Genomic DNA, 43,879 nt, shown 5'->3' with positions numbered 1-43,879 from the left:
TGCGCTTGTTTGAAGCTTTTTAAAGGCTTTAACTTTGGCAAAACGCAATTATAGGGTAGAAAAGCTTAAGGGGGGCTGAAAGTATCCATGAGGCGTTAGACAAAGCTAAGCCCTCCCAAAAATTTACCATTTCTACCCACAAATGGGTTAAACTTCAGCAAAAAGGCACAACATGCTGATAATGATTGGGGCGACCCTTTTGGCAGTAGGGGTAACTTTTTACTATATCCTCAAAAAACAGCATCCGATCTTTGTGTTTCTATGTGCCGGTTTGGTATTGTTGCTCGTGGGGCATTACCTCACGGGCACAGCTATTCCAAACACCCCACCGGCGCATAGCTTCGGGCAGCTTCTCTTAAACGCTTTCGCCTTCATCGCCTTCACCTTTAAAAAGCAGTTGGGCGGTGTGGGGCTCATCATCATGAGCGTGGCAGGTTTTGCTGCCTACATGAAGCATATACACGCCTCTGCCAAACTCGCCTACCTAAGCAACCGCCCCCTTGGCAAAATCCGCAATAAATATTTAGTCTTAAGCGGGACTTTTGTCGTGGGTATGGGTTTAAAAATTGTGATCTCTAGTTATACCGGGCTTTTGCTCTTGCTCTTAGCGTGCATTTATCCCGTACTACTTGCGTTAAAGATCCGCCCCGTTACCGCCGTGTGCGTGTTGTCTTTGATTGCCCTGGATTATGGTCCCAAAGATGGTAATACTATCAACATGGCAGACATGGTGGGGCAAAAGGACAACATCGTGGGGCTTTTCTTGCACCATCAAGTGTGGGTGGTGCTTTCTTACACGATCGTGATCGCCCTTTTGATCCCCTTTTACTTTGCATGGATAGACAAAAACGACTTGGCTAAAAACCGCCTATGCGCCCCCATAGAAAACTTAGAGATCACAAACCCCCCATGCCCAAGTTTTTATATTTTGTTCCCATGGTTTCCCGTGTTCTTGCTTTTTGGGGGGTATTTTATAGGGATCAAATTGGATGTGGTGAGCGCAAATTTCATCAGCATTGCGGTGGTCTTCCTTGTGGAGTTTATCCGCTATAGAGACGCTAAAAGGTTGGGGGCTGGGATGGCGGTGATTTTGCAAGCAATGGGGGAAATTTTCGTGAGCGTGGTGAGCATAATCATCGCTGCAAGCGTCTTTGCCACAGGGCTTAAGAGTTTGGGCGGGATTGCTCTTTTAACCCAAAGTTTGGGGGGCTTGCAAGGGCATGGGGACTTATGGGTTGTGGGGCTTGTGATGACTCTTTTAGCGTTCATGGTCTATGGCTTTGCGGTGGTAATGGGCAGTGGGATTGCCGCCTTTAACGCCTTTGGGCGTTTAGCCCCCGACATCGCCCTGAAAATGGGAGTAGAACCCATTAACTTAGTTTTACCCCTAGAGATCGCCTCTTGTTTGGGGCGAGCTAGCTCGCCCATTGCCGGAGGGATTTTGGCTTTAGCCGGCTTTGCCAAACTCGCCCCCCTAGAGATCATCAAGCGCACTTACCCTTTATTGCTTGTAGGTATGGGGGTGAATTTAGCCGTAAGTATGATGCTGGTGGCTTAAGATTGTGTAAGGAGTATTTGAGGAGGCACTAAATGTGTTTCATGCTAGTTTAAACCCATTTCAAGTAGGGTTAGCCTCGCTGATAACCCCCACTTGGAGTTCGGTCCAAGCCCGCATCCCAATGTGAGGAAGGCGTAAGGGGGGTCGCGCACTGCGCTCCACTTGGTATTCCTATGTCTCGCGCTCGGTCGTTCAAAGAGTGGATAATAGCGACATTGTGTGATTTGTGTTTTCTTTCAGTGCTTAGATAAATTCTTTGAGTTTGTAAAGTCTTGCACTTTTGCTTCTAAGCACCACCAAAATAGCCGTTAAAGCAAAGACTCGGCTCTTTAACATGTTGCAAGGAACCCCCGTCATGAGTATTAAATCTTAATTTTATATTAAACGCTCTGGTAAAATGATTTCAAATACATTTTCACAATGAAACCAAGGACATGTCATCTATGCGTTGCTCACCCGTGCGCCACTAATCCGCCTAGCAAGCTAGGCTTCATCGTTCAACTTGCATGCATCAAGCACTCCACCAGCGTTACTCTGAGTCAGGATCAAACGCTTCACCAAGTTTAAATCCTAAGGCGGTTATGGGGTAGGAAAGCTTAAGGGGGCTTAATCCTCTAGGGTTTTGGAGACATACAGCGGAGAAAAGGTCTGGGCTACGGGCATCACTTCGATGCGGTTGACATTGACATGCGCGGGTTGCTCAAAGATCCACAACACCACATTAGCAATATCTTCAGGACTCACATAGGGCACATGGGCGTATAGCTCCTCTGCTCTTTGTGTATCGCCTTTAAAGCGCACATGGCTAAACTCCGTCCCTCCGCACAATCCGGGCTCCACATTGCTCACACGGATTTTTGTATCGGCTAAATCCGCGCGCAAATTCAGGCTAAACTGCTTGACAAACGCTTTAGTTGCGCCATAGATATTCCCACCCGGATAGGGATAAGTCCCCGCAATCGAGCCAATATTGATAATGTGCCCCTCATTGCGCTCCACCATGGAGGGCAAAACTAGGCGCGTGATACGCACTAAGCCCTTAATATTGGTCTCTATCATGGTCTCCCAATCATCTAAATGCGCACAAAATGCCTTGTCCAGCCCTAAAGCCAAGCCCGCGTTATTCACTAATAAATGAATGGGCTTTTCTTGCAAGATATTTTGAATCCCTGCTTCGAGTGCTTTTTTATCTTGCAGGTCTAAGCATAGAGGTTTAAACTGCGCCGGATACGCCTTTTCTAGCTCTGCTAAACGCTCTTTGCGTCTGCCCAAGCCCACCACAAAATAATTTGCCTTGATAAATGCCAGCACGATCGCTCTGCCAAATCCGGATGTCGCCCCGGTTACTAAGATATTTTTCATACGCACCTCTGTTAGATAATCATAACATAGCGCAAAAAGACCTCGTTTAGACAAATAGGCGCACCGCCCTCAACACCCCCCCTTGACTCTCTCTCTCTCTCGCTAAAATGCACCCCGTATTTTAATTTTTAGGCAAGGAGCAAACATGTTTATCCAAGATTTAAGCGTTGAGCAACAACAAGTGTTCTTGTATTTGGCTAGGAAGGTCATTGAAGCCGATGGGGTGTTGCACGAATTGCAACTAGGCGCGTTGGATACGATTAAAAAACAATGCGAGCATGGCATTAGTGAAAAAGAAGTGCCTTTAAATACCTTAGGTCAACTTTTTACTACCAATTACGCTAAACACGCCGCACTGCTAGAGCTAACCTCTGTGGCTTTGGCGGATAGCCGCTGGCATGACAATGAAAGGGATGTCATCTACTCTTATGCTAAAGAGATGGGGGTATCACCCCAAAAGGTGGATCAGCTCAAGGACTGGGTAGTTAAGAACTTTGCGCTTTACCAAGAAGCGGTTAAGATGTTGGATTAGGGGGGCGAAGTGTTTGGAGTTTTAAAAGCCATGGTGGGAATAGCTGGGTCTAAAGTGTCTAAAGATATGGCTGAAGCTCTTGTTAAACAAATCAGAGATGGCAAGAGTGCCAAAGAAAGTTAGGATGACACATGGCAATACTTAAAGTTTTAACAGGTACAGTTGTTGGAGCCGCAGCTTTAGCGGCAATGGCACCCCTTACAGGAATAGGTATTGGCGCAATTCTTGCAGGCGAAGCATTGGGAGCAACGGCAGCTGCTAGTGCCGTTGGTGGAGCTGTGGTGGGGGCTACGAGCGGAGATAAAATGTAGGGAGGAGAAATAGCATGAGTTTTTTAAAATCAATGCATAAGTTGGTTGGAGTGGCACTAGCACCAGCGAAATATGCGGGCGATGTGGCCTCAAGTGTTGTTGCACACATGAAGGATAAAGTGGAGCCTGAAATAGGTAGTGTGGTGAGGGGTTATCTTTATGGTGCTGAACACACAGGGATTTATGTGGGTGGTGGTGACATTATCCACTGGACGCGTCATAGTAAGGTGGAAAGATGTCCCAAAGAGGATTTTAAATCTTGGTCTTCAAGAAGTATTTATGTTTCTTGCAAAGGCACAGAACCCGTAGGTTCTCCCAAAGTTGCTGATTACGCGATTAGCAAAGAGGGACAAGGCGAAAAAGAGAGGGGTGCATACGATCCAACCTCTAATAACTGCCACATGTTTGTGATTGAGTGTTTAACTGGCAAGAAGTGCGAATCTCGCTGGGAAGAACCCAACGAACATTGCAAGCAATACCTAGGTGCGGATGAGTGGCGGGTGTGGAAAGGCACTTGAGCACTTATTAAACACCCACGCCTTAATTTGTGCGTGTGTGATGTAATCAGTGGTAAATTTCACAAAGGGGTAAAAATGGGTATCTTTGACTTAGTAAAGGGGTTCATGGGGGGCGCACAAGCAAACCAAGACACCCCACAGACTATTGAAATTGACGAGGAGATTGCTAGACATGTCAGAGGTAGCGGTGATTCTAAGGCGAGTGATTTTGGCTATTCCTCTTGGATCGCCTATTACAAGAAAATACGCTACCCTAAAAAAGATGAAGACGAACGCAAAAATATAACCCTCCCATGCTGTCAATTTTGGTGTTCCAAAGATGCCGACCGCGGGGCACATGTGAAAATAGAAGAATTGCATGGAGGTAAGTGGTGGATTGTGCCCGTATGCCCTAGCCACAACCCTCGAACTAACGAAGAATTCAATGTCAAAGCGCACACCATAGCCGTGCGGCATCCTAAAAAATAGAGACACATAAGAAACATTGGGATTTTGTAGATGGGCGCGCATGGCTTGCCCCCTTGCCCCCAAATTTTGCTAAAATACCCTTTTTGGAGTGTCCCATGTTTTACTTCCATAACAACCTTTTCACCCCCTACACTTTAGAGCAAGAATTCCCCAAACTCTATAACTTCAAAGACACTAAAGAGCAGGCTAAAGCCGTTCTGGAAAAAATTACAGCCCTCAAACTGCAAAACTTTAAAACCAGCAACGAACACCAGTTTGAAGATGGCTTCATTGCTAAAGTTTTAGAGATTTTGGGCTGGGAATACCTGCGCCAAGAAGAAAAGAGCATTCAGGGCAAATTAGAAAAGCCCGATTTTTTACTCTTTGCTAGCCCAGGGTTAAAACAAGAATACCAAGCCCTAGACAAAGCAGAAAGATACGCCAGTAACGCCTTTTTCAGCGTGATCTGTGAGAGCAAGGCTTACAGCGTCGCCATAGATAATAAGAAAATTACCCACAATCCCCATTACCAACTTTTAGGCTATCTCAATGCACTGCGGCACAATTACGGCTTTTTAACCAATGGGCGAGTGTGGCGTTTCTATGACGCGCGCAAGCCCACTTATAACAAAGTCTTTTTTGAGATCAATTTAGAACGCATCTTGCAGACCCAAAACCTCGATCACTTCCTCTACTTTTACCACCTCTTTAACGCACACAACTTTTTGCCCCAAGAAAATCAAGACCCCCAAATCAGTGCCACACTCCAAGCCAACAATCAAAACAAAGAAGCCATTGAGAAAGATTTACAAGACCTCATCTATGGCACAGAGGGGTATGACTTCTCTTTATTTGAAGACATCGGCAAAGCCCTATACGCACGCAATCCACAAGCCACACTCAAAGAGATTTATCAAAACACCCTCTATTTTCTCTTTAGATTACTTTTTATCGCCTACTTTGAAGACAAGTTTGAGGACACGCTCAAAGAGCACATTTGTTTTAAAGACTATTTGAGCGTCCGCAAATTGCTAAAAATGTTAGGCGATAGAGATAATAGCTATGTGGGTATGGGGCAACTCGAACAACTCTTTACCATCTACAATGAGGGCAATGAGAATTACGCCATGCCCTTGTTTGATGGCGGACTCTTTGAGCCTGAAAAAACCGCCCTTTTTAAAAAGGGCAAGATCATCAGCGACAAACTCTTAAAACAGATTTTAACCCATCTCCTCTACTATGGAGAATCCCAACGCGGTTACGCCACTCTAAGCGTGGTGCATTTGGGGAGCATTTACGAGGGGTTGATGTCCTACTTCTTTGCTTTGGCTGATGAAGAATTGCACTACTGCACCACACCCAAAGGGGAGGGCTATTATGACAATTACGACTACCAAAAAATCCAAAAGCAAGCCAAAAAAACCCAACACTACGCTAAGGGGCAAATTTATCTCAAAAACACCTCCAACTCTAGGAAGTCTAGCGGAAGTTTTTACACCCATGAGGACATCACCAAAAGCTTAGTAGAGCACGCCCTAGCAGGCTTGAATGATGACAATGTCCTAAATTTTAAGATTTTAGATAATGCCTGTGGGAGTGGCGCATTCTTAATAGAAGCCCTCAATCAGGCTAGTCAAAAGGCTTTAGGCTTTGAAACCTTGCGCCCCCTCTTACAAGAGGAGATCAACACCCTAAGCGCGCAAGTGCAAGCCTATAACCCCGCCTATGAAGTCGATGAAGCGGCAATCTTAAAACGCCTGCTTTTAAAGAAAATGATCTATGGGGTAGATGTCAATCCCTTTAGCATCGAGTTAGCCAAACTCTCTTTGTGGATTGATAGCTTTATCTTTGGCACACCTTTAAGCTTTTTAGAACACCATATCAAGTGCGGGAACGCGCTCATAGGTTGCTCTTTAAAAGAATTTGAAGTCTTTTTGGGTGAAAGCGGGAAACTCTTTAATGACAACTTCTTTAAGGAATTTGAAACCCTGAAAACCCTCTTTAGCGATTTGGCTAATATCCCCGATAGCACAAAAGAGGAGATTGGACGCTCTAAAAAACTCTATGGCGAGTTAAAGCCCCATCTAGACCAACTCAATCTCTATTTAAATTTTTACAACACCCATAGAATCATCGCCCACAAAGCAGACCCCACCCTCAAAGAGTTTTGGAGAGAGAAAGCGCAAGGTTTAGAGGGTGTGGGGCTAGAACAATTACACACCCCAGAGTATATAGAAGTCAAAGAGTGCATACAAACCCACGCCAAAGAGTTTAAATTTTTCAACTACGAAATAGAATTCCCTGAAATCGCACAAGGAGCAGGGGGGTTATTTGCCCTGCAACACAACGGCTTTAATGCCATTGTTACTAACCCCCCTTGGGAGAAAACAATCTTTGATGAAAGCGAGTTTTTTAGTGCTTTTAGGAGCAATTACCGCACCTTTAGCCTTGCTGAAAAAACCAAGTTTAAAGAGGAAGCCCTAGCCAAAGACTACATTAAAGAAGAGTTTGACAAACAGCAAGCCCATATCCAAACCACCAACGCCTATTACAAAGCCCATTACCCCAACAGCAGAGGGGCAGGCGATGGCAATCTCTTTAGATTTTTTATCGAGCGCAATTTGAGCCTGCTAGCTCCTAAAGCCAAGCTAGCCTTAGTGATTCCCAGCGCGCTGATGTTAGAGGAGGGGAGTTTACACTTAAGGGCACAGATTTTAAAAGAGCATGCCCTAGAGTTTTTTTACAGCTTTGAAAACCGCCAAGGCATTTTTCCTAGCGTGCATCGTTGTTACAAATTCGCTCTGCTGGGCTTGAGCCAAGAAAAGAGCCAACAACCCATTAAAGCCCTCTTTTACTTAGAAAATGTGAGCGACATTGCCAAGCAAAAACCCCTTTTGATCTCTGCTAAAACTTTGCTAAGCACCCCCAAATGCGCGCTTAAGGAAGTGCGAAACGCCCTAGATTTAGAGATTTTAGATCATTGTGCCGCTCAGTTTTCTAGGCTAAGTGAGGGGTGGTTGGATTTTAGGCAAGAACTCAACATGACAACCGATAAAGACTTGTTTATCCCCCCTAACAAAGTGCAGGGCAAAACCCAAGCAGCTATGCTTTTGCCCCTGCTAGAGGGTAAACATATCCACCAATTCAATGCAGAGTTTGCCCCCCCACGCTATGGCGTGGAAGCAGAGGCACTCCAAGAGAGACTTAAAAGCAGAGAGCGTCATCGCGCCAAAAAGGGAGGCTACAGCGGGGCGATTGCCTATGAGTATCAATATTGGAGGCTGGGGTATCGTGGGATTGCCAGAGATACCGATGAGCGAAGCCTCATTGTGAGTTTGATTCCTAGAAATTATAGCGTGGGTAATAGTATTTATGTAAGTGTGCCTAAATTTTACACCCCAAAAGGTATATTAGAAGTGCCTCCCTTACAAACTCTCTTTGCTTTAGGGCTATTAAATTCTTTGGTGGTGGATTTTTACTTACGCCTGCATACCCAAATGAATATCAATAAAATTTACCTCTATCAACTCCCCCTCCCCCAGCCCAGCACTCAAGAGATCGCTAGCAACCCCCTTTACTTGGCTATCGCTAAATCTGCCCTAGAATGCCAGCTTTATTACGATTCAGCTAACCACTTCAGTGAGCTAAAAACTCTCTTTACAACCCCTTTAGACATCCCCAAAACCCAAAAGCTTTTAAACACCAAACGCGCGCAGTTAGACATTCTCATCGCCCGTGATATTTACGCCCTAAGCCGTGAGCAATTCTTGCACCTACTAGACTCCTTTATAGTCTTAGCCAAAAAACAACCCGACTTTGTGGTGTTGCTAAAAGACTTGTGGGAAGAATAAAGCCCATGAACTTAAACGCTCTCATAGGGCCAAGGCATCGCTAAAATGTGCGCTAGTTACGCATTTTGCGTAAAATAAAGTTGAGGAGATCGTAGCTGTCTAGGGATACCGTAAAATAGACCTGATAGGAATTTTGAACCGTGGCATAGTCGCTCATGGTGTTATAAACAAATTGGGTTTTGATACTCGCAAAAGCACTTCTGAATTCGTAATAGATGTCCAGACGATTGTAAAGCGGAGCTTGGAAGAAAGGCACCCCTCTGTAAATGGGGGTGGGGCAGTAGTCTTTAGAGCAAATGAGATCCACATTGGCGTATTTGCTATAGTAGAAATCCTCCCCATGTTTGCTTACAAAGAACAGATTACTCACTCCAAAGCCTTTGAATTGCACATGACTTTCTACAAATAACCCCGTGCTGACTTTAAAAGGCTCTTGCATCCCAATACGGCGCAAACGCTCCAAATTACCCAATACACCCGTTGAGAAATTAAGGCGTTCCATGAAGGGGGCTGCATTGAGCAGATCAGTTTTGACATAAGCTTGGTAGTAGAGTCGATCTAAGAGATAGTTTAGACCCGTCCTAATCCCACTGATAGGGTGAGGCCAGTTGAGAAGATACTGATCTTCAACATGGAAATACTCGGCATTCCCCCCCAATTTGAAAAACCCCTTGAGGGTGGAGAGTTCACTAGCCCCCATGAAACTAAAACGATCCATACCATTGCCCAGTGTATTCCTGCCATACTTACAGGTGTAGCAATTTCCTCCAAACCAATCTAGCAAAAACTCCGCCTCTATATGGGTGTTTTTGTAGGGGTCGCTTGGGGGTTTGTATTGCACTAAAAAGCCTCGTGCATTGGGGTCTGAGAACCAATAATAAGGGGCAAAGACATTCAAGGGGTAATGCCCGATCAAATATTTTCTAGGGAAAATACCCCCATAGAAGTTGAACGACCTAGCGCGGGCTTGGTAGTAAATGGTGGGGCCCCACTTACTGGGGAAATTCATCTGATAAGTATGGATATTTTGAAACAAAAATGCCCCGACCATCACTTTCTGCTCTACAGAACCTAGATCAAAGGCAAAACCAATTTCAGGGGTTAAACGGGTGCTTAAGGTGGTGTTGGTATTGGGCCAGTAGCTTGTAGAACCCTCATGATCCATAATGAAAAGATGAAGACCCAAGTCATAGCGCATATAGTCTTTAAAACTTTTGGCATGAGAGAGGGTCACCATACACAATAGCCATAACAGGGTTCTTGCAGACCTACAAAGCTCCATCAAACCCCGCCACAGAGATTAGAAAATCAAAGCTCTTCATACTTTAGGCTTGTGGGCCTGCAGGAGACATGACAAGATTAAACGAGACCATGCCCCATTATCTACCATCACGCACAAACACCTGTTACAAGCTCTTAGGTACTTGCACATCATCGTAGTCGAGTGCTTCTTCAAAGACTTTCTTGACTCCATGCATGATCTTTTGAATCGTCTTGTCATCCAAGACCTCAATATCATTCAGCAATCGTTGCAGGCGCGCAGAGTCGTAATCATTGACTCGCACAAGCATGAATACTTCATGGTTGTTGGGATTAATGTATTCGCCCAGTTGTACTTCTTTCCCCAAACTTGCTGCAATGGCTTGGGTAATCATCTTAAAAATCTCGCTGTCAAAGGGCTTTTGTTCTGCGTTTTGGGCTGCAGTATAGACCTTCTTAATTTTATCAGCAATGTGGATTGCCACACGAAACCTAGCCCGCTCCCTAGCGATTCGCTCCGAGCGTTCGACCTGCCCATTGATCACATGCGAGCTGTCAATTCCCTGAGTCACATACATGCTCCGATCTTGGACCATCCACATGGGCATGTTTTGTAAAAAAACTTGTTTTTTGTGCTTAGGCGCACATGCTCCTAGTGCAAATGCAAACACCAGCACCAATGTAGTGGCTTTCAAAGTCATGACACGCCCGCTTATTTCTCTTAAACCAAAGAACCCTTAACTTCATTGACCCACGCGTCAATGCGCCCATCGGTTAAATCATCTTGATTATCTTCATCTAACACCAAACCGACAAACTTACCCCCCTCTACAGACTTAGAGCTCTCAAAATTATAGCCATCTGTTGAGGTGAAGCCCACGACCTTACCCGCTTTAGCTTTTTCATAGAGGTGGAAAATTCCCTCTGCAAAAGTTTCGGAATAGGTGTCTTGATCGCCTAGACCTACGAGTGCAACCGTCTTGCTAGCAAAATCTGCTTCGCTCAGAGTGCCTAAAAAATCTTCCCAATCGCTCTGTAAATCCCCTGCACCTGCTGTAGGAGCCACCAAAACTACAGAGCTAAAGCTATCAAAATCCGCCTTAGAGGCTTTGGCTACATCAAAGACTTTAGCCCCGCCCAATTTTTCAGAAAGCTTATTGCTAATCGTTTCAGAATTCCCGCTATCTGTGCCGTAAAAAATTCCAACTGCCATTACATATCCTTTAGCAAAATTTTAGCATCGAGTGCTACTTCCATTGTAGCCAAGTTTAAAGAAAATAGCAAGTTAACCTAGTGCCCACCGCCCTCCTTAGAAAAATCGTTATGGGTTTGGGCATCACTTTCCAGAGCCACTTCATCAAAGATTTTTTTAACTCCCAACTTAATCTGCTTAATCGTTTCCATATCAAGCGCACTAATCTCAAGTAGGCCCTTTTCCAGACGCTCGGCACTATAGCTTTTAACACCTACAAGCATAAACACCTCATGGTTGTTGGGGTTAATATATTCGCCCAATTGCACTTCCTTATCTAGGCTAGTGGCAATGGCCTGAGTAATTTCTTTGAAAATCTCATCGTCATAGGGTTTTTGTTTGGCATTCTGCGTAGCGATGTAAATATCCCTAATTTTGTTGGCAATGTGGATTGCCACACGAAACCTAGCCCGCTCTCTGGCGATTCCCTCAGAGCGTTCGACCTGCCCATTGATCACATGCGAGCTGTCAATTCCCTGAGTCACATACATGCTCCGATCTTGGACCATCCACATGGGCATGTTTTGTAAAAAAACTTGCTTGTTGGGTGTAGAGGTGCACGCCCCCAAAATGAGCGCGCCCACCAGTACCAAAGTAGTACGCCTAGGCATAAGTTTCCTTCGAGTTTATTTAGATTGTAGCGTATTTTGGTGGGGATATTAATAACAATTGGCTGAAAGCTTGAAAGGATTCTTGCGATAGGGGTAATTATCAATGCTCCAGTTGAATGTGTATTCTTGTTGGCGCACCAGAGGGGTGTGAAAGACCTTAATATAGCTCTTTGCAAAGAGCAAGTGAGAGAGTATTTCTTGAACCTTATTGTGAAAAGGATTGAGCACATCTAGGCGCAACACGCATCGTTTCATATCCAGCCTTCCTTCATTTTTAATCTTGACCTGTGCGACAAAGGCATCGGTATAGACCAATGCAGCCGCGTGCTCAATAGTCGTTTGAATTTTATAAAACTGCTCCTCTGTGGCATAGTGCACCCCAAAGGGGGCACCAAAGAGGGCAATGAAAGAGAGAACATGGCAGAGAGCAGAGAGTACTCCCTTGAAGACAATTCCCATAGAAAATAAAATGATAAAGAGTGCGTAATGTCCCCCAAAAATCCAAAGTGCCAGGGGGCTGGTTTGATCCCAAAAGTAATGGAGAATTTCAAATAGATGCTCTAAAATGGGCTGCAGTGCGCTCATTATTTATGCGGGCTCTGTGTGGCTAAGGCTTTGGGTTTGCTCTTGGTGTCTAGCCAAATATTGGGCACAGCACCCCCGGGAGTGAGTAAGATTTGGGCATTTTGGTTAGCCTTCAGAGCTTCGTTAAACTGCCCCTGCACCTCAATTTGGCGTAGATTCAAGAGTTTATCCGTCAGGCTTTGGGCAATGCTCAAATTAGCCGCAGACTTGGCTTTAGCTTCGATCACAATTGCATCAGCCACCCCTTGGGCTTTAATGCGGTTGGCATCCGCCTCCCCCTTGGCTAAAGCCGCGAGTTTTTGGGCTTCTTGCTTGGCCTTTTCCACTTCATACTTCACCCGTTCGGATTCTTGACGGGCGATCTGTACTTTTTCGATCTGCTCTTTGATCTTGACGGGCAAGACGATTTCTCTTAATTGAATTGAGCTAAGTTCCACAGGCGCATTGGGCAGTTTAGACACTTCCTTATTGATGTCTGTATTGATAAGCGCAGCGATCTCATTGCGCTTGATGGGCAGATCTTCAGCTGGATAACGCCCCACTACTGAGCGCACCACATCACGCACCACCGGGTTAATGATTTTTTGCTCCCAACTCAAGCCATAGGTAGCAATGGTTTGGGGAGTTGTTTGGGCGTTCAGGCGATACTGCACGGTGAGCTCAATAGAAACCGTCAAACCCCTAGAATCCATCACATTGATTGCATCGTTTCTAAAAATCCCCTGATTCTTGCCCACAATACCCATGTCTTCGGTGCGGGAGAAATTGATTGTGCGCACGCGTGTGTCAATCACCAGAATATCCTGCACAATGGGCACAAAAAAATGGATACCCGGTTGCAGAGGCAGAGGGTCGTATTTTCCAGCTGTCACTTTAATCCCAATCTCGCCCGATTGGATCACCATAAAAGGTTTAGCCAAAATAAACAACACCAACACAATCAAGAGAATCACAAAACTAGTAAACCTCTTGGACTGAAAGAAGTTAGGAGGAATGGTCGGTTTAAAGGGCGGAGGATTCCTGCTAGGCTGATCGGAATTCTTGGGAGTTTCTGGTCGTGGATTAGATTGCTTGTTCTTGAGATGCTCGTTGAGATCAATGGGCATGGCTATCCTTGCATATTTAGAGGACTTAAAGAGTGGTTCATCTGTTACCTTTGTCTATACCCTTGTCGTGGGGGTCTATGGGATCGCGAAGTGGAACGGGTATGTTTGTAAGGTTTTTTAGAAGGAGTAGAGGGACGCTCTAAAGCCTCCTGATCTAAAGAGATTTTTTGACTTTTGAATTGTAAGCTCAAGAGCTTTAAGGTCAGTTGGGCGGGCTCAAACTGCTCCATGAGTCGCTCATATAAACTCACCACTTCTTCATCAACTTCTACTTTAGAGAGGGAGCGCACTAAACGATCCTCATCCATATTAGGAATTTCATATAGCTGTATACTAGAGCCAATCTCCTTTTGCATGCGCAAAAGCTCTTTATATTCTAGGGGGGTTACTAAAGTGATCGCAATCCCCTTCTTGCCCGCGCGCCCTGTGCGTCCAATGCGATGGATATAGCTCTCTGTGTTCAGGGGTAAATGGTAGTTAAACACATGGCTGACATCGCTAATATCCAGCCCCCGACTGGCCACATCGGTAGCCACCAGCACATCGGCGCGCTTAGACTTAAAAGCCTTGATAGATTCTTGACGCGCGCGCTGCTCCATATCCCCATGTAGAGGCGTGGTTTTATACCCCCTCTCCACTAAAAACTGATGCAATTCGTCCACCTCGCGTTTCATGCGCATAAAAATAATGCTCTTGCTGTGGTTTTCCTTATCAAGCAAGCGCATGATTGCCTCGTTGCGCTCGTGTTCGTTGATCACATAAAAGCGTTGTGAAATGTCGGCATTAGTTACATGGCTGGGCGCGATGTGAATAAAGGCGGGGTCTTGTAAAATCTTGGTGGCCAATTCTTTAATGGGAGGAGGCATGGTGGCTGAAAAGAGTAGAATCTGCGCCTCTTGGGGCAGGTAGTCAAAAATCTCCTCAATGTCATCTAAGAAGCCCATGTCCAACATTTCATCGCTCTCATCGAGCACGACCACTTTAGGCGCGAAGTTTTTCAATCGCTTGTGTTTGAGATGATCTAAAAGGCGCCCGGGGGTGGCGATCATCACTTGGGGTTTTCTCTCTAAAAGCTCACATTGTTTGCGGATACTTTGCCCACCATAGACGCAAATGGTGCGGGTACGCGAACTTTTTCCCAAGCGGAAAATCTCATCGCTAATTTGCATCGCTAACTCGCGCGTGGGCGTGATGATGAGAGCTTCGACACTTTGGTCATTTTTGAGATTATGAATAATTGGCAAAGCAAAGGCGGCGGTTTTACCCGTACCCGTCTGGGCTTGGGCGATCACATCCTTACCCTGCAAAATGATGGGGATGGCCTTTTCTTGGATTGGGCTGGGTTGCACGAAACCCGCCTCAGCAACGGATTTTAAAACCCTGGGGTGCAAGCCCAAATCTTTAAAACTTGCAACAAAATTCTCGGGTGTGTTAGCATTTTCTACACTTTGTGTTGGCATGAATATCAGACAACCTTTTTGGTGGGGTTTAGTTTCGGAGGATAATCCTAAAGCAATTCACGCTATTATATCAGAAAAATCTTAGGATCGCCCATGCTAGAGGATGCCCTGTTATCTGTTTTCGATCAAACCCCCTTGATTGCGTCTTTTCTAGCCGGGCTCTTAGCTTTCTTAAGTCCTTGTGTCCTTCCCTTGATTCCAGCCTATCTTTCCTACATTAGCCAAACCTCCCTAGAAGAGATCAAGAGTGGGCGCGCAGATCGCTTGGGGGTCTTGCTTAAGGCAGGGCTGTTTGTGCTGGGCTTTGGCATTGTCTTTTGGATCTTGGGTGCGTCTATGGCGCGCATTTTACATAATTTCTTTGGGAATATGTGGGTGCGTGTAATTGCTGGGGGGGTAGTGGTGCTCTTTGGCTTGCACTTTTTAGGGGTGTTGCGTTGGAATTTTCTCTACCGCACTAAGGCACTTAATCTCAACATGACAGCCCAAAAAGGTATCTTGCGCCACTTTCTACCAGTCGTGTTGGGTATGGGCTTTGCGCTGGGCTGGACTCCTTGCATTGGACCCATCTTTACGAGCATTGTGTTGTTGAGTGGGAGCGAACAAGCTTACGGCTTAACGCTTTTAGGGGTCTTCATTGCTGGGTTTGCTATTCCCTGGCTCATCGTGGCTTTGGCACTCAATAAAGCATTGAACTTGCTTAAAAGTGTTAAACGCCACATGCGCGCCATTGAAATAGGTTCTGGGACAATTCTATTACTCATGGGCATTTTGATCATGAGTGGTCAAATGGAATCTTTGGGGGCATGGTTAAGCTAAGGAGATGGCTGTGTTATTGAAAAATGCTAGATTGATGGGGGAGTCTTGTATGTGTGTGCGCGTTGTGGAGGGAATCATCACAGAAATTAGCGCACATTTAGAACCACGTGCTCATGAGGAAGTGTTGGATTGCGAGTCTAAAGCCCTATTGCCTAGTGCGATTGATTTGGGGGTATTTTTACACAATCTCAACAGGCATACCTACATACACTTGAAAGCGCAGGCACGCATGGGGGGGGTGGGCTCTTTAATGGGTGTGCCCCTGGCTCCGCTTTATTCTCTCAAAGAAGCGGATATGGAACCCTTAGAATTCGTGCAAGAATACAGCGACACCGCCTTTAGCCCCCTAGATTATGGTGCAGCACAAGAAGCGATCGCCTGTGGTGATATTATCTGTTTACACCCCCTAGATAGTCATCAACGCTTACAAGACCTCGCTCTCTTGCGCGCCTCCCTGCCCACCTCTATTAAAACGTGTTTGTATCTCTACAACTTAGAGGGGCAAAAGCTCCTCCCGGTGCTGGATTATGCGCGCATGCTTGATTTCAAGCTGGTATGTGGTGTGCGGGGCTATGAGGGGCGTTTTAGCATAGGCATCATGGATGAAACTCCTCTTGCCTATACTCTGGGTTTGCCTAGCGTGAGTCCGCTCATCCAAATTAAAGAAGTGGGTAAGGTCGCCGCGTTGGCCTTACACACCCACTTAGATGTGCTCTTGGATAGTGTGGTAGAGCCAGATGCCTTTAAGATCATCGCTGCTACGCGCACTCTAGGCGCGCCCTTATGGGTGCAAACCCCCCTACATCACCTCATCTTAGATCAAGATATCTACCAGCACTACGACTCGCGCACCAAAATTTTACCTCCCCTCAAAGACAGAGCCAAACAGGCGTATCTGCGTACCCTACTAGCTCAAGAGATCGACATACTCACCAGCCTACACTACACCCACCCACTGAGTTTGCATATTTTTGAAGATGCGCCCTTTGGCATGCATAGTATCGATGCCTTCTTTTCCTTAGCATACACACATTTAGTCAAAGGCAGATGTATTAGTTTGAAAAGATTAGTAGAGCTCATCGCCACCAATCCCGCGCGCTTTTTGGGGCTCAATTGCGGGGTGGTGGAGGTGGGCAAAGAGGCGCGCCTCATGCTGGTAGACTTAGAGGGCAAAAGCCAAGTGGATAACCCAGCAAGCATTTATCACCAACAGGTTTTAGACGCACGCATAGAGTGGATCATGCAAAGTGGTAAGGTAATGCGCTTATGAAAGATGCGCTCAAAATCATCGGCGCGAGCACGCTTATTCCCTGCGATGCCTCTTGTGGAGTGCTAGAAGAAGGAGGGGTAGCGATCTCTAAGGGGCAGATCGTAGAAGTGGGCAAGCTCGCAGACTTGAAGCACCATTACCCTAGCGCTTCCTTAGATTTTTATAAACATGGGTTGCTCATGCCCGCGCTCATCAACCCCCATATTCATTTTGAATTTTCTGCCCACAGAGATACCTTTGTCTATGGTAAGGGGTTTGAGGGGTGGCTGGCTAGTGTTATGCAAAAGCGCGAGTCTATCTTTGCAAACGCCCAAAGACATATCCAGCGTGCTATCCACACGCAATTACAGAACGGGGTGGGCAGTGTGGGAGCAATTAGCAGTTATGGACTGGAGCGCGAGATTTTAGCGCACTCAGATTTGAGGGTAGTTTTCTTCGATGAGCTCATCGGGAGCGCGCCCCACGCTTTAGAGCAAAATTTTAAAGATTTCCAACACCGCCACACTTTGAGTTTGCAATATAAAAGCCCTACATTCACTCCTGCTATTGCCATTCACTCCCCCTATTCGGTGCATAAAGAACTCGCAAGACGCGTTTTAGAGATGGCCGATACCCATACCCCTATTTCAACGCATTTTCTGGAATCTCTAGCCGAATTAGAGTGGTTGGAGCACAAACAGGGCTGGTTTGGGCATTTTTTTCAAGAGTTTTTAGGGGTGACTAACCCTGTGCCTGGTTTTGAAGGAGTAGAAGATTTTTTAAATCTCTTTGCCAAAAAACATCTCTTGCTGGTGCACGCCCTCTTTGCCCAACCAAAGCACCTTGAGTATGCCAAAACCATCAGCGCGCAAACCCATATCATCACCTGCCCTAGATCGAATCGCCTCCTGAGTGGGCAATTATTAGACCCCGCACGCGTGCAGGAATGCAATTTACCCTATGCCTTAGCCACCGATGGAAATAGCTCTAACCTAGATGTCAACCTTTTAGAGGAATTGCGCCATGCTCTCTTTGCTCTACCTGGTGATTTGGAACGCAACGCCCAAGATTTATTGCTGGGTTGCACCGCGCGCGCCAGTGAGGCTCTAGGCTTGAATAGTGGATGCTTGCAAGTGGGCAAAGACGCAGATCTAGCCATCTTTAGTTGCAAAAGAGCACACACACCCCTGGATATTCTCTTAAAGCTCACCCAAGCCAAAAAAGTGCGCGCACTCTACATTCAAGGCAAGCGTGTCCTGCCACCAGCCCCATAAAGCTGGTAGGGGCTAGTATTCTGCTGTATCTAGCGCATTTGATAACTAAAAGCTTGGACTAAGGCCTGACTGGTGGACTTGAGGACACGATCGACCAGCACTTCCCATTTGTCTTTTTGAAGCCAAATAGGTTCTTTCACGCCGCTTAAGCTTTGCAATTCTGCAACTGCTTGGTCATAGGTACCGATCTCATCAATGAGCTTGAGCTCTAAGGCTTGCCGCGCGCTAAAAATCTTGCCCTCCGCAAAAGTGGAGGCATCTTTAAGATCGAGTTTGCGTGCTTTTGCCACATCGTTGACAAACATTTGGTACTGTGCCTCTAGCAGATTGTTTAGATACTGTTTCTCTTTGTCTGTCCACGCGCGCGTAAAGGTGCCTACCTCTTTGTATTGCCCCTTTGCAATTCCCTGGGTTTTGATGCCTAGCTTATCCATCAGGACCGACACATCCATGCCCTCAAAGATCACCCCAATAGACCCCACAAGCGCGCCTCGATTAGCATACACTCTATGCGCCATCATGCCTGCGTAGTAGCTTCCACTAGCCATGACACCGCGCACATACGCTACAACAGGGATTTCTTTATTCAGTTCGGCGATGAGGTCACTGAGCTCCACACTTGCGCTAATGCTCCCTCCAGGGGAATCGATCACCAACAAGACCCCTTTGATACTGGGCATTTTTAAAATATCCTGAATCCGCTCTTGAAAACTTTCACTTTCAAAAATAGGCCCATAAATATGGAGAGTGGCTAGATTAGGGGGGAATTGCGTTTCATGCTTGCTTCCAAAAAACAGAAAGGCAAGAAGACAAAGGAACACTAGACTTTTAAAATACCTCGTGATGAAATCTAGGGGGACGGTGATAATTTTGAAAATCTTGCTCAAGAGCACTCCTTAGTTTGTTTTGAAAACATGCTATAGTAGCAAAAAAGAAGCTATATGGCGTGCAAATTTTGTCCTAAGTTCAAGCTTTCGGATTTGCTGTTTGTATTCGTCGCGGGTGTAGCGTTTTATGGGGTTTATAGTTACCAAATGCGCCAGGTGGAAAAAGAAACAGATGCCAAGCGCACGAGAGCTTTTGAACAACTCCAACGCGCCTGCGTGTTTGATCACGATAAGAATGCCTGCCAACAGGTTTTTGCTAAACCACCTTCTTGATTTTCTGCTAAGGTTAGCATGATGCTCCCACAAATTTCGCCTTTAGTCTTTGTGTCTTCTTTACGCTTCTTAGGGCTTTTCATTGTTCTACCTGTCATTTCCCTTTATGCGGCAAGTTTCCAAGCCAGCGGGTTGGTGATGGGGCTTGCGGTGGGGGGTGCGTATTTAACCCAAATTCTTTTCCAAACCCCCATTGGTGCTCTGAGCGACAAATATAGCCGTAAAAGTGTGGTTTTATGGTGTCTAGGTATTTTTACATTGGGGTCTGTCATTTGTTTTTTTGCCCACACTATTATGTGGCTAGTAGTGGGGCGTTTGGTGCAAGGAGTGGGGGCAATGGGCGGGGTGTTGAGTGCGATGGTGGCAGATGCTGTGCCCGAGGAAAAACGCACCCATGCCATGGCTTTGATGGGCGGTGGAATTTTTTTGAGCTTCACAGCAGCAATGGTCATCGGACCAAGTATGGGGATGGCCTTTGGAGTGCGTTGGCTTTTCATGCTAACGGCTTTGTTAAGTCTGATCTCTATGGCACTCATGCTCAAAGTTCCAGAAACCCCCAAGATTCTCTACGCCTTGAAAGAAAAACCCACAATCCGCGCTGCATTGGAAAACAAAGATATTCTGATCATCAACAGCTGTTCTTTCTTTGAAAAATGTTTAATGACCTTAATCTTTGTACTAATTCCCCTAGCCATTGTGCACGAGTTCAAGATGGACAAGGGTGTACTCTGGAAAATTTACACAGCAGGGGCGCTGCTGGGTATGGTGAGCATGGCACCTGCAGCCATTATTGCCGAGAAATTTGGCAAAGCCAAAGCCGTGCTTTTAGTCGGCGTGTGCATGTTTTTAATCGCCTATGCCTGTCTAGCTTATGCCGATCATAATATACAATCCCCCACTGCCTGGCTCTTTATCACTGGAATCATGGTTTTCTTTGCGGGTTTTGGCACGCTAGAACCCATCATGCAATCCCTGGCGAGTAAATTTGCCAAAGCCCACCAGCGTGGACTGGTGCTGGGTATGTTTGTTACCTATGGCTACACGGGTTCTTTTGTAGGCGGCCTCCTAGGGGGAATAGGCTACACGCACTTGGGAGTCAAAACATCGGCGTGCATTGTAGTGGGGGTTTGTGCGGTGTGGATTGTCTTGGTACTCTGCATGAACAATCCTAACAAACAGAAAAATGTCTACTTCCCCTTAGATGCTTTTGAGCGTGCCCGCTTTAGCAATTTAGAAGAAATTCCCGGGATCATTGAATGGTATGTCAACGAAAGTCAAAACACCATTATTGTCAAATACGATGCTTCTTCACTCAGTGAAGAACAGATTATTCAATACTCTAAAGCGTTTAGAAAACCTTACTCCACTTAAAAAGGATATGCATGTCTTACACGATCAGTAAAAAGATTCTCAATGTTGTCGGGCGCACTAACGCGACTTATGAGCTCATCAGTCAGGGTGATCGAGTATTGGTAGGTTTGAGCGGAGGCAAGGATTCGATCCTACTCTCCTGCTTGCTTGCGCGCATGCGAGCGCATGCTCCCTTTCAATTCGAATTTAAGGCTGTTACCGTGCATTATGGTCTGAATGAAGATTTAGCATGGCTCTCCAAGCTCTGTGTTGAGCAAAACATCCCCTATGAGATTGTGCACACCAATATTGCCCAAACCATCCGCGAAAAGCGACGCGAACAGAGTTCTTATTGCAGTTTTTGTTCGCGCATGCGTCGGGGAGTGCTCTACAATTATGCCCTTGAAAATGGCTACAACAAGCTTGCCCTAGCCCATCACCTGGATGACGCTGTGGAGAGTTTCTTTATGAATTTCACCTACAATGGGAGTTTACGGAGCATGCCTCCCATTTACAAGGCCGAAAATGGGCTCTTTGTGATCCGCCCGTTGATTCACATCCGTGAGCGCCAAAGTATTGACTTTGTCAAATCCCAAAACATCCCCACCGCCCCTGATTGCAATTGTCCGGCTAAACAACCCGATTCAGACAAACCCCCCATTGCCCGCTCCGCTACCAAGTATTTTTTACAAGAAATGGAGCGCAATAATCCTACTCTTTTTACTTCACTTAAAAACGCTTTTTGCAATGTGCACGCCAATAGCTTTAGTGATGGTGCATTCTTAGACGCCCAGGGGGCATGAGATGGGCTTGGATGTACTTGTATTCATTGTGTTCATGGTGGTTGCGCTTGTTATTGACTTCAAGGCGCACCAACAAGACCAAGTGGTTACTCTCAAGAGTGCAGGACTTTGGTCTATTTTTTGGGTCGCCACAGCTTTGATCTTTGCACTCTACTTGCTCTGGCATGATGGCAAGGAGAGTATGTCGCTCTTTTTAACGGGTTATGTGCTAGAAAAGGCCCTTTCTGTAGACAATCTCTTTGTGATTATGGCCATTTTTGCATGGTTTAAAATCCCAGATATTTACCGCCACCGTGTGCTCTATTACGGCATTTTGGGGGCGATTATTTTTAGATTGATCTTTGTCTTGATTGGCAGCGGTCTCTTGCACCTCTCAGGTTATATAGAAATTCTCTTTGGCGTTCTTGTCGGCTATAGTTGTGTGGTCATGCTCAAGAATCAAAATCAGGAAGAGACAGAGCACAAGGAAGAAGACTATTCCCAGCACATGGCCTACAAACTAGTGTATAAGTTTTTCCCTGTTTACCCTAAATTGGTTGGGCATGATTTTTTCCTCAAAAAGTCAGAATTACAGAATTTAGAAAAGGATTTAGAGGGCCAAGAGGTGGACGCTTTCCACCGCCAAAGCGCCTTTGCAAAGGCCAAACTCATCGCTACACCCCTATTTCTCTGTCTTGCCGTAATCGAATTGAGTGATGTGATGTTTGCCTTTGATAGCGTGCCTGCCGTGATTGCCGTGAGTAAAGAACCCTTGATTATTTACAGCGCGATGATGTTTGCGATTTTGGGGCTTCGCAGCTTGTATTTTGTCCTAGAAGTGCTTAAAGGCTATTTAGTCTATTTAGAAAAAAGCGTGGTGATCGTGCTAGGTTTTATCAGCCTCAAGCTCATTTTAGGCGCGACCAAGCATCTTTTTGGATTTGGCTTGGAAATCAGTCCCACGGCCAGTCTTTACATCGTTTTAGGGGTGCTGGGCGGGGGTGTGCTGCTCAGTTTGTTCAAAAAGCAAACAGTTCAGGAAGAATCTCCGCACGCAGATACAAGACTAGAACACTTAGAGCAACGCATAAGTGTGCTGGAGCAAAAATTACAAGACTTAGAGAGTAAGCAGAAAGATTAGAGGAGGAGTTATATGCAGAGTTTTAAGAAATGGGCTTTGATCCCACTATTTGGGGCACTATTGAGTTGCGCCTACGCCACAGAGGTCTACAATGCACAAAAGATCGCCGACATTTTTTACCGCCTCAATGGCGAGTCTGCACAGCCACATAAAAAAATCAACCATGCCAAGGGTTTCTGCGCCACAGGACGCTTTGTGTCCTATGCTAAAAATGCGGCAAAATTTCAAATCCCTCTTTTACAAGATAGCTCTCTTAAAGCGCAGGTACGCTATTCGCTAGGCGGGGGTAATTTACATGCGAGCGACGCCTCTAAAGTGCGGGGCATCGCTGTAACTCTGGAAGGCTCCAAGGAAACTTGGACCATGGTCATGCTTAATACCCCAATTAATTTTGCGCGCACTCCAGAAGAATTTGGGCGTTTCTTTGAGATGCGTATTCCCAAAGAGGGCAAGGTCGATCACGCCTACATTAAGGAGATGACTCAAAAAGTGCCCTCTTATCGCAATTTTGCCCACTATATGCAGGGCGTGGGAGTAACTTCCAGTGTGGCACACACCCCCTATTACAGCATCCATACCTTCTTTTTTAAAGACTCCAAGGGCGAGCTGATACCAGCCCGCTTTACTCTACAGCCCTTGGAGGGTGTGCGCACCTTAAGCCCAGAAGCTTTAAAAAAAGCCAAGGGCAACTTTTTAGAACAGGATTTTAAAGATCAAATAGCCAAACGTCCCGTGGACTATAAATTGACTCTCATTTTGGCCAATCCTAAAGACCCCATTGATGACACCACTAAGCTATGGCATGGCAAGCATAAAGAAGTGGAATTAGGGCATTTAGAAGTGAGTGCTTATAGCGGACATGGATGCAATCCAGAAGTTTTTATGCCGAGCACTCTGCCTAATGGAATTGAACCACCCAAAGACCCCCTCTTTGAAGTCCGCAACGAAGTTTATGGAATCACTTTCTCAAGACGGCAATAGGTGTTAGAACTTGCTCTAAGCAAACAGTTAATGGGCGCGCAGGGCTCCTTTTGTTTGGAGGCATATTTTTCCCTTCCTTCAGAACAAATTAGTGTGTTATTTGGGCCCTCAGGTGTTGGCAAAAGCACGCTATTGCGCCTTGTTGCAGGACTTGAGCAACCCGATCAAGGCACTTTGCGTTTCCAAAACACCTTGTGGCTGGACACACGAAGACGATTTTGCATGCCTCCCCAGCAACGCGCGCTAGGTTTTGTTTTTCAAGATGGGGCTCTCTTCCCTCATTTAAATGTGCATGATAATTTGCGTTTTGGCAACAAGGATTCGCATATGTTGCAGGAAGTAGTGAATTTCATGGAACTTGCAGGACTCTTAGGGCGATCCATCCACACCCTTTCAGGTGGGCAAAAACAGCGTGTGGCTCTTGCGCGCGCTCTTTTGAGTGCGCTTAAAACCCCTCACGCGCTCTTATTATTGGACGAACCCTTGAGCGCGCTAGACATGCCTACACGCACTAAATTTCAAGCTGAACTTAAGCGTTTGAGCACGCATTTTAAACTCACAATTCTTTTGGTTACCCATGATTTGCACGAAGCCTATGCGCTTGCTGACTATGTGGTGCACATCGATGCTAAGCAAGGCATACACCGCTGTAACATAAGTACATGGGAGCGCTTTTTAGAACAATCAAGCGCGTTAGGCTTGCTGGCTAAGGTGCTCTGCCAAGACTCTCATACTCTTACCCTTGCGTTCAAATCTCCACCGACCCTAAACTCGGGTGATTTAGCATGGGTTTCTTTTAGGAGATCGCCATGAATGTTTATGTGCGCGAAGTGGAGATTGCTTTATTGAAGCAACTCCAAAAAGTCTCTCTCTCCATGTTTAGGAATGGCTTTTTTAGCACTTTCAAGGGCTCAATTTCAGCACGGATCAGCACGCGCCGTTTCGTGATCAATAAGCACGATGCCATCTTGGATAATTTGGATACAGACTCTTTCATTGTTTCACAAGACACACCAGATTATCGTTGGCAAGAGGCTAGCAGTGATACATCCATCCATGCTAGCATTTATCAATCTTTTAGCGAAGCCCGTTTTATCGCCTATGCACGCCCTCCCTATGCCATTGCCTACTCTCTCACGCATACACACCTGATTCCTTTAGACTACCTGGGCTGCGCTCTATTGGGGCAGAAAATAGAAATTTATGATCCCAAGAGCTACAAAGATTGGCAAGAGCGCGCTCCAGTGGATATCCTGCGTTATTTACAAGAAAATGCGCAGCCCTATATCTTTATCAAAGGCTGCGGAGTCGTGGCATATCAACGCGAACTGCAGGGTTTACTCAAAATTTTTGATCTCCTGGAAGGCGCTTGTCGAATCCTGCAGCTAGCACATCTAATGGATCATGGCTATGAAAACAACAAACGTTTTGAAGTTTGAAACACTTTCCACAGCTAACGCAAAAAACCTTCTTGTAGTGCTAGTTAATCAGAATTGCATACAACATTCTTGATAATAGCCTTTTCTACCGCTCCACTTTTTAAAAACTCGAGGCATTAAAACCCGTCTGGCGAGCAAATCTTGATAATCTAGCAATCTCCCGCGTAACTCAAGCTATGGGAAGTGCGTCAAGTCTCAATATAGAGTTTGGCTTGAAGTTTAACCTACTGGTTGCTTTGCTTCACCATATATTTCTCTACAAGGGTCTATTCTGTTCTAGGTATGTCAGTAAAAATTCAGCTTTATGTACTATAATCCGCGACTGATTTTAAGAATTAAAATTAGATTTTGGAGTTGAGCGATGGAAGAAATCGTCGTGGCGTTAGTGGGACAACCCAATGTAGGCAAGAGTTCCCTCATCAATGCAATCAGCGGAGCGCACTTAAAGGTAGGGAATTTTGCTGGAGTTACTGTAGAAAAAATGCAGGTAAGCACCACCTACAAGGACACTAAAATCACGATCGTGGATCTTCCAGGCATTTATGCCCTGAATGATTTTACCATTGAAGAGAAAGTGAGTAAGCAATTCTTAGAAAATGAACGCTTCGATCTCATTTTAAATGTGCTCGACTGCACCAATTTAGAACGCAATTTGAGTCTGAGCACCCAGCTACTCAACACCCCTCACAAGGTGCTCATGGCGCTCAATATGTGGGATGAGGCTGAAAAAGAGGGGTTGAAGATTGACATAGACCTACTCTCTAAAGACCTAGGCGTGCCATGTGTTCCCACCTCTGCCAGTACACATTTTAACATGGATCCTCTCTTAGATCAGCTCATTACTCTGCACCGCAACGGAAAAGAGATGAGAAATCTCCCCGCTGCTTCCAAAGAAGAGGCGTTTCAATTCTGTCGCGCTTTGGCCAACAAGGTCTGTCGCCGCACACAGGGTATGTCCACTTACACACAACGCATTGATAAATACCTCATGCATCCCATCTATGGTGTTCCCATTTTCTTGGCATTTATGTTTGTGGTCTTTTATATGAGTTTTTTAGTGGGTGGAGGGCTACAAACTTACGTGGACGATGGTTTTGCTTGGCTCGCAGACACTATCAAGGCACATGCAGGCAATGAGCAAATTGGTTCGCTCTTGGGTGATGGTATCGTTGGAGGCGTGGGGGCAGTGCTCTCGTTTTTGCCACTGATTGTGGTGCTCTATTTGGGTATTTCGCTCTTAGAGGCCACGGGTTATATGAGTCGTGTAGCATTCTTATTGGATGGAATTTTTCACAAGTTTGGTCTGCATGGCAAGAGTTTTATTCCTCTTGTCACGGGTTTTGGGTGTTCTGTGCCCGCTTACATGGCCACCCGTACCTTGCAAAACCAGCATGAACGCCTGGTAACTCTCTTTGTAATCGGTTTTATGAGCTGTAGCGCGCGTTTGCCTATTTATGTGCTGTTTGTGGGTTCGTTTTTTCCGGAGAAATATGGCAGTTTAGTTCTCTTTTTGATCTATGTACTGGGTGCTGTTGTGGCACTTTTAATGGCCAAATTTTTAAAACTAAGTGTCTTTAGAGGTCAGGAAGAATCCTTTGTGATGGAAATGCCTAAGTACCGCATGCCCAGTCCCAAAGTCGTTTGGTATAGCATTTACACAAAAAGTATCTCCTACCTTAAAAAAGCGGGCACTTATATCCTAGGGGGGGCAATCTTCATCTGGTTTGCTTCTAACTACCCTCAGGACGCTAAGGTGCTAGAGAATTACCAGGCACAGATAGATCGCATTGAAGCGGGTAATTTAGAGGCTAGTGCCAAAGAGGAGGCTATCAAAGCTCTTGAAGAAAAAAAACAGCAGGACATTACAGAAAATAGTCTGATAGGACGCGTGGGTCGCGGTATTGATATTCTCTTCAAGCCGATGGATTTTGATTGGCAACTTTCCGTTTCGTTAGTGGCAGGGTTTATGGCCAAAGAGGTAGTGGTTTCCACCTTGGGTGTTCTCTACTCGCTCGGGGATACTGATGAGAATTCTAAGTCCCTCCGTGGAGCGCTCAAAAAACATGTCAATGCCCCCTCTGCCATTGCCTTTATCGTCTTTGTGATGTTTTACATTCCCTGTTTTGCTGCCACAATTACCTTTGGCAAGGAGGCTGGAGGAACGAAATTCGTGTTCTACCTATTCGCTTTCACCACAATAGTGGCCTATATCTTCTCTTGTATCGCCTACTATGTGACCAAATTTTTAGTAGGAGCGTTCTTATGAAGTAAACTTTTTGAGAAAAGGGTTCCAAAACCCTTGACTTTGTTTCTCATTTATACTATAATAATGATACAAACTAATACAAAGGAGTTTTCATGTTGCCTTCAGACACAGTTAAGTTGCTTAATGCGCAGGTGATGGACGAGTTCTTCTCAGCTAATCTGTACATGAGCATGAGTTCTTGGTGCTACACCCATAGTTTTGATGGTGCTGGCTTGTTTTTGTTTGAACATGCAAGTGATGAGTATGCGCATGCCACCAAAATCATCACTTACTTGAATGAGAACGAAGTGGGTGTACAGCTCAAAGAGGTCAAGGCCCCCGAACACGAATTTAAAAGTTTAGTTGAAGTCTTTGAAAAGGCTTACAAGCACGAACAGCACATCACACATTCGATCAACACTCTTGTGGACAAAATGCTTGTTGCCAAAGACTATGCTACTTTCAATTTTCTGCAGTGGTATGTGGCTGAACAGCACGAAGAAGAAGTGCTCTTCAAGAATATTTTGGACAAAATTAAGTTGATGGGTGAAAGCGGGCATGGCTTGTACTTGGCCGACCAATACATCCACTCTTTGGCTAAGGACAAAAAGTAAGGTTCTGCCTCTCTGCCCCCTCTCTATGGGGGTTGGAGACAGTTGAGTGAACCGCCCCTCCCTAAAGGGAGGAGCTTCCTAACTAACAGAAACCAGCGTTTCTGAGCTGACAAAGGCTTTGCTGTTTATAGTCCGCAAGGCTAGTCCCTAACCCAAAAGACTTACAGACCCACTGATATGGGCGGAGATTAGTTGCCAACCTGTCATCGTGCTAGTTTTTAGTGGCCAGAATGAGCGCATCCAACTCTGCCACATCAGGTTTTCACTAACCTCACTTACCTATTGCAAGGTTAGCCTTTCTTTTCTTAGAGTGCGCTTACATCTTAAGCCCTAAAGGGCGGAGTTTTACGCGCGTTCAGATAAAATTCTATAAAATCGTGTGGAATTTCGTTATAGCTTTGTTTTTCCACAAAAATCCCAATTTTTGCTAAAATAAACATTGTCTTTGGTAGGCAGAGTCCGCTACATCGGCGCTTGTAGACATGCGGAACGCTTGACACCTTCAAAACCAAAGGGCAAGATCTTGTGTTTTGGTGAGAGCAGGTGTGGATGGAACGAGAATGACAGCAGAAATCCTAGCTTTGTAGGTTTTTGCAAAGTTTTGTGGGATTTTATAGGTCTGTAAGAATAGTTGCGCTTGAATAGGAAGCCTCAAAGGGATCCTGATGGGATGGTTAGATGTTCTGATGCTCATCTTTTTAGGAGGAGTGTTGGTAGGAGGGGTGGGTTATTACATTTACATGGTGCTAAAAAAATGACTTGTCCTAAAATGTTGGTACACATCTGTTGTGCAGTGGATAGCCACTTCTTTTTACAAGAACTGCGGCAACTCTACCCTCAAACGCAGTTTACCGGATTTTTTTATAATCCTAATATCCATCCCCATGAGGAATACCAGTTGCGTCTGCAAGATGCCAAGCGTTCGTGCAAAATGCTAGATATGGCTCTTATAGAAGGGGATTATGCGCTGGATGCCTGGCTACAGGCTATTCAAGGATTGGAGGAGGAGCGTGAAAAGGGAGCTCGTTGCAATGTCTGTTTTGATGTGCGTCTGGAGGCCAGTGCCAAAATGGCTCTAATGCTCGGAATTGAGCACTTTAGCACGACTCTACTCTCCAGCCCCATGAAAGAACAGATTATTCTTAAATCTCAGGGTGAAGCAATTGGAGCGCGTTACGGCTTAGAATTTATTTACCATAACACGCGCGCTAAGGGAGGGGTGGAGAGACAGAATGCCATGGCTAAGCGGGATAAACTCTACCGACAAAATTACTGTGGATGTCGCTTTGCTTTAAACGCGCAAAGAGAGGCACAAGATAAGCCTTGTATTGAATTAATGAGCCCACTCAATGGTCAAATCCATCCTGCTGGCATTCCCCGCCGCCTAGAACTTTTTAAACGACGCGATGTCTTGGAAGCACACGCACAGGGTTATGAGCTTCTGCAGCAAAGTGCCCTAAGCTATCTTCTCTTACGCGCCCATGTGCACTTGGATCAAGAGCTCCTCCCCAGTGTGATTCTCAACCGCTCTACAAGCAAAAAGGTCCTTATTAAAGATTTGCGCGTCCAAGTTATCACGCTTGAACCTACTTTAGCCCAGAAATTACTCGCTAAAGAGCATAACTTAGAGGTTAAACCCCTCACGCTGGAGGTGGGGCTTTCTCCTAAAGATGACACGCTATTTTTAGATATGCGCGGAGTTAGCGCACTGCTCCAAATACCGCCCACATCCTTATCAGATTTGAAGTTGTGTTACGATCAAGAGCTCTATGTGCGCGAGCGACTCGTGGGTGGGGAGAGTATTCAACCCCTGATCATTGTCCAAGATTTAGGGATTTTTAGAAGCGCTCATCCCCCTGTCCGCGTGCAGATTGTTGCACAATTTTTTGAGCACAAAAACTTTTACCTACTAGAGCACCCTACTCCTCTTTTGCCACCAGAGTATCCCAAAGAGCAAAGCAAAGCTCACGCTAGAGAGTACTAAGGCGTATTGATTAGCCAGCGCGTCTTCATTAGCTTCTGAAGCAATGAAGATTGCCACGCTGGCCACGCGCGTTTTTCCCTCAATATCCCCCCCTAACATCATCACCACTCCAAATTCTCCAATAGTATGGGTAAAAGTAGTGGTAATCGCCAACCACAAACTGGGTTTAATATTGGGCAAGAGCACTCTAAAAAAGGTAAAAATTTTGCCCTTACCTAAAGTGTAGCTGGCTTCTTTGATTGAGGGGGGTAAATTAGCTAGAGCGTGTTGGATGGGGTTGACCATAAAGGGCAGAGAAAAAATCACACTGCCCAAGACGAGCCCCTCAAAGTTAAAGACTAAGCGTAAGTGTAGGTTTTTTGCTAAAAACGCCCCGAGGGGACTTGTGGGGGATAGGAGCAATAAAAGATAGAATCCTAGCACTGTGGGGGGGAGCACTAGGGGCATCCAAGTGAGGGTTTCTAAAAGAGTTTTGAGCAAGCCCTGTCTGTGAGCCAAATAAGCCCCCAAAGTTAGTCCAATGGGGAGCAAGATGAGGGTTGTGCAAGTGGCTAGGGCAAAGGTGAGTTTGAGAGTGGTGAAAAAGGCGTGATCCACTAATCCACAATGTAGCCGTAATTTTTTAGAATATCACGCCCTATCTGCCCAAGAATGAATTGCTCAAACTCTCTGGCAAGAGGGTTTTTTCCTCCCGCATTGGTAAGTACTAGAGCTTGCTCAATGGGTTGGTAATACTCTTTGGGCACGATGTAATAGCGCCTAGAATCGTGGCGACTCATTAAGGATAACGCACTAAAGCCTAGCTCAGCTCCTCCACTAGCAACATATTGATTGGCTTGGGCGATGGAATTGCCTAGTAAAATTTTGGGCTTGAGAATTTGGGCAAGCTGGAGTTTTTCAAGCACTTCCATACTAGCCTTGCCATAGGGAGCTAGGGTTGGATTAGCCATAGCAAGGTGCTCAAAAGAGCTTTTCAAAACCTCTAAGGAGGGTATCACACGCGTTTTGCTCCAAAGTACGAGCACACCCTTTGCGTAAACCTTGGGCGTGTAGGGGGTAATTTTGTCCTCACTCAAGCGCAGGGGGCGTTTTTTATCTGCACTCACAAAGAGATCGAAGGGCGCACCTTGGTGGATTTGATTATATAACTTGCCCGAAGACCCAAAACTCAAATACACCTTGACACTCGGATGTTCTTTCAAAAAAGCCTGCTTGATAGCCTCCAAAGCCTTCGTGAGATTAGCCGCTCCAGCGACATGAACCTCTTTAATTTCTTTGGCTATGCCCACAGAGAGAACCAACAACGCCACCCCTAAAAACCGCGATATAAACCCCAACATATCCATTTCCCATTTGCGTTAAGCCCGCAGGCTTAAACTACGGGAATAACTAGCGTTAATTTACTGGCCTGCACACCCGCATAGGCTTGAAGTATCGACCTTTATCGAGAATGCACAACTCACATTAAGCATTGTAGCACAAGATACACATGAAATGCCCTTCTAAATCCCATGAAGCTCTCAAAATGCTAAAGATATTTGGACTCGCCCATTGTTGTCCTTGCAAGTTCAGCTCAAAAAGACTACCATGGGGACATGATTTTAATTCCTGCCAGATTACAATCCAGTCGCTTTCCCCAAAAGCTCCTCGCAGACATCAAGGGCTTGCCCATGGTGGTGCGCACGGCTCGTAATGCCCAGAAAGTAGATGAGGTGGTAGTGGCGTGCGATGATGTGAAAATTTTGCGGGTGTGTGAAGATTTTAACTTACGTGCTATTTTAACCAGCCCTGAGCACCCAAGTGGCACGGATCGCTGTGCGCAGGCCTGCCAAATCCTCCAACTTGCGCCTGAGAGCGTGGTGTTGAATGTGCAGGCTGACGAACCCTTTTTAGAACCTGAGGTGATCGCCACTCTCTTAGAGCACGCCCAAAAAACCCCTTTTATGCACACCTGCGCTAAGATCATTGCCTCAGAAGAAGCCCGCGATCCCCATGTGGTCAAAGTGGTCTTGGGCGCACAGCACGCGCTTTACTTCTCACGCGCACCCATTCCCTTCAGCCGTGATGGGCGGGAATGCCCTTTCTACGGGCATATTGGTGTTTATGGTTTTCGTGCGCGCACCCTCTTGGAATTCTGCGCGCTGGAAAAAAGCCCCTTAGAAGAAATTGAAAAACTCGAGCAACTCCGCGCGCTCTACCACCATAAACCCATTGGGGTCAGCGTTGTCAAAAGCCAAAGTATAGGCATTGATACCCCCCAAGACCTCCAGCTTGCTCTAAGACGATGTTGACCACCCATCGGGTGTTGCAGGCGCATATTGAGGCGCTAAACCCCTATTTGCAGAGTGACATTAGCGAACTTGTGAGCAATAGAGAGAGGGAGATTTGGCTTTATAAGCTAGATGGATCGTGTCAAAAAGTGCAAGAGCCCGCATTGAGTAGGGGTTTCTTACTGCGTTTTTGCGAACAATTAGCCAGTTATTATGGCATGCGTTTTGATCGAGAGTATCCCATGCTCAATGCCTCTCTACCCTTTAGTCGTTACCGCGTGAGCGCTAATCACTTCAGCATCACAACCACCCAAGAAATTAGCTTGAATATCCGTGTGCCCAGTGCGCGAACTTTCAGTCTACAAGCCTTTAGACTCGGGGCGCAATGTGCATATAATTATGCGGACTTACAAGACATGGTGTGCAAGGGGTATAATATTCTCATTAGCGGGGGCACGGCGAGTGGAAAAACAAGCCTACTCAACGCCCTTCTAGCCTATGTCCCTAAGCAAACGCGCGTTGTGAGTGTGGAAGATAGCCAGGAATTGGATTTGAGTGGCTTTGAAAACGCTGTGGGACTCTTGGTGAACAAGGGCGAGCAAAACCTGCGCTATGAAGACGCGCTCAATATGGCGGTGCGCATGCGTCCCGATCGCTTGATGGTGGGGGAAATTGATACTCGTAACACCCTGCTTTTCTTGCGTTTTGGGAATACGGGGCATAAGGGAATGCTGGCTACTTTACATGCTAATGGGGTCGATCAGGTATTGGAGGCTATCGCGCTCAATTTGGAAATGGGTAACCACCAACGCCTCCCCCTAAACATTGTTGAGCGTTATGTGAAAAGCGCGATCGATGTGGTGATTCAGGTGTGCAAACAAGACCAAGCCCATGTCATCCAAGAAGTGTTATTAGCCCAACAACTCTAAGCGTGCATAAACTTTTGCAATCTCTCTAGCCCACTTTCGATTTGCTTTATGGAACAGGCATAGGACATGCGCACAAAACCTTCCATCTCAAAGGCTACTCCGGGCACGAGCGCGACCCCTTGGTCTTTTAAAAGGTTTTGGCAAAATTCCAAACTAGCTCCTGGGATTTTAATCCACAAATAGAAGGCTCCCTGGGGTTTGAGGCAACTTAGACCAGGAATGGCGTTGATCCTCGCACAAGCCAAATCACGCCGTTCCTTAAAGGCTAGGCGCATGCGTTCCACATCGGCGTTAGCCACTCCACTTAAAGCCTTAAGCGCGGCGTATTGGGCAATAGAATTGATATTAGAAGTGCTATGGCTTTGCAGGGCAACCATGTGCTTGAGTAAAGTTTTATCTTTGGTGCCCAAATAGCCCACGCGCCAGCCGGTCATGCTAAAGGCTTTGGAAAGTCCATTAATGGTAATGGTGCGTTCCAACATGCCCGGCAACGCCCCAAAGGCGTAAAACGCGCCATCATAAACCAGTTTTTCATAAATTTCATCGCTCACTACGAAGGCGTTAGAGGGGGCGATCACTTGGGCTAGAGCTTCAAGCTCCTCTTTAGAGTAAACCATGCCAGTTGGGTTAGAAGGGCTAGCCAGCACGATAAATTTAGTTTGGGGTGCGAGTGCGCTTTTTAGCTGAGCGGGAGTGATTTTAAAACCGCTCTTTTCAGTAGTGGGTAGAAACACTGCTTTAGCTCCACTATAGCGCACTAACTCGGGGTAGGTAACCCAGCAGGGTGTAGAGATAATCACCTCATCACCCGGATTAAGCAGAGCTTGGAATACATTAAAGAGGCATTGCTTAGCCCCATTGCAAAGCATCACTTCATCGGGGCGGTAATCGAGTTGGTTTTCTTGTTGAAATTTCGTACTCACACTTTTAAGCAGTTCTGGAATTCCTTTGACAGGAGTGTATTTACTATGTCCTTCTTGAATAGCTTGAACAGCGGCTTGTTTAATACTTTCTGGGGTATCAAAATCGGGTTCGCCAGCACTAAAACTCAAAATATCCTTGCCCTGCGCTTTCAATTCTTGGGCTAAAGTAGTGATAGCAATGGTGCTGGACTCTTGAATCTGGGTGATTTGCTTGGAATACATAGGAATCCTTATGTTGGTATAAACAAGCATGCATGCTAGCAGTCAAAACATGAAAATTTGCTATAATAAAACCCATGCGTTGCCTGCCCCCCTTGCTCTTTTTGTTGTCCAGCTTAAGTGCGGCCTCTCCAAGTGCCTATAAAAAGCAGTACATCGATTTGCTCACTGAGAATGATGGGTATATCAACCCCTACATCGATCGTTATTATACGGCGGGCACGCGCATCGGCTGGGCGAGCAAGGAATACGATTTCAAGCAGTCCAAAATGTCTTGGATGGATTATTTGAGTTTGCAGATCAAAAAGCCCAAGGTAACGCGCTTCACCCTCTATCTAACCCAAACCATGTTCACCCCCACTCTAGCCCACCGCACACTCACCACCCCAGTAAGAGGTGATCATCTCTATGGGGGTTGGTTGCGCGCCCAACTAGGAATCTTGCAAAGAAGTGAGCACACCCTAGAAACTTTGGCTATCTCTATGGGCACTGTGGGGCCGGGCTCTCTAGCAGGCAGAACCCAGGATTTGATCCACACTTGGGCGCATGACCCAAAATTCTTAGGTTGGGGTTCTCAGATTGCCAACGAATTTATCTTTCAATTCCACTATTCTTGGCTACAAAAAATTCCCCTTCTTAAGAGTCGTTTTTTTGATGTGGATATGCTTGCAGGGGCAGGCATGGATTTGGGCAATGCAATCACGCATTTCAAGGTGGGTTCAATGTTGCGCTTGGGCTATAATCTGAGCGTAGATTTTGGACCTAATAAGATCAACACGGGTTTTAGCGGGGGGATGCCCGTGAGCGATAAATTTTCGTTATATATCTTTGCAGGGGCAACAGGGAAATTCCAACCCGTTGATATTTTTGTGCAGGGCAATAGCCCCACTACAAGGGGAATCACTGCTCTGCCCTATTTTCTCTATAATGCTGAAATTGGGATCGCCATTGCCTACAGGGGCACGCGACTCTCCTTTAGCGCGATTGATTTGAGCAAGACTTTTAAAGACCAACCCCGTAACCACAATATTGGGAGTATAGAATTGGATATTGCATTTTGATGGGAAGAAAAATATTGCGTATTGCCGTGATTGCAGGAGCGTTGTTGGCAGTGGGCTTGTTGGGGGTGGGGCTTAAACTCAGCCATGATATTAAGAAAACTTTACAAGAAAGTCTAAATCATCTAGCTCCTCATATCCATGCTGCTCCCTTTGAATGCTCGGGGTTTAAACACATTAGATGCGTGAGCGAGGGGGTTAAAAATCCTAATTTGGGTCCTATAGTTGTGCGATTGAGCGAAGTCAAATCACATGGACTAGAGTTTGGCCTAGATGTAGAGCACATCCACAGCACGCAGAAATGGGCCCCCAAAAGCGCACATTGCACTATAGCCCTCCAGCTCAAAAACGAAGAACTCTTCACCCAGAGTCATTGCAAGGCTCCTGGAAATTTGGGGTATACACTGGGATTAAAAGCCCGACTTAAAGACCCCCAAAAGCCCCTCAATCTCAAATCTCTCTTACAAACCAATGATCTTAAAGCGTTGCAAGCGCATGTAGAGACCCTCGATGTAGACTTGAATAGCAAGGATTTTAAGGCCATCTTATTGCCGCTTTTAAAGGAGTCGGGCGATCTCAAAGACCCAAAAGACTATAATAAAGCTCTAGCAGATATTCAAAAATCTTTTCAAGGTGTGGTGATTGTGGGCTTAATGGTGGCGGGTTTGCAAGAAGAAGTCGCGCACGCCCAAGAATTGATCAAAGCCTTTAACGCCTTTGCCAAGAATGAAAGAGATCACTTCGGTTTCACTTTACACAACAAAGACCCTAATTTTAAAGCTTTGGACTCTTTTAATAATCCCTGGGAGTTTTTGCCCCACTTACGCCTACAGGTGCACCCTTGAAACGCATTTTACAAGCATGGCTTTACTCTAAGGAGGGCTTAAAGGCGGCCTTTCATGACGAGCCTGCTTTTAAACAAGTCGTGTTGCTCGCACTTTTGGGCTTTGTGGGGGCGTGTTTTGTGGCGCATACCTTTGCACAATTTGCGTTGTTGGTGTTGCCCGGAGTGTTGTGCGTGGTGGTCGAATTGCTCAATAGTGCTATTGAAAACGCCGTAGATTTTACCGGTACCCACAAACATCCCCTAGCTAAGAAGGCCAAAGACATGGGCAGTGCTGCCCAACTGATCGCTCTGGTGTTTTTCGCGCTCGTATGGGGAGCTTATTTTGTATTCTAGGAGAAGTTTTGCAACCCAAGATTGAAGACATTCGCATTGAAGAATCCCTAAAAGAGAGTTATTTAGACTACTCCATGAGCGTGATTGTGGGGCGCGCTCTGCCTGACGCTAGAGATGGACTAAAACCCGTACACCGGCGCATTTTATATGCCATGCATGAACTGGGCTTAGGCTCTAAAGTGCCCTATAAAAAAAGCGCGCGCATTGTAGGGGATGTGATTGGTAAATACCACCCCCATGGGGATAGCGCGGTTTATGAGGCTTTAGTGCGTATGGCACAAGATTTTTCTATGCGCTTGCCCCTTGTGGATGGGCAGGGTAATTTTGGCTCAATCGATGGGGATAATGCCGCTGCGATGCGCTACACTGAAGCGCGCATGGCAGCTCCTAGCGAGGAGCTTCTAAGAGACTTAGACAAAGACACCATCGACTTTGTGTCTAACTACGACAGCACTCTCCAAGAACCCGACATTTTGCCTAGCCGTCTGCCTAATTTGCTCATCAATGGCTCCAGTGGGATTGCTGTGGGGATGGCGACTTCCATCCCTCCCCATCGTCCCGATGAGATCATCGATGCGCTGATCTGTGTGCTGGAAAATCCCCAGGTCCAGTTAATAGACCTTATAGACATTGTGCAGGGACCAGACTTCCCCACGGGGGGAGTGGTTTGTGGCAAAGCGGGGATTTTAGAGGCTTATAGTACAGGGCGCGGACGCATTAAGGTGCGCGCCAAAAGTCGGGTAGAAGAACACAATAACCGCGAGACTATCATCATTGAGGAAATCCCCTATCAGATCAACAAAGCGCGCTTGGTGGAACAAATCAGCACTCTAGCCAAAGATAAGGTAGTGGAGGGTATCGCAGAGGTGCGCGATGAATCCGATAGAGAGGGAGTGCGCGTGGTCATTGAGCTCAAAAAAGACGCGTTTTCTGAAATTGTGCTCAATCATCTCTATAAATCTAGCAACATGGAGATCACCTTTAGTATTATCTTGCTCGCTATCTACAATAAAGAGCCACGCGTTTTTAATCTCCTAGAGTTGTTAAAACTCTTTTTAGTGCACCGTAAAAGCGTGGTGATTCGGCGCACTATTCACGAACTAGAAAAAGCCAAAGCGCGCGCACATATCCTAGAGGGCTTAGAGGTTGCCCTGCAGCACAGCGAGGCAGTGATCACGCTCATTAAAGGTAGTGTAGACGCACAGGGGGCCAAGGACTTGCTCATGCAAACCCACCATTTAAGCGAGGAGCAAAGCAAGGCTATTTTAGACATGCGCTTGCAACGCCTGACAGGGCTAGAGCAAGAAAAGATCACCAGCGAACACGCTCAATTACAAGAAAAAATCGCGCTTTTAGAGGGAATTTTGCAGAGCGCGGACAAGCTCAACGCCTTGATCAAAGAAGAGCTTTTAGAGGTTAAAGAGAAATTTAGCACCCCTAGAAAAACCCAAATTGAAGAGGATTATGAGGGAATCGGCATTGAAGATTTGATTGCTCATGAAGACATGGTTGTAACCATCAGTCATAAGGGCTATGTGAAACGCGTCCCCCTAAAAGTGTATGAGCAACAAAGGCGCGGGGGCAAGGGCAAGATGTCGGGCAACACCCATGAAGACGACTTTATCGAGTCTTTTTTCATCGCCAACACCCATGACACGATTTTATTTATCACCAATACCGGGCAACTCTATTGGCTCAAGGTGTATAAAATCCCCGAAATGGGGCGTAACGCCATCGGGCGCGCGTTGGTTAATCTGGTAGATTTGCAACCCGGGGAGAGTATCAAGGCAACCATCCCCACTAAGGATTTTGACGCGGATAAATCCCTTGTGTTTTTTACTAGGAATGGCATTGTCAAGCGCACAGAGCTCAGTGCCTTTGGGCGTATTCGAGGGGGGGTGCGCGCGATTGTATTAGAGGAAAATGACGCGTTGGTTACGGCCAAGATCATCGACTCTAGTGTACAAGAACTTTTTATGGCCAGCTCTAAGGGGATGTGTATCCGCTTTGGCATAGAGGATGTGCGTGAAATGGGGCGCGTGGCTAGGGGGGTTAGAGGTATGCGCTTAAGAGAGGGAGATTTTGTGATCGGAGCAGGAGGAGTTTGTTCAGATGAACAACGATTGCTAAGTGTGAGTTCTAAGGGCATAGGCAAACAGACTCTAGCAGGAGCTTATCGCGCACAAGGGCGAGGTGGGCTAGGTGTGATTGGGATGAAGATCACACCTAAAACGGGTAACCTCGTGGGGATTGTGAGTGTGGATGAGGGGCAGGATTTGATGTTGCTCACTAAAAGCGGAAAAATGATTCGCATGCCTATGGAGACAATCCGCGAAACCGGGCGCAATGCCAGCGGGGTTAAGTTGGTGCAAGTAGAGAGTGATGAGGTGGTCTATGCGAGCACCTGCCCTAAAGAAGAAGTCGAGTAAAGCCTTTTTATTGGTGTGTCTGGTGGGGTTTTTGCACGCGCAGGAGTTTGTAATCTCTTATGCCATGCAGGTGCACAATGGGGTTGCCAAGCGTCAAGCTTTTGGGATCACGCGCGCGCTAAGAGATCATACCAACAAGGTACACTATACATGTGAAATCCCGATCAATGAGCCCAAACTTTCCCCCAAACAAGAGCCTTTTTTGCTGGACATTTTGTTAAAAAGTTACCAAGATGAGGTGGTGGATTGTCTGTATCAAGGCGAGGTACGCATTGAAAGCAGTGGTTTTAATACAAATTCTCAAAACCAGAACAACGCCACTTTACGCATGGTTGCCCCTGCTAATGTGCACCTAGAGGGGGGCTTATTAGTGCTTGAAATTTATACAAGGAGATAGCATGAAAATTGCCATTGTAGAAGATGACATTAACATGCGCAAGAGTTTGGAGCTCTTTTTTAGCGACCAGGAGGATTTGGAGGTGATCGCCTTTAAGAGCCCTAAAGACGCTCTTAAGGCTTTAGATGAGAGTTTTGAGCTCATCATCACTGACATTAATATGCCCCAAATGGACGGACTGGAGTTCTTGCGCAAATTAGAGGGGCGTTATGAAGCGATTGTGATTACGGGGAACGCCACGCTTAACAAAGCTATCGAGTCCATTCGCCTAGGAGTGAAAGACTTTTTTCAAAAGCCCTTTAAGCCTGAATTGCTCTTGGAGTCCATTTATCGTAGTAAAAAGGTCCTGGAGTTTCATAAAGTTCACCCGGTCAATAAGGCGTGTAAAAAGGAATTTTTCATCGCTACTTCGCAGGCCCTAGAGGCGGTACAAAAACAAGCCCTTAAGGCAGCAGCTACTGATGCGAGCGTGTTTTTACAAGGACCTAGCGGGGTAGGTAAGGAAGTTTTTGCTCACTTTATCCATGAAAACTCTAAGCGCAAGGGTGCGCCCTTTGTGGCGATTAACATGGCAGCTATCCCTGAACACCTTTTAGAGTCTGAATTATTTGGCTATGAAAAGGGCGCGTTCACCGATGCCACCAGCGCCAAAGCAGGGCTCTTTGAAAGCGCACACAGGGGGAGCGTGTTTTTAGATGAGATTAGCGAAATGCCCTTGAAATTGCAGAGCAAACTTTTAAGGGCGATCCAAGAAAAGGAGATTACAAGGTTAGGCGGTCATAAGCCTATCAAAATTGATGTGCGCTTTATAGCTGCTACTAATACTAATATTCAAGAAAAGATCAACGCTAAGGAATTTAGAGAGGATTTATTTTTCAGACTGCACACCATCCCGCTTAAAATCCCCCCGCTTAGAGAGCGCAAGGAAGAGATTTTGCCCTTAGCGGAGTGGAAATTACAAGAAGTGTTGTGCGCTTATGATTTAGGGGAGAAGAGTTTTAGCGAGCAGGCTAAGGAGTGTATGCTAAGTTATACATGGCATGGCAATATCCGCGAATTGCTCTCCGTGGTAGAGCGTGCGGCCATTTTGAGCGAGGGAGCGCAAATTAGTGAAAAGGATCTCTTTTTAGAGAGAAGTTAACTTCTTTGTGTTACTCATGGGGCATCTTGTATAGAAAGGATTGAAAATGGTTTATACAAATGCTTTGGAGCTCATTGGGCATACCCCCGTTTTGAAAACTAACCACCTTTTAGAAGAGGGATCGGCAGATTTTTTTGTGAAGCTAGAGAAGTTTAATCCGGGTGGGAGTGTTAAGGATCGCGCCGCTTTGGGAATGATCGAGCAAGCAGAGAAGGATGGGCGACTGACTAAGGGGATGACCATCATCGAGCCTACCAGTGGGAATACCGGCATTGCCCTAGCCTTAATGGGGCTACTCAAGGGCTATAAAGTGGTGATTGTGATGCCTGAGACGATGAGTATTGAGAGGCGCGAGCTCATTAGGGCTTATGGGGCAGATCTGATTTTAACAGAGGGAGCGAAAGGCACGAAGGGGGCGATTGATAAAGCCTTAGAGTTAGGGCAACAAGAGGGTTATTTTATTCCCCAGCAGTTCGAAAACCCGGCCAATCCCCAAAAACACTACGACACCACTGCTCAAGAGATTTTAAAAGATTTGCCCGGCGTAGATGCGGTTGTGCTGGGCGTGGGCACGGGGGGTACGATTGCAGGTGTGGGACGCAAATTTAAAGAGCAGAGTCATCACGCTAAAATCATTGCGGTAGAACCCGCCCAATCGCCTATTTTAAGCGGAGGCATGCATAGCCCGCACAAGATTCAGGGGATTGGTGTGGGCTTTGTACCGGGCAATTACGATAAAAGCGTGGTCGATGAGGTGATCGCCGTAGATGAGCGCGATGCAATGCACACGGCTAAACTCTTTGGAGAAAAAGAGGGGATTTTAGTGGGTATTTCTTCAGGAGCGGCCATTTTTGCCGGGTTGCAAGTAGCGCGCCGTTTTGGCAATGGGAAATCCGTATTGGCCATCGCCCCTGATGGAGGAGAAAAATACATCTCTACGGGACTTTATGATGCTGGATTTGGACTATAGTCTAAAGCGCGCCCTAGCCCAAGACCCTGCCGCGCGCAATAAATGGGAGGTGTTATTGCTCTATCCGGGGATTCATGCTCTGCTTGCCCACCGCCTGGCCCACGCTTTGCACAAAAAGCGTTTTTACTTTCTTGCCCGTGCACTTTCGCAGTTGGCGCGTTTTATTACCGGGATAGAAATCCACCCGGGAGCAAAGATCGGACGGGGCTTGTTCATCGATCATGGCATGGGCGTGGTGATTGGGGAAACTACTCAAATTGGGGATGATGTAACCATTTATCATGGGGTAACTCTAGGAGGCACGGGTAAGCTCAAGGGCAAACGCCACCCTACCTTGGGTGATCGCGTGGTGGTGGGAGCGGGCGCGAAGGTGTTAGGCGCGATCACGATTGGGAATGATGTTAAAATTGGGGCTAATGCGGTGGTAGTTTCAGATTTACCTAGCGGGGCTACAGCGGTAGGTACAAAGGCTAAAATGCTTGAGAAGTGAGGGCTTGTGAATCATAGATTTTCTTATAATCTTCAAAGCAAAAGAGGCTGTCTTTGTGGATGGCTAGTACATCGAAAAAGGGCACAAGGTTTTGTTGGGAATAGCGAGTATAATCCATTAACAAAGAGAGGTTAAGGATATCCTTACTAGAAAGCGTGCAGACTAAGTTTCCATAATTATCAAAAATAATCAATTGTTCGTAGCCGAATTTGTTCAGCAGTGGAAAAATCCCGGTAGAAACTTCGCCCTGGGCACTTAAACAGGTATGATCCCACTCAAAGAAAAGCGCAGGCTTGAACTTTTGTAGGGTTTGTTCCGCACCCCGCATGATTTTAAAATCAAAACCATCGGTGTCAATCTTAATAAAATTAGGGGTAAAGCCGCATTCTTGGATCAGACTATCCAGTGTGCGGATTGAAGTGTTGAGTGTTGAGTGTTGAGTTCCCGCACAAGACTAGCCGTCCCGTCTTTCATCCTTAAGCTGTGATCTTGAGAGTCATTGCTCTCTCCCAGGAATATTCCTGTGTACACAAGAAAGCTTTTATCTTCTTGGTTTTGGGGAGTTTTTGTATAGTATCGCTGTGCATTTTTAGGATGGTTTTGGTCAGTGTACAGGGGGGTTTGCAGATTCTGACTTAAGTTGGTATGGATGAGGTCACCGTAATTTGTCGTCCCTTCCACAAGCATATAAGCCCCGCCATCCACCTGTGCGAAAACCGCTGTATCCCCAATATTAGCCCCCACATCCACCATGGACAAACGCCCATACCGATCCTTGATATGTTGGGCAATGCCCTTTAAGATCGTGTCGTAACAGGGGTAATATTTTTGGCAAATAAAAACCGGGTGGGCAAAGGGCATGGTAAAAGTGACGCCACGGAAAGTTAAAGTGATCTGAGGATCACCTAGTTTTAATAACCCGCGGTGAACATAGGTCCACAATTTAAACACTACACGATTAGGGGCGTTTAAAAGCCTTTTGTAAACGAATCGTGCTAAAGCCTGCATGACATCTCCAAAAACCTTTATTCTAGCTTTTGTGAAACACACCCCCCAAAAGGAGCGGCTTCCCAACTAAAAACACCCCGCGGACATTAACACGAAAGACCCCACATTTAAACGTTTACAAGGTCATTCCGTACCACAGAGGGCAAATGCGGTAATTATAGCACAACTAAAAATTGTCGCGTGGTTATATCTTAAGTCCTAAAGAATAGAGTTTTTTCGTACAGCTCTTGTTATTTACAATCCATGGTGGTGTAAAGAGAGGAGAATAGGTACTAAGTCGAACAGGGCAATTGTATGACTTGATCTGCTTAACCCTTAATCTACAATTATAATTCCTTAAAAACTTCTCGTCCTCATACATGAAACTTCCAAAAAAAATACCCGCTTGAGTAAGGAGGTACTTATAGAACAATCACTAGACGCCAACAGACCATCCAAGAATTCATTACAGAATTAGAAACACATTATAGTGCCATCATAGAACAAGACTTTAGAGGAGCCATTGAACAGGCCATTAAGCAGATGGACCTCTCTTTTCTGCAAGCCCAGCATGATGATTTCTACCACAAGGCACGCACCAGACTGGGCAAGCTTGTTGCCAAAGAGTTTGAACAAGAATCCTTTAGTTATGTGCGCAAGCTAGTACTCCAAGCCCTGCAAGATAGCTCTCATCTACGCACCCTAAGAGAGATGCAATTAGAAGCCCAAATCCACTTACAAAGCTTAATACAAACCCATGCCCTTAAAATCTTGCAAGAGCAGAGTGTGGCTTTGATGGAGTACACCCAAGCCCAGATGCGCTTTTACACCCAGGTAGAGCTAGAGCGCAAGAAACAAGAGTTCATCAAGCAGGGACTCTTGCCTGAAGATGTCTTTGTGCACACCAAAGCTTTCAAGGTGGTTTAGATGGGAACTTTGCAAGAGGGATTGAGCCTAATACTAGAACAGAGCAAGGGACTTAAAAATGCCTCCAC

General features: G+C 46.1%; 44 protein-coding genes. 30 read left to right on the top strand and 14 right to left on the bottom strand.

Annotated elements, in window-relative coordinates; all coding sequences use genetic code 11:
* Window positions 1–172: 172 nt before the first annotated feature.
* Entirely contained in the window at window positions 173–1,558 is a 1,386-nt protein-coding gene (gene dcuC, locus KCO92_RS03810) for a C4-dicarboxylate transporter DcuC (RefSeq protein WP_104695476.1), read from the top strand.
* 606 nt (window positions 1,559–2,164) lie between these two features.
* On the opposite strand, the gene KCO92_RS03805 is transcribed toward dcuC, so the two are convergent.
* Window positions 2,165–2,920 (bottom strand): SDR family NAD(P)-dependent oxidoreductase, encoded by a 756-nt coding sequence (locus tag KCO92_RS03805; protein ID WP_104695480.1) that lies wholly within the window; start codon window positions 2,918–2,920, stop codon window positions 2,165–2,167.
* Window positions 2,921–3,065: 145 nt separating this feature from the next.
* Here KCO92_RS03805 and KCO92_RS03800 point away from each other — a divergent pair, with 145 nt between their 5' ends.
* The 5 genes from KCO92_RS03800 (at window position 3,066) to KCO92_RS03780 (ending at window position 8,579) form a co-directional block, all read left to right on the top strand.
* Window positions 3,066–3,452 (top strand): molecular chaperone DnaJ, encoded by a 387-nt coding sequence (locus KCO92_RS03800; RefSeq protein WP_104695475.1) that lies wholly within the window; start codon window positions 3,066–3,068, stop codon window positions 3,450–3,452.
* Window positions 3,453–3,583: 131 nt separating this feature from the next.
* Complete coding sequence (locus KCO92_RS03795; protein WP_104695474.1) at window positions 3,584–3,763, top strand: hypothetical protein; 180 nt, start codon at window positions 3,584–3,586, stop codon at window positions 3,761–3,763.
* Window positions 3,764–3,777: 14 nt separating this feature from the next.
* Window positions 3,778–4,281 (top strand): lecithin retinol acyltransferase family protein, encoded by a 504-nt coding sequence (locus tag KCO92_RS03790; RefSeq protein WP_104695473.1) that lies wholly within the window; start codon window positions 3,778–3,780, stop codon window positions 4,279–4,281.
* 75 nt (window positions 4,282–4,356) lie between these two features.
* Window positions 4,357–4,749, top strand: coding sequence for a hypothetical protein (locus tag KCO92_RS03785; RefSeq protein WP_104695472.1), 393 nt, complete (start codon window positions 4,357–4,359; stop codon window positions 4,747–4,749).
* Window positions 4,750–4,844: 95 nt separating this feature from the next.
* A complete protein-coding gene (locus tag KCO92_RS03780; protein WP_104695471.1) occupies window positions 4,845–8,579 on the top strand; it encodes an Eco57I restriction-modification methylase domain-containing protein in 3,735 nt (1,244 codons plus the stop codon).
* A 52-nt stretch (window positions 8,580–8,631) separates the two neighbouring features.
* Here KCO92_RS03780 and KCO92_RS03775 read toward each other — a convergent pair whose 3' ends face one another.
* The 7 genes from KCO92_RS03775 to KCO92_RS03745 form a co-directional block, all read right to left on the bottom strand.
* The gene (locus tag KCO92_RS03775; protein WP_233709711.1) at window positions 8,632–9,816 is read right to left on the bottom strand and encodes a hypothetical protein; all 1,185 of its coding nucleotides are present in this window, start codon (window positions 9,814–9,816) and stop codon (window positions 8,632–8,634) included.
* Window positions 9,817–9,985: 169 nt separating this feature from the next.
* Complete coding sequence (locus tag KCO92_RS03770) at window positions 9,986–10,540, bottom strand: hypothetical protein (protein WP_104695469.1); 555 nt, start codon at window positions 10,538–10,540, stop codon at window positions 9,986–9,988.
* A gap of 20 nt (window positions 10,541–10,560) precedes the next feature.
* A complete protein-coding gene (locus tag KCO92_RS03765) occupies window positions 10,561–11,052 on the bottom strand; it encodes a flavodoxin (RefSeq protein ID WP_104695468.1) in 492 nt (163 codons plus the stop codon).
* A gap of 77 nt (window positions 11,053–11,129) precedes the next feature.
* Complete coding sequence (locus tag KCO92_RS03760; RefSeq protein WP_104695467.1) at window positions 11,130–11,702, bottom strand: hypothetical protein; 573 nt, start codon at window positions 11,700–11,702, stop codon at window positions 11,130–11,132.
* Window positions 11,703–11,750: 48 nt separating this feature from the next.
* Window positions 11,751–12,287: a DUF2393 family protein gene (locus tag KCO92_RS03755; RefSeq protein WP_104695466.1), complete on the bottom strand. Its 537-nt coding sequence runs from the start codon at window positions 12,285–12,287 to the stop codon at window positions 11,751–11,753.
* Window positions 12,287–13,393, bottom strand: a complete 1,107-nt coding sequence (locus KCO92_RS03750; RefSeq protein WP_104695465.1) for an SPFH domain-containing protein — start codon at window positions 13,391–13,393, stop codon at window positions 12,287–12,289. The genes KCO92_RS03755 and KCO92_RS03750 overlap by 1 nt, the downstream gene beginning before the upstream one ends.
* 44 nt (window positions 13,394–13,437) lie before the next feature.
* Window positions 13,438–14,853 (bottom strand): DEAD/DEAH box helicase, encoded by a 1,416-nt coding sequence (locus KCO92_RS03745; protein WP_104695464.1) that lies wholly within the window; start codon window positions 14,851–14,853, stop codon window positions 13,438–13,440.
* 93 nt (window positions 14,854–14,946) lie between these two features.
* Between KCO92_RS03745 and KCO92_RS03740 the strand changes: the two genes are divergently transcribed.
* Genes KCO92_RS03740 through mqnF form a run of 3 tightly spaced genes read left to right on the top strand, consistent with a single transcriptional unit; the run spans window position 14,947 to window position 18,195 of the window.
* Entirely contained in the window at window positions 14,947–15,672 is a 726-nt protein-coding gene (locus KCO92_RS03740; protein ID WP_104695463.1) for a cytochrome c biogenesis protein CcdA, read from the top strand.
* A gap of 4 nt (window positions 15,673–15,676) precedes the next feature.
* Complete coding sequence (locus tag KCO92_RS03735) at window positions 15,677–16,942, top strand: amidohydrolase family protein (RefSeq protein ID WP_233710457.1); 1,266 nt, start codon at window positions 15,677–15,679, stop codon at window positions 16,940–16,942.
* Window positions 16,939–18,195, top strand: coding sequence for an aminofutalosine deaminase family hydrolase (gene mqnF, locus KCO92_RS03730; RefSeq protein WP_104695461.1), 1,257 nt, complete (start codon window positions 16,939–16,941; stop codon window positions 18,193–18,195). The genes KCO92_RS03735 and mqnF overlap by 4 nt, the downstream gene beginning before the upstream one ends.
* 29 nt (window positions 18,196–18,224) lie before the next feature.
* Here the strand turns inward: mqnF and sppA are convergent, their stop codons facing one another.
* Window positions 18,225–19,082 carry a signal peptide peptidase SppA gene (gene sppA, locus KCO92_RS03725; protein WP_104695460.1) on the bottom strand — a complete coding sequence of 286 codons (858 nt, stop codon included), beginning with the start codon at window positions 19,080–19,082 and terminating at the stop codon, window positions 18,225–18,227.
* A 54-nt stretch (window positions 19,083–19,136) separates the two neighbouring features.
* On the opposite strand from sppA, the gene KCO92_RS03720 reads away from it, so the two are divergent.
* The 10 genes from KCO92_RS03720 to KCO92_RS03675 all read left to right on the top strand — a co-directional run bounded on the left by KCO92_RS03720 (window position 19,137) and on the right by KCO92_RS03675 (window position 29,891).
* Window positions 19,137–19,355 carry a hypothetical protein gene (locus KCO92_RS03720; protein ID WP_104695459.1) on the top strand — a complete coding sequence of 73 codons (219 nt, stop codon included), beginning with the start codon at window positions 19,137–19,139 and terminating at the stop codon, window positions 19,353–19,355.
* Between the two features lie 21 nt (window positions 19,356–19,376).
* The gene (locus KCO92_RS03715; protein WP_104695458.1) at window positions 19,377–20,726 is read left to right on the top strand and encodes an MFS transporter; all 1,350 of its coding nucleotides are present in this window, start codon (window positions 19,377–19,379) and stop codon (window positions 20,724–20,726) included.
* Window positions 20,727–20,737: 11 nt separating this feature from the next.
* Window positions 20,738–21,508 (top strand): PP-loop family protein, encoded by a 771-nt coding sequence (locus KCO92_RS03710; protein WP_104695457.1) that lies wholly within the window; start codon window positions 20,738–20,740, stop codon window positions 21,506–21,508.
* Between the two features lies 1 nt (window position 21,509).
* The gene (locus KCO92_RS03705) at window positions 21,510–22,628 is read left to right on the top strand and encodes a TerC/Alx family metal homeostasis membrane protein (RefSeq protein ID WP_104695456.1); all 1,119 of its coding nucleotides are present in this window, start codon (window positions 21,510–21,512) and stop codon (window positions 22,626–22,628) included.
* Window positions 22,629–22,640: 12 nt separating this feature from the next.
* A complete protein-coding gene (locus KCO92_RS03700; protein ID WP_104695455.1) occupies window positions 22,641–23,609 on the top strand; it encodes a catalase family peroxidase in 969 nt (322 codons plus the stop codon).
* A gap of 30 nt (window positions 23,610–23,639) precedes the next feature.
* A complete protein-coding gene (locus tag KCO92_RS03695) occupies window positions 23,640–24,422 on the top strand; it encodes an ATP-binding cassette domain-containing protein (RefSeq protein ID WP_233709714.1) in 783 nt (260 codons plus the stop codon).
* Entirely contained in the window at window positions 24,419–25,048 is a 630-nt protein-coding gene (locus KCO92_RS03690) for a class II aldolase and adducin N-terminal domain-containing protein (protein WP_199766022.1), read from the top strand. Before KCO92_RS03695 ends, KCO92_RS03690 begins: the two co-directional genes overlap by 4 nt.
* A 361-nt stretch (window positions 25,049–25,409) precedes the next feature.
* A complete protein-coding gene (gene feoB / locus KCO92_RS03685; protein ID WP_104695453.1) occupies window positions 25,410–27,314 on the top strand; it encodes a ferrous iron transport protein B in 1,905 nt (634 codons plus the stop codon).
* A 92-nt stretch (window positions 27,315–27,406) separates the two neighbouring features.
* Window positions 27,407–27,907, top strand: a complete 501-nt coding sequence (locus KCO92_RS03680; protein WP_104695452.1) for a ferritin — start codon at window positions 27,407–27,409, stop codon at window positions 27,905–27,907.
* 754 nt (window positions 27,908–28,661) lie between these two features.
* A complete protein-coding gene (locus KCO92_RS03675; protein ID WP_104695451.1) occupies window positions 28,662–29,891 on the top strand; it encodes an epoxyqueuosine reductase QueH in 1,230 nt (409 codons plus the stop codon).
* On the opposite strand, the gene modB is transcribed toward KCO92_RS03675, so the two are convergent.
* Both modB and modA read right to left on the bottom strand, forming a co-directional pair.
* A complete protein-coding gene (modB, locus tag KCO92_RS03670; RefSeq protein ID WP_104695450.1) occupies window positions 29,817–30,488 on the bottom strand; it encodes a molybdate ABC transporter permease subunit in 672 nt (223 codons plus the stop codon). The two genes, KCO92_RS03675 and modB, sit on opposite strands and share 75 nt — an antisense overlap.
* Window positions 30,488–31,231: a molybdate ABC transporter substrate-binding protein gene (gene modA, locus KCO92_RS03665; RefSeq protein ID WP_104695449.1), complete on the bottom strand. Its 744-nt coding sequence runs from the start codon at window positions 31,229–31,231 to the stop codon at window positions 30,488–30,490. Before modA ends, modB begins: the two co-directional genes overlap by 1 nt.
* 255 nt (window positions 31,232–31,486) lie before the next feature.
* On the opposite strand from modA, the gene kdsB reads away from it, so the two are divergent.
* Both kdsB and KCO92_RS03655 read left to right on the top strand, forming a co-directional pair.
* On the top strand, window positions 31,487–32,182 hold the full coding sequence (gene kdsB, locus KCO92_RS03660) for a 3-deoxy-manno-octulosonate cytidylyltransferase (RefSeq protein WP_104695478.1): 696 nt from the start codon (window positions 31,487–31,489) through the stop codon (window positions 32,180–32,182).
* A complete protein-coding gene (locus tag KCO92_RS03655; protein WP_104695448.1) occupies window positions 32,176–33,090 on the top strand; it encodes an ATPase, T2SS/T4P/T4SS family in 915 nt (304 codons plus the stop codon). Before kdsB ends, KCO92_RS03655 begins: the two co-directional genes overlap by 7 nt.
* Here the strand turns inward: KCO92_RS03655 and KCO92_RS03650 are convergent.
* The gene (locus KCO92_RS03650; protein ID WP_104695447.1) at window positions 33,087–34,235 is read right to left on the bottom strand and encodes a pyridoxal phosphate-dependent aminotransferase; all 1,149 of its coding nucleotides are present in this window, start codon (window positions 34,233–34,235) and stop codon (window positions 33,087–33,089) included. The genes KCO92_RS03655 and KCO92_RS03650 overlap by 4 nt on opposite strands.
* Before the next feature lie 74 nt (window positions 34,236–34,309).
* On the opposite strand from KCO92_RS03650, the gene KCO92_RS03645 reads away from it, so the two are divergent.
* Genes KCO92_RS03645 through epsC form a run of 8 tightly spaced genes read left to right on the top strand, consistent with a single transcriptional unit; the run spans window position 34,310 to window position 41,897 of the window.
* Window positions 34,310–35,293, top strand: a complete 984-nt coding sequence (locus KCO92_RS03645) for a lipid A deacylase LpxR family protein (protein WP_233710456.1) — start codon at window positions 34,310–34,312, stop codon at window positions 35,291–35,293.
* Window positions 35,293–36,135, top strand: coding sequence for a hypothetical protein (locus KCO92_RS03640; RefSeq protein WP_104695446.1), 843 nt, complete (start codon window positions 35,293–35,295; stop codon window positions 36,133–36,135). The genes KCO92_RS03645 and KCO92_RS03640 overlap by 1 nt, the downstream gene beginning before the upstream one ends.
* Window positions 36,132–36,470 carry a diacylglycerol kinase gene (locus tag KCO92_RS03635; protein ID WP_104695445.1) on the top strand — a complete coding sequence of 113 codons (339 nt, stop codon included), beginning with the start codon at window positions 36,132–36,134 and terminating at the stop codon, window positions 36,468–36,470. Before KCO92_RS03640 ends, KCO92_RS03635 begins: the two co-directional genes overlap by 4 nt.
* Entirely contained in the window at window positions 36,446–38,899 is a 2,454-nt protein-coding gene (gyrA, locus tag KCO92_RS03630; protein WP_104695444.1) for a DNA gyrase subunit A, read from the top strand. The genes KCO92_RS03635 and gyrA overlap by 25 nt, the downstream gene beginning before the upstream one ends.
* Window positions 38,865–39,296 carry a hypothetical protein gene (locus KCO92_RS03625; protein WP_104695443.1) on the top strand — a complete coding sequence of 144 codons (432 nt, stop codon included), beginning with the start codon at window positions 38,865–38,867 and terminating at the stop codon, window positions 39,294–39,296. The genes gyrA and KCO92_RS03625 overlap by 35 nt, the downstream gene beginning before the upstream one ends.
* 1 nt (window position 39,297) lies before the next feature.
* Window positions 39,298–40,437, top strand: a complete 1,140-nt coding sequence (locus tag KCO92_RS03620; RefSeq protein ID WP_104695442.1) for a sigma-54-dependent transcriptional regulator — start codon at window positions 39,298–39,300, stop codon at window positions 40,435–40,437.
* A 46-nt stretch (window positions 40,438–40,483) separates the two neighbouring features.
* On the top strand, window positions 40,484–41,407 hold the full coding sequence (cysK, locus tag KCO92_RS03615; protein ID WP_104695441.1) for a cysteine synthase A: 924 nt from the start codon (window positions 40,484–40,486) through the stop codon (window positions 41,405–41,407).
* A complete protein-coding gene (gene epsC, locus KCO92_RS03610; RefSeq protein ID WP_104695440.1) occupies window positions 41,388–41,897 on the top strand; it encodes a serine O-acetyltransferase EpsC in 510 nt (169 codons plus the stop codon). The genes cysK and epsC overlap by 20 nt, the downstream gene beginning before the upstream one ends.
* On the opposite strand, the gene KCO92_RS03605 is transcribed toward epsC, so the two are convergent.
* Both KCO92_RS03605 and KCO92_RS03600 read right to left on the bottom strand, forming a co-directional pair.
* The gene (locus KCO92_RS03605) at window positions 41,878–42,291 is read right to left on the bottom strand and encodes an FkbM family methyltransferase (RefSeq protein WP_233710458.1); all 414 of its coding nucleotides are present in this window, start codon (window positions 42,289–42,291) and stop codon (window positions 41,878–41,880) included. The genes epsC and KCO92_RS03605 overlap by 20 nt on opposite strands.
* A complete protein-coding gene (locus KCO92_RS03600) occupies window positions 42,291–42,905 on the bottom strand; it encodes a hypothetical protein (protein ID WP_104695438.1) in 615 nt (204 codons plus the stop codon). Before KCO92_RS03600 ends, KCO92_RS03605 begins: the two co-directional genes overlap by 1 nt.
* Before the next feature lie 522 nt (window positions 42,906–43,427).
* Here KCO92_RS03600 and KCO92_RS03595 point away from each other — a divergent pair.
* Window positions 43,428–43,811, top strand: a complete 384-nt coding sequence (locus KCO92_RS03595; protein ID WP_210647450.1) for a hypothetical protein — start codon at window positions 43,428–43,430, stop codon at window positions 43,809–43,811.
* The last annotated feature ends 68 nt before the right edge of the window (window positions 43,812–43,879 follow it).

Source organism: Helicobacter salomonis (assembly GCF_017979425.1).
Classification (GTDB): domain Bacteria; phylum Campylobacterota; class Campylobacteria; order Campylobacterales; family Helicobacteraceae; genus Helicobacter; species Helicobacter salomonis.
The sequence above is the reverse complement of the archived record's forward strand: the minus strand, read 5'-3'. Positions and strand labels throughout refer to the sequence as shown.

Coding starts and splice junctions, on each gene's coding strand:
- dcuC (WP_104695476.1), top strand. CDS start 173: ATGCTGATAATGATTGGGGCGACCCTTTTGGCAGTAGGGGTAACTTTT.
- KCO92_RS03805 (WP_104695480.1), bottom strand. CDS start 2,920: ATGAAAAATATCTTAGTAACCGGGGCGACATCCGGATTTGGCAGAGCG.
- KCO92_RS03800 (WP_104695475.1), top strand. CDS start 3,066: ATGTTTATCCAAGATTTAAGCGTTGAGCAACAACAAGTGTTCTTGTAT.
- KCO92_RS03795 (WP_104695474.1), top strand. CDS start 3,584: ATGGCAATACTTAAAGTTTTAACAGGTACAGTTGTTGGAGCCGCAGCT.
- KCO92_RS03790 (WP_104695473.1), top strand. CDS start 3,778: ATGAGTTTTTTAAAATCAATGCATAAGTTGGTTGGAGTGGCACTAGCA.
- KCO92_RS03785 (WP_104695472.1), top strand. CDS start 4,357: ATGGGTATCTTTGACTTAGTAAAGGGGTTCATGGGGGGCGCACAAGCA.
- KCO92_RS03780 (WP_104695471.1), top strand. CDS start 4,845: ATGTTTTACTTCCATAACAACCTTTTCACCCCCTACACTTTAGAGCAA.
- KCO92_RS03775 (WP_233709711.1), bottom strand. CDS start 9,816: ATGGTGACCCTCTCTCATGCCAAAAGTTTTAAAGACTATATGCGCTAT.
- KCO92_RS03770 (WP_104695469.1), bottom strand. CDS start 10,540: ATGACTTTGAAAGCCACTACATTGGTGCTGGTGTTTGCATTTGCACTA.
- KCO92_RS03765 (WP_104695468.1), bottom strand. CDS start 11,052: ATGGCAGTTGGAATTTTTTACGGCACAGATAGCGGGAATTCTGAAACG.
- KCO92_RS03760 (WP_104695467.1), bottom strand. CDS start 11,702: ATGCCTAGGCGTACTACTTTGGTACTGGTGGGCGCGCTCATTTTGGGG.
- KCO92_RS03755 (WP_104695466.1), bottom strand. CDS start 12,287: ATGAGCGCACTGCAGCCCATTTTAGAGCATCTATTTGAAATTCTCCAT.
- KCO92_RS03750 (WP_104695465.1), bottom strand. CDS start 13,393: ATGCCCATTGATCTCAACGAGCATCTCAAGAACAAGCAATCTAATCCA.
- KCO92_RS03745 (WP_104695464.1), bottom strand. CDS start 14,853: ATGCCAACACAAAGTGTAGAAAATGCTAACACACCCGAGAATTTTGTT.
- KCO92_RS03740 (WP_104695463.1), top strand. CDS start 14,947: ATGCTAGAGGATGCCCTGTTATCTGTTTTCGATCAAACCCCCTTGATT.
- KCO92_RS03735 (WP_233710457.1), top strand. CDS start 15,677: ATGGCTGTGTTATTGAAAAATGCTAGATTGATGGGGGAGTCTTGTATG.
- mqnF (WP_104695461.1), top strand. CDS start 16,939: ATGAAAGATGCGCTCAAAATCATCGGCGCGAGCACGCTTATTCCCTGC.
- KCO92_RS03720 (WP_104695459.1), top strand. CDS start 19,137: ATGGCGTGCAAATTTTGTCCTAAGTTCAAGCTTTCGGATTTGCTGTTT.
- KCO92_RS03715 (WP_104695458.1), top strand. CDS start 19,377: ATGCTCCCACAAATTTCGCCTTTAGTCTTTGTGTCTTCTTTACGCTTC.
- KCO92_RS03710 (WP_104695457.1), top strand. CDS start 20,738: ATGTCTTACACGATCAGTAAAAAGATTCTCAATGTTGTCGGGCGCACT.
- KCO92_RS03705 (WP_104695456.1), top strand. CDS start 21,510: ATGGGCTTGGATGTACTTGTATTCATTGTGTTCATGGTGGTTGCGCTT.
- KCO92_RS03700 (WP_104695455.1), top strand. CDS start 22,641: ATGCAGAGTTTTAAGAAATGGGCTTTGATCCCACTATTTGGGGCACTA.
- KCO92_RS03695 (WP_233709714.1), top strand. CDS start 23,640: ATGGGCGCGCAGGGCTCCTTTTGTTTGGAGGCATATTTTTCCCTTCCT.
- KCO92_RS03690 (WP_199766022.1), top strand. CDS start 24,419: ATGAATGTTTATGTGCGCGAAGTGGAGATTGCTTTATTGAAGCAACTC.
- feoB (WP_104695453.1), top strand. CDS start 25,410: ATGGAAGAAATCGTCGTGGCGTTAGTGGGACAACCCAATGTAGGCAAG.
- KCO92_RS03680 (WP_104695452.1), top strand. CDS start 27,407: ATGTTGCCTTCAGACACAGTTAAGTTGCTTAATGCGCAGGTGATGGAC.
- KCO92_RS03675 (WP_104695451.1), top strand. CDS start 28,662: ATGACTTGTCCTAAAATGTTGGTACACATCTGTTGTGCAGTGGATAGC.
- modA (WP_104695449.1), bottom strand. CDS start 31,231: ATGTTGGGGTTTATATCGCGGTTTTTAGGGGTGGCGTTGTTGGTTCTC.
- kdsB (WP_104695478.1), top strand. CDS start 31,487: ATGATTTTAATTCCTGCCAGATTACAATCCAGTCGCTTTCCCCAAAAG.
- KCO92_RS03655 (WP_104695448.1), top strand. CDS start 32,176: ATGTTGACCACCCATCGGGTGTTGCAGGCGCATATTGAGGCGCTAAAC.
- KCO92_RS03650 (WP_104695447.1), bottom strand. CDS start 34,235: ATGTATTCCAAGCAAATCACCCAGATTCAAGAGTCCAGCACCATTGCT.
- KCO92_RS03645 (WP_233710456.1), top strand. CDS start 34,310: ATGCGTTGCCTGCCCCCCTTGCTCTTTTTGTTGTCCAGCTTAAGTGCG.
- KCO92_RS03640 (WP_104695446.1), top strand. CDS start 35,293: ATGGGAAGAAAAATATTGCGTATTGCCGTGATTGCAGGAGCGTTGTTG.
- gyrA (WP_104695444.1), top strand. CDS start 36,446: ATGGGGAGCTTATTTTGTATTCTAGGAGAAGTTTTGCAACCCAAGATT.
- KCO92_RS03625 (WP_104695443.1), top strand. CDS start 38,865: ATGCGAGCACCTGCCCTAAAGAAGAAGTCGAGTAAAGCCTTTTTATTG.
- KCO92_RS03620 (WP_104695442.1), top strand. CDS start 39,298: ATGAAAATTGCCATTGTAGAAGATGACATTAACATGCGCAAGAGTTTG.
- cysK (WP_104695441.1), top strand. CDS start 40,484: ATGGTTTATACAAATGCTTTGGAGCTCATTGGGCATACCCCCGTTTTG.
- epsC (WP_104695440.1), top strand. CDS start 41,388: ATGCTGGATTTGGACTATAGTCTAAAGCGCGCCCTAGCCCAAGACCCT.
- KCO92_RS03600 (WP_104695438.1), bottom strand. CDS start 42,905: ATGCAGGCTTTAGCACGATTCGTTTACAAAAGGCTTTTAAACGCCCCT.
- KCO92_RS03595 (WP_210647450.1), top strand. CDS start 43,428: ATGGACCTCTCTTTTCTGCAAGCCCAGCATGATGATTTCTACCACAAG.